Origin of the sequence: Hylemonella gracilis str. Niagara R (assembly GCF_000600295.1) — a bacterium.
GTDB lineage: Bacteria > Pseudomonadota > Gammaproteobacteria > Burkholderiales > Burkholderiaceae_C > Hylemonella > Hylemonella gracilis_A.
The window spans coordinates 539,442-595,850 of record NZ_JEMG01000001.1 but is presented as its reverse complement, the minus strand read 5'-3'; the positions used below and the strand labels follow the sequence as shown (position 1 = coordinate 595,850).

51 protein-coding genes and 1 pseudogene (1 of these 52 cut by a window edge) are annotated in these 56,409 nt (G+C 65.6%); 25 read left to right on the top strand and 27 right to left on the bottom strand.

Annotated elements, in window-relative coordinates; genetic code table 11:
- Positions 1-187 carry the end of a penicillin-binding protein activator LpoB gene (lpoB, locus tag AZ34_RS02755; protein ID WP_051509477.1) on the top strand. Its footprint begins 446 nt before the window's first position, so only the last 187 of its 633 coding nucleotides appear in the window; its start codon lies beyond the left edge, outside the window; the stop codon is at positions 185-187.
- A 32-nt stretch (positions 188-219) separates the two neighbouring features.
- On the opposite strand, the gene xdhC is transcribed toward lpoB, so the two are convergent.
- From xdhC to argP, 5 genes are all read right to left on the bottom strand, one after another.
- Complete coding sequence (xdhC, locus tag AZ34_RS02750) at positions 220-1,086, bottom strand: xanthine dehydrogenase accessory protein XdhC (protein ID WP_035604561.1); 867 nt, start codon at positions 1,084-1,086, stop codon at positions 220-222.
- Between the two features lie 106 nt (positions 1,087-1,192).
- Complete coding sequence (locus tag AZ34_RS02745; protein WP_035604559.1) at positions 1,193-1,861, bottom strand: thiol:disulfide interchange protein DsbA/DsbL; 669 nt, start codon at positions 1,859-1,861, stop codon at positions 1,193-1,195.
- Positions 1,862-1,931: 70 nt separating this feature from the next.
- Positions 1,932-2,507, bottom strand: coding sequence for an SPOR domain-containing protein (locus AZ34_RS02740; RefSeq protein ID WP_035604557.1), 576 nt, complete (start codon positions 2,505-2,507; stop codon positions 1,932-1,934).
- 74 nt (positions 2,508-2,581) lie between these two features.
- Positions 2,582-4,276, bottom strand: coding sequence for an arginine--tRNA ligase (argS, locus tag AZ34_RS02735; protein ID WP_035604554.1), 1,695 nt, complete (start codon positions 4,274-4,276; stop codon positions 2,582-2,584).
- 327 nt (positions 4,277-4,603) lie between these two features.
- The gene (argP, locus tag AZ34_RS02730; protein WP_035604551.1) at positions 4,604-5,521 is read right to left on the bottom strand and encodes an HTH-type transcriptional regulator ArgP; all 918 of its coding nucleotides are present in this window, start codon (positions 5,519-5,521) and stop codon (positions 4,604-4,606) included.
- A 228-nt stretch (positions 5,522-5,749) separates the two neighbouring features.
- On the opposite strand from argP, the gene AZ34_RS02725 reads away from it, so the two are divergent.
- The gene (locus tag AZ34_RS02725) at positions 5,750-6,397 is read left to right on the top strand and encodes a LysE/ArgO family amino acid transporter (RefSeq protein WP_035604547.1); all 648 of its coding nucleotides are present in this window, start codon (positions 5,750-5,752) and stop codon (positions 6,395-6,397) included.
- Positions 6,398-6,498: 101 nt separating this feature from the next.
- The gene (locus tag AZ34_RS02720) at positions 6,499-7,155 is read left to right on the top strand and encodes an intradiol ring-cleavage dioxygenase (RefSeq protein ID WP_231495445.1); all 657 of its coding nucleotides are present in this window, start codon (positions 6,499-6,501) and stop codon (positions 7,153-7,155) included.
- 34 nt (positions 7,156-7,189) lie between these two features.
- Here AZ34_RS02720 and AZ34_RS02715 read toward each other — a convergent pair whose 3' ends face one another.
- Positions 7,190-8,092 (bottom strand): LysR family transcriptional regulator, encoded by a 903-nt coding sequence (locus AZ34_RS02715; protein WP_035604543.1) that lies wholly within the window; start codon positions 8,090-8,092, stop codon positions 7,190-7,192.
- Between the two features lie 72 nt (positions 8,093-8,164).
- Here AZ34_RS02715 and AZ34_RS02710 point away from each other — a divergent pair, with 72 nt between their 5' ends.
- The 3 genes from AZ34_RS02710 to AZ34_RS02700 all read left to right on the top strand — a co-directional run bounded on the left by AZ34_RS02710 (position 8,165) and on the right by AZ34_RS02700 (position 10,936).
- Positions 8,165-9,487, top strand: coding sequence for a sulfatase (locus tag AZ34_RS02710; protein WP_035604541.1), 1,323 nt, complete (start codon positions 8,165-8,167; stop codon positions 9,485-9,487).
- Positions 9,488-9,520: 33 nt separating this feature from the next.
- Positions 9,521-10,501 (top strand): Bug family tripartite tricarboxylate transporter substrate binding protein, encoded by a 981-nt coding sequence (locus AZ34_RS02705; protein WP_051509475.1) that lies wholly within the window; start codon positions 9,521-9,523, stop codon positions 10,499-10,501.
- Between the two features lie 150 nt (positions 10,502-10,651).
- Positions 10,652-10,936 carry a hypothetical protein gene (locus AZ34_RS02700; protein ID WP_035604539.1) on the top strand — a complete coding sequence of 95 codons (285 nt, stop codon included), beginning with the start codon at positions 10,652-10,654 and terminating at the stop codon, positions 10,934-10,936.
- A gap of 81 nt (positions 10,937-11,017) precedes the next feature.
- Here the strand turns inward: AZ34_RS02700 and AZ34_RS02695 are convergent, their stop codons facing one another.
- Entirely contained in the window at positions 11,018-11,977 is a 960-nt protein-coding gene (locus AZ34_RS02695; protein WP_035604534.1) for a LysR family transcriptional regulator, read from the bottom strand.
- 196 nt (positions 11,978-12,173) lie between these two features.
- On the opposite strand from AZ34_RS02695, the gene AZ34_RS02690 reads away from it, so the two are divergent.
- The 4 genes from AZ34_RS02690 (at position 12,174) to AZ34_RS02675 (ending at position 17,351) form a co-directional block, all read left to right on the top strand.
- On the top strand, positions 12,174-14,450 hold the full coding sequence (locus tag AZ34_RS02690) for a malate synthase G (RefSeq protein ID WP_035604531.1): 2,277 nt from the start codon (positions 12,174-12,176) through the stop codon (positions 14,448-14,450).
- 147 nt (positions 14,451-14,597) lie between these two features.
- Complete coding sequence (locus AZ34_RS02685; protein WP_035604529.1) at positions 14,598-15,206, top strand: class I SAM-dependent methyltransferase; 609 nt, start codon at positions 14,598-14,600, stop codon at positions 15,204-15,206.
- Positions 15,207-15,249: 43 nt separating this feature from the next.
- A complete protein-coding gene (locus tag AZ34_RS02680; protein WP_035610691.1) occupies positions 15,250-16,041 on the top strand; it encodes a DUF1624 domain-containing protein in 792 nt (263 codons plus the stop codon).
- Between the two features lie 143 nt (positions 16,042-16,184).
- Positions 16,185-17,351, top strand: a complete 1,167-nt coding sequence (locus AZ34_RS02675; protein WP_035604527.1) for a Fic family protein — start codon at positions 16,185-16,187, stop codon at positions 17,349-17,351.
- A 25-nt stretch (positions 17,352-17,376) separates the two neighbouring features.
- Here AZ34_RS02675 and AZ34_RS02670 read toward each other — a convergent pair whose 3' ends face one another.
- From AZ34_RS02670 to AZ34_RS02645, 6 genes are all read right to left on the bottom strand, one after another.
- Complete coding sequence (locus tag AZ34_RS02670) at positions 17,377-18,078, bottom strand: GIY-YIG nuclease family protein (protein WP_155831703.1); 702 nt, start codon at positions 18,076-18,078, stop codon at positions 17,377-17,379.
- Between the two features lie 55 nt (positions 18,079-18,133).
- On the bottom strand, positions 18,134-19,684 hold the full coding sequence (locus AZ34_RS02665; RefSeq protein ID WP_081767047.1) for a restriction endonuclease subunit S: 1,551 nt from the start codon (positions 19,682-19,684) through the stop codon (positions 18,134-18,136).
- Positions 19,681-21,150 carry a type I restriction-modification system subunit M gene (locus tag AZ34_RS02660; RefSeq protein WP_035604523.1) on the bottom strand — a complete coding sequence of 490 codons (1,470 nt, stop codon included), beginning with the start codon at positions 21,148-21,150 and terminating at the stop codon, positions 19,681-19,683. Before AZ34_RS02660 ends, AZ34_RS02665 begins: the two co-directional genes overlap by 4 nt.
- A gap of 42 nt (positions 21,151-21,192) precedes the next feature.
- Positions 21,193-23,646 (bottom strand): EcoAI/FtnUII family type I restriction enzme subunit R, encoded by a 2,454-nt coding sequence (gene hsdR, locus AZ34_RS02655; protein WP_035610687.1) that lies wholly within the window; start codon positions 23,644-23,646, stop codon positions 21,193-21,195.
- Between the two features lie 148 nt (positions 23,647-23,794).
- Positions 23,795-24,070 carry a KTSC domain-containing protein gene (locus AZ34_RS02650; protein ID WP_035604522.1) on the bottom strand — a complete coding sequence of 92 codons (276 nt, stop codon included), beginning with the start codon at positions 24,068-24,070 and terminating at the stop codon, positions 23,795-23,797.
- A 59-nt stretch (positions 24,071-24,129) separates the two neighbouring features.
- Positions 24,130-25,041, bottom strand: coding sequence for a LysR family transcriptional regulator (locus AZ34_RS02645; RefSeq protein ID WP_035604515.1), 912 nt, complete (start codon positions 25,039-25,041; stop codon positions 24,130-24,132).
- Positions 25,042-25,132: 91 nt separating this feature from the next.
- On the opposite strand from AZ34_RS02645, the gene AZ34_RS02640 reads away from it, so the two are divergent.
- The 3 genes from AZ34_RS02640 to AZ34_RS02630 all read left to right on the top strand — a co-directional run bounded on the left by AZ34_RS02640 (position 25,133) and on the right by AZ34_RS02630 (position 28,786).
- Positions 25,133-26,809, top strand: a complete 1,677-nt coding sequence (locus tag AZ34_RS02640; protein WP_035604512.1) for an FAD-dependent oxidoreductase — start codon at positions 25,133-25,135, stop codon at positions 26,807-26,809.
- Between the two features lie 244 nt (positions 26,810-27,053).
- A complete protein-coding gene (locus AZ34_RS02635; protein ID WP_035604510.1) occupies positions 27,054-27,704 on the top strand; it encodes a DUF4433 domain-containing protein in 651 nt (216 codons plus the stop codon).
- Positions 27,704-28,786, top strand: coding sequence for a macro domain-containing protein (locus tag AZ34_RS02630; RefSeq protein WP_035604507.1), 1,083 nt, complete (start codon positions 27,704-27,706; stop codon positions 28,784-28,786). Before AZ34_RS02635 ends, AZ34_RS02630 begins: the two co-directional genes overlap by 1 nt.
- Positions 28,787-28,799: 13 nt before the next feature.
- On the opposite strand, the gene AZ34_RS02625 is transcribed toward AZ34_RS02630, so the two are convergent.
- The 11 genes from AZ34_RS02625 to AZ34_RS02575 all read right to left on the bottom strand — a co-directional run bounded on the left by AZ34_RS02625 (position 28,800) and on the right by AZ34_RS02575 (position 40,066).
- On the bottom strand, positions 28,800-30,602 hold the full coding sequence (locus tag AZ34_RS02625) for a carboxylesterase/lipase family protein (RefSeq protein WP_081767046.1): 1,803 nt from the start codon (positions 30,600-30,602) through the stop codon (positions 28,800-28,802).
- A 62-nt stretch (positions 30,603-30,664) separates the two neighbouring features.
- A complete protein-coding gene (locus tag AZ34_RS02620; RefSeq protein ID WP_051509473.1) occupies positions 30,665-31,630 on the bottom strand; it encodes a 3-hydroxyacyl-CoA dehydrogenase family protein in 966 nt (321 codons plus the stop codon).
- Positions 31,631-31,694: 64 nt separating this feature from the next.
- Positions 31,695-32,450 (bottom strand): SDR family oxidoreductase, encoded by a 756-nt coding sequence (locus AZ34_RS02615; RefSeq protein ID WP_035604504.1) that lies wholly within the window; start codon positions 32,448-32,450, stop codon positions 31,695-31,697.
- Positions 32,447-33,382: an SDR family NAD(P)-dependent oxidoreductase gene (locus AZ34_RS02610; protein WP_035610681.1), complete on the bottom strand. Its 936-nt coding sequence runs from the start codon at positions 33,380-33,382 to the stop codon at positions 32,447-32,449. Before AZ34_RS02610 ends, AZ34_RS02615 begins: the two co-directional genes overlap by 4 nt.
- Positions 33,383-33,421: 39 nt before the next feature.
- Positions 33,422-34,354, bottom strand: coding sequence for a 3-keto-5-aminohexanoate cleavage protein (locus tag AZ34_RS02605; protein ID WP_035604501.1), 933 nt, complete (start codon positions 34,352-34,354; stop codon positions 33,422-33,424).
- 11 nt (positions 34,355-34,365) lie between these two features.
- Positions 34,366-35,076: an ABC transporter ATP-binding protein gene (locus AZ34_RS02600; protein WP_035604499.1), complete on the bottom strand. Its 711-nt coding sequence runs from the start codon at positions 35,074-35,076 to the stop codon at positions 34,366-34,368.
- On the bottom strand, positions 35,073-35,828 hold the full coding sequence (locus AZ34_RS02595) for an ABC transporter ATP-binding protein (RefSeq protein ID WP_035604497.1): 756 nt from the start codon (positions 35,826-35,828) through the stop codon (positions 35,073-35,075). Before AZ34_RS02595 ends, AZ34_RS02600 begins: the two co-directional genes overlap by 4 nt.
- Complete coding sequence (locus AZ34_RS02590; RefSeq protein ID WP_035604493.1) at positions 35,825-37,054, bottom strand: branched-chain amino acid ABC transporter permease; 1,230 nt, start codon at positions 37,052-37,054, stop codon at positions 35,825-35,827. The genes AZ34_RS02595 and AZ34_RS02590 overlap by 4 nt, the downstream gene beginning before the upstream one ends.
- Positions 37,055-37,060: 6 nt before the next feature.
- The gene (locus AZ34_RS02585; protein ID WP_035604490.1) at positions 37,061-38,002 is read right to left on the bottom strand and encodes a branched-chain amino acid ABC transporter permease; all 942 of its coding nucleotides are present in this window, start codon (positions 38,000-38,002) and stop codon (positions 37,061-37,063) included.
- 3 nt (positions 38,003-38,005) lie between these two features.
- Positions 38,006-39,241, bottom strand: a complete 1,236-nt coding sequence (locus tag AZ34_RS02580) for a branched-chain amino acid ABC transporter substrate-binding protein (protein ID WP_035604488.1) — start codon at positions 39,239-39,241, stop codon at positions 38,006-38,008.
- Between the two features lie 33 nt (positions 39,242-39,274).
- On the bottom strand, positions 39,275-40,066 hold the full coding sequence (locus tag AZ34_RS02575) for an SDR family oxidoreductase (protein WP_035604485.1): 792 nt from the start codon (positions 40,064-40,066) through the stop codon (positions 39,275-39,277).
- 180 nt (positions 40,067-40,246) lie between these two features.
- Here AZ34_RS02575 and AZ34_RS02570 point away from each other — a divergent pair, with 180 nt between their 5' ends.
- The 8 genes from AZ34_RS02570 (at position 40,247) to AZ34_RS02535 (ending at position 49,459) form a co-directional block, all read left to right on the top strand.
- The gene (locus AZ34_RS02570) at positions 40,247-42,184 is read left to right on the top strand and encodes a helix-turn-helix domain-containing protein (protein WP_231495444.1); all 1,938 of its coding nucleotides are present in this window, start codon (positions 40,247-40,249) and stop codon (positions 42,182-42,184) included.
- Positions 42,185-42,234: 50 nt separating this feature from the next.
- The gene (locus tag AZ34_RS02565) at positions 42,235-43,161 is read left to right on the top strand and encodes a cation diffusion facilitator family transporter (RefSeq protein ID WP_051509472.1); all 927 of its coding nucleotides are present in this window, start codon (positions 42,235-42,237) and stop codon (positions 43,159-43,161) included.
- 7 nt (positions 43,162-43,168) lie between these two features.
- Positions 43,169-44,701, top strand: coding sequence for a DHA2 family efflux MFS transporter permease subunit (locus AZ34_RS02560; RefSeq protein WP_035610677.1), 1,533 nt, complete (start codon positions 43,169-43,171; stop codon positions 44,699-44,701).
- Between the two features lie 67 nt (positions 44,702-44,768).
- Positions 44,769-45,554 carry a class II glutamine amidotransferase gene (locus tag AZ34_RS02555; protein ID WP_035604478.1) on the top strand — a complete coding sequence of 262 codons (786 nt, stop codon included), beginning with the start codon at positions 44,769-44,771 and terminating at the stop codon, positions 45,552-45,554.
- A gap of 9 nt (positions 45,555-45,563) precedes the next feature.
- Complete coding sequence (locus tag AZ34_RS02550; protein ID WP_051509471.1) at positions 45,564-46,172, top strand: phosphatidylglycerophosphatase A; 609 nt, start codon at positions 45,564-45,566, stop codon at positions 46,170-46,172.
- 105 nt (positions 46,173-46,277) lie between these two features.
- Complete coding sequence (locus tag AZ34_RS02545; RefSeq protein WP_035604475.1) at positions 46,278-46,787, top strand: CinA family protein; 510 nt, start codon at positions 46,278-46,280, stop codon at positions 46,785-46,787.
- A gap of 31 nt (positions 46,788-46,818) precedes the next feature.
- Positions 46,819-48,543: an FMN-binding glutamate synthase family protein gene (locus AZ34_RS02540; RefSeq protein WP_035604473.1), complete on the top strand. Its 1,725-nt coding sequence runs from the start codon at positions 46,819-46,821 to the stop codon at positions 48,541-48,543.
- Positions 48,544-48,796: 253 nt separating this feature from the next.
- Positions 48,797-49,459: a YitT family protein gene (locus AZ34_RS02535; RefSeq protein WP_051509470.1), complete on the top strand. Its 663-nt coding sequence runs from the start codon at positions 48,797-48,799 to the stop codon at positions 49,457-49,459.
- Positions 49,460-49,480: 21 nt separating this feature from the next.
- Here AZ34_RS02535 and AZ34_RS02530 read toward each other — a convergent pair whose 3' ends face one another.
- Entirely contained in the window at positions 49,481-50,413 is a 933-nt protein-coding gene (locus AZ34_RS02530; RefSeq protein ID WP_035604471.1) for a LysR family transcriptional regulator, read from the bottom strand.
- Between the two features lie 115 nt (positions 50,414-50,528).
- On the opposite strand from AZ34_RS02530, the gene AZ34_RS02525 reads away from it, so the two are divergent.
- The 4 genes and pseudogenes from AZ34_RS02525 to AZ34_RS02510 form a co-directional block, all read left to right on the top strand.
- Entirely contained in the window at positions 50,529-51,116 is a 588-nt protein-coding gene (locus AZ34_RS02525) for a pyridoxamine 5'-phosphate oxidase family protein (protein ID WP_035604466.1), read from the top strand.
- A gap of 158 nt (positions 51,117-51,274) precedes the next feature.
- The gene (gene msrB / locus AZ34_RS02520) at positions 51,275-51,718 is read left to right on the top strand and encodes a peptide-methionine (R)-S-oxide reductase MsrB (protein ID WP_035604460.1); all 444 of its coding nucleotides are present in this window, start codon (positions 51,275-51,277) and stop codon (positions 51,716-51,718) included.
- A gap of 1 nt (position 51,719) precedes the next feature.
- On the top strand, positions 51,720-52,226 hold the full coding sequence (gene msrA, locus AZ34_RS02515) for a peptide-methionine (S)-S-oxide reductase MsrA (protein ID WP_035604459.1): 507 nt from the start codon (positions 51,720-51,722) through the stop codon (positions 52,224-52,226).
- Between the two features lie 83 nt (positions 52,227-52,309).
- Positions 52,310-52,621 (top strand): annotated as a pseudogene (locus tag AZ34_RS02510) (collagenase-like protease); the annotation flags it as partial.
- Positions 52,622-52,673: 52 nt separating this feature from the next.
- Here AZ34_RS02510 and AZ34_RS02505 read toward each other — a convergent pair.
- Positions 52,674-52,928 (bottom strand): hypothetical protein, encoded by a 255-nt coding sequence (locus AZ34_RS02505; protein WP_155831702.1) that lies wholly within the window; start codon positions 52,926-52,928, stop codon positions 52,674-52,676.
- Positions 52,925-56,401, bottom strand: a complete 3,477-nt coding sequence (locus AZ34_RS02500; RefSeq protein ID WP_269320452.1) for a hemagglutinin repeat-containing protein — start codon at positions 56,399-56,401, stop codon at positions 52,925-52,927. The genes AZ34_RS02505 and AZ34_RS02500 overlap by 4 nt, the downstream gene beginning before the upstream one ends.
- Between the last annotated feature and the right edge of the window lie 8 nt (positions 56,402-56,409).

The window sequence follows — 56,409 nt, the reverse complement described above, 5'->3', positions numbered from 1 at the left end:
CCGCCAGCTGGGCGCCAAGTTCATGCTCTACGGCAACCTGGCCTCCATCACCAAGTCAGCCGGCTCGACGCGCGACGTGTACTACAAGTTCACGCTCAAGCTGTCCAACATCGAAAGCGGCATCGTGGAGTTCCAGAGCGAGAAGGAAATCCGCAAGACCCGCAAGAAGAGCCTGTTCGGCGGCTGAGCCGAACCGCGCCCCGTGCCCGGGGCGCGCCCTCAGCGCGGAGGCCAGCCGGGCAGCTGCAGCAACTGCGCCGCCACCGCCACCGCGATCACCTCGGGGCGTTTGCGCAAGGCGTCGGCGATGCCCGGCACGCCGATGGGGCAGGTGACGTGGGCGAGATCCGCCTCGTCGAACCCGCGCGCCAACAGTCGGTGGCGAAAGGTCGCCCACTTGGTCCGGCTGCCGATCAGACCGATGTAAGGCAGATCATCCTGACTGCGCACGCGCTTCAGACATGCGGCCAGGATATCCAAGTCTTCCGCGTGGCTGAAACTCATGATGAGCACGGCGCTGCCGGGCGCCAGCGCGGGTACGGCGGCTTGCACGGGCTCCGAATGTTCACAACGCAGACGCCCGGCGCTCGCCACGATGTCGGTGGGAAATATGCCTTCCCGGCTGTCGATCCAGTGCAGCGCGAACGGCAGACCGGCCAACTGCCGGGCCAAGGCCTGGCCCACATGCCCTCCGCCAAACAGCGCCACCGGCAGCGTTGCGGGGTCGGCGTCCAAACGCGCAGGCAAGTGCTCTGCCTCGTTGGCGTCCAGCAGTTCGTAGCGCAACCAGACCACGCCCCCGCAGCATTGGCCCAGACTGGGGCCCAGGGCCTGGCGTTGCGCTTCATCGGACAACGCGGCCCTGCCGGCCAGCAGGGCTCGGGCGTGGGCGATGGCTTCGAACTCCAAGTGTCCGCCGCCGATGGTGCCCGTCACCCCATGGATCGGTTCGGTCGATTCATGATCCCCAGCATCGGCAGCCGCCTGCGGCTTGACCAACATCCAGGCGCCCACTTCGCGCGGGGCCGACCCTTCGGCGCGCACGATGCGCACCAGCACTGCGGCGGCACGGGGAACAGAGGCCATGCGCGGTGTTTCCTTCTGGGAACTCGGATGAACCTACGGGACTGTGAAAGTTCAGATCCGACCCTGCACGCCCCTTGCCCTCGCGCTGGCGTGGGCAGGCGCCGCGTCAGCGGCCTTTCTTGACTTCGCCCGCGAGGTAGTCAACAACCTGCAGCGACCGGTCCATGCTGCGCGTGAGCGATGCATCGGTGTAATACCGGCCCGCCACGCCCAGGGCCGGCACGCCGTCGACTTGGTAGGCGCTCACCAGCTGGTTGGCGCGCCCGACCTTGGCCGCGACGCTGAAGGAGTTGTAGGCGTCCGTGAACTGTTTCTTGTCCACCCCCTGGGTCGCGAGCCAGTCGGCGATGCCGGCCGGATCTTCCAGACGCTGGCGGTCAATGTGGACGGCGCGGAACACCTTGGCGTGCAACTGGTTCAACTGGCCCAGGGCTTCGAGCGCGTAGAACAGCCGCTGGCGGGTTTCCGGGCGCGGCCCCACGAAGGCCACGGGCACACGACGCAGCACCACGTCCTTGGGCAGGCGGCGACTCCAGGCTTCGAGCGTGGGTTCGAAGGCATTGCAATGCGGGCAGTAATAGGAAAAGAACTCCACCACCTCGATCTGGCCCGGTGCCGTTTCCACGGGCGCGGCCTGCTTGAGCGGCAGGTAGTCGCGGCCGCTTTCGAAGCCCGAGACCTGGGCCGATGCGCTCAGGGGAAAGGTGGCCGGCAAGGCGACGGCACTGCCCAGTCCGGCGGCGGTCAGGGCGCGGGTGAATTCACGGCGTTGCATGGTGTTGGGACTCCTGGTCGCGATTTCGTTGATGGGACGGCGCTGGGGGACGGCGGGTGGTCTGCCGCGCTCAACGCTGGCCGCGCACCTGGGCGGTCTGCTGGCCAGCGGCCTTGAGCTGGCTCTCGGCGCGATCGGCGTCTTCCTTGCGTTCGTAAGGACCCACGCGCACGCGGTAGATCTGGCGGCCGGACGCGTCCTCCGCGCGCAAGACGCGCGCCTGCACGCCGGACAGGGAAAGACGCGCGCGCTGGGCCTCGGCGTCCTCGGGCTTGTAATAGGCCCCGACTTGAATGAAATAGGCCAGGGTGTTGGGATTGGCGGCCTTGTTGTCCTCGCTGATCTTGGCACGCGCCAGGTCGCCCAAGGGGTCAGTCGACTTGGCCGGCGCCGTCACGGGCGCGGGTGTCTCGGGCTCGGCCGGTGCCGGGGCGGGACGGGTCTTGGTGGCCAAGGGCGCGTTGGGCTTCCAGTCCTTGTTGCGCTCCTGCTCGGCCGCGTCCTGTTCGGGCGTGCGGTTCTGGCCCTTGTTCATGAAGGGCACAGGCGTCTTGGTCACGTACAGCGCGACCAGCAGGGCCACGGCCAGGCCGACGACAACGCCGATGATGAAACCGAGTAGCGTGCTGCCGCGTTGCTTGTTCATATCGCAGGAATGGGTTGGAGAAAATTCAATGAAGATGGGATGCAGTGCGGACGGAACAACCAGCGCCGCCGCGCTTACATCTTCTCGGGAGCGCTCACGCCCAGCACGGCCAAGCCGTTGCGCAGCACCTGCGCGGTGGCGGCCACCAGGGCCAGGCGGGCGCGCTTGACGGCCTCGTCCTCCACCAGAATGCGCTCGGCATCATAGTAGCTGTGGTAACTGGCGGCGAGATCGCGCAGGTAAAAAGCCACATCGTGCGGGGCGAAATCCTTGGCGGCGCCAGTCAGCATGTCCGGGTACTGGGCCAGCTTGAGCATCAGCGCATGCGCGGCCGGCGTGTCCAGCGCGGCCAGATCGGCTTCGCGCAGGGTGGCCGGGTCGCCGCCGTCCTTGTCCTTCCACGTCGCCAGCACCGAGCAGATGCGCGCATGCGCGTACTGCACGTAGTAGACAGGGTTGTCGTTGTTCTTCTGAACCGCAAGATCGACGTCGAAGGTGTACTCCGTGTCGGGCTTGCGGCTGAGCAGGAAGAAGCGCACGGCATCCTTGCTGGTCCATTCGATCAAGTCGCGCAGCGTGACGTAGCTGCCCGCGCGCTTGCTGATCTTCACCTCTTCGCCGCCGCGCACCACGCGCACCATGGTGTGCAGCACGTAGTCGGGGTAGCCCTCGGGGATGCCGACGCCAGCGGCCTGCAGGCCGGCACGGACGCGGGCGATGGTGCCGTGGTGGTCCGTGCCCTGGATGTTGACGACCTTCTGGAAGCCGCGCTCCCACTTGCTGATGTGGTAGGCCACGTCCGGCACGAAGTAGGTGTAGCTGCCGTCACCCTTGCGCATGACGCGGTCCTTGTCATCACCATAGTCGGTGCTGCGCAGCCAGAGCGCACCATCTTGCTCGTAAGTCTTGCCGGCGGCGCGCAGCTTTTCAACTGCCGCGTCCACCCGGCCACTCGTGTAGAGGCTGGACTCCAGGTAGTAGTTGTCGAAGCGCAGGTTGAAGGCTTGCAAATCCAGGTCTTGTTCATGGCGCAGGTACGCCACGGCGAACAGGCGCATCCCATCGAGGTCGTCCACCTTGCCGCTGGCCGTGTAGCTGCGGTCATCGGCCTGCACGGTCTTGCCGGCCATGAAGTCGGCAGCGATGTCGGCGATGTAGTCACCGTTGTAGGCACTCTCGGGCCAGCCCGCGTCACCGGGCTTGAGGCCGCGCGCGCGCGCCTGCACGCTGACCGCCAGCGTCTGGATCTGCACGCCCGCGTCGTTGTAATAGAACTCGCGGTAGACCTCCCAGCCCTGAGTGGCGTAGAGGTTGGAGATCGCATCGCCCAGCGCCGCCTGGCGGCCATGGCCCACGTGCAGGGGGCCGGTCGGATTGGCGGAGACGAACTCCACCATCATGCGCTGACCTTTTTCCAGTTGCGGCGCCCGATGGCCGTAGCGCGGCCCCGCGCCCAGCACCTCGCGCACGATTTCCTGCTTGGCGGCGGGCTTGAGCCGGATGTTGATGAAACCCGGCCCGGCGATTTCCAGCGCCTCCACCCAGATGGCGAAGGCGGGCGTGGCCAGCAAGGCGCGCCGCAGTTCCTCGGCGACCTGGCGCGGTGGCTGCTTGAGCGCTTTGGCAATCTGCATGGCGGCGGTGGTGGCCAGGTCGCCATGCTCGGCCAGTTTGGGGGATTCGAACGCGGCGCGAGCACCCGCGCCGGGCAGCAGCTGTTCCAGCACGATGGACAGGGTCTGGAGCAGCTCGTTTTTGACGGACAACATAGGGGAGTGATTCTACTGACCCCACCCCTGCACGCTCGCTGCGGAGCACCCCTTCTGTGCCCAACACACACCCACCTTACCAATGGACACATTGCGTCGCCGCAACAGCGCAGCCTGCCCGGGGATGGCCCCCTGGCGCCACCAAACGGCACACAATCAAAACAGGCCATCCCTTCCGCCGCTGCGCCAAGCACCTATGCTGTGCACCGGTTCAGTGCCTGTTTCTCCCCGAATATGGCCTGAGCCGCTTCTGTCCTTGACCCCCGCCGCGGCACTCCTCCCACTCCTCCTCCAGCCCGGCGGGGTTCTTTTTGAGGCTGAGCACCCTCAATCCAGCTTGCGCGCCGCCTGCTTCACGGCCGCCGTCAACATCTGCGCCGAGGGGGATTCACGTGCCCAGTGTTGCCAGTACAAAGCCACATCCACCGTCGCGCCGGGCAGCAGTTCCTCGAAGGCGCCTTCCGGCTTGTCCCGCCGGGCCGCCAGCGTGTGGGCCGGCACCATGCCCCAGCCCAGGCCCAGGGCGATGGCGGTGTCGAAGGCTTCCACCGAGGGCGCGTAGTGGCGCGGGTAGGGCGGCTGGCGCAGGCCGAAATGCTGCTCCAGGTAGGTGTCCTGCAGCGCGTCCTTGCGGTTGAAGATGACGGCCGGCTGCGCCAGCAGCTGGTGGATGGACAGCTGTCCCTTGCGGTCGCGGCATGCCCGCGCCAGAGCGGGTGCGGCCACGCCGTGGTAGCGCAGCACGCCCAGCGGCTCGGCCAGGCAGCCGCGCAGGGGCGCGACCAGGGTAGTGACACAGCCCAGCACGTCCCCGCTCTTGAGCGCGTCGTGCGTGTGGTCCTGGTCGTCGATCATGATGTCGAGCAGCAGGCGCTGGCGCGCCAGCACCGGCGCGACGCCGGGTAAAAACCAGCTCGCCACCGAATCGGCGTTGATGGCCACCGGCAGGGTCTGCCAGGCGCGGCTGCCCGTCCCGCCGTCCACGCTGCCCACGCCCTGCAAATTGGCCAGCAGGTCGGCTTCCATGGCACGCACCTGCTTCACATGCGCCAGCAGGGCCTGCCCAGCCGCCGTGGCGCGCACCGTCTTGCCCCGCACCAGCAGACGCCGGCCCAGCTCGGCCTCCAGCGACTTGATGCGCAGGGACACTGCCGCCAACGTGAGGTGCAGGGCCTGCGCGGCAGGGCCGAAACCGCCGTGTTCGACCACGGCGGCCAGGGCGTCCAGTTGTTTGGCGTCCAGCATGGTCAAGCTCCTGACAAAACAGCGACGAACAAAGCAACAAGAAGGAAGCGGTCGGCAGAACAGAGATGTCCTCAAAGCCGCAATCGCTCAATTAATTATTGAGTTTACTAAGTTTAAGTTAAAAGTATTAAACAAAAGCAAAGACAAGGACATACTGCAACCCATCGTTTTCCGCCGCTGCTCTCGGCGTTCCTTGCTCAAGCGCCGACTTGTCCTTCAGGTGTCCTCATGTCCTTCGCTCTGCCTGTCTCCCCCGCCTTCCTCTCCGGCATGGTGCTGAGCCTGTCCCTCATCATGGCCATCGGCCCGCAAAACGCCCATGTGCTGCGCATGGGCCTGCAGCGCCAGCACCTGGCCCTGACCGTCGCCATCTGCGTTCTGGCTGACGTGGTGCTGATCGCCCTGGGCGTGTTCGGACTGGCGCAACTCGGCGGTCTGTCTGACAAGTTGCACGGCGCGCTGGTCGGCGCGGGCGTGCTCTTCCTGGCGGTCTACGGCTGGCAGGCGATGCTGCGTTTCCTGCGCCCCGCACCGGTGAGCCTGGACGCCGCCGCCCTCCAGCCCCCGGCCATGACCCGCCGCCAGGCCGTGCTGTCCGCGCTGGCTTTCTCCTGGCTCAACCCGCACGCCTGGCTGGACACGGCGGTGCTGATCGGCACGGCCTCCCTGGCCTATGGCGTGAACGGTGGCCCCGGCCCGGCCGTCTTCGGCCTGGGCGCGGCCACCGGCTCGTTGCTCTGGTTCGTCGGCCTGGGCCTGGCCCTGTTCTGGCTGGGCCGCCGGCTGAACTCGGTCGCGGTCTGGCGCGCGCTGGATGGTCTGGTTGCGCTGATGATGTGGGGCACGGCGCTGTGGTTGGTGCTCAGCCTCATCTGATGGCCTGACGCGGCCGTCCGGCCCGTCTGGCCGCAGCAGGCCGCGACCGGTCGAAAGGCTTATGCGGCCAGGGAAAAGTCCGCGTGCGCACAATGCCGCGCATGCGCCGCCGACACCTCATCGCCACCTCCCTGACTGCCGCCGCCTGCCTGGCCGCGCCCGCGCTCGCCACACCGGCGCGCACGCGGCTGCCCCGCCTGACTGAGGGGCCGTTCTACCCGCCGCGCGCCTGGCGTGCCGACAGTGCGCTGTGGCCCGACCAGGATGCCGACCTGACCACCGTGCGCCGCAAGGACGGCGTGCTGCGCGCGCAAGGCGAGGGGCTGGGGCTGGAAGCGCAGGTCGAGGACAGCCAAGGCCGCGCCATCGACGGCGCCCAGGTCGAGATCTGGCAATGCGACGCACGGGCCGTCTACCGCCACCCCAGTATGTCCGCAACCCCGGGCCGCTTTGACCCGGGCTTCCAGGGTTACGGCGCCACGGTCAGCGGGACTGGCGGCGAACTGCGCTTTCGCACCATCCGCCCCGTGGCCTACCCCGGGCGCACGCCGCACATCCACCTGAAGATCACGCACGCCAGTTTCGGCTCACTGACGACACAACTCTTCGTCGCCGGTGATCCGGGCAACGCACAGGATTTCCTCTGGCGTCAGCTCGACACAGCGGCGCAGCAAGCGGCCTCGATGCAACTGCAACCCGCGCCCGACGGCAGCGGCTTGCGCTGGCTGGTCCGCCAAGCCCTGGTCGTGCCGGTCTAAGCAGACTGCAAGCCTGGGGCCAGGCCGGGCCGCCTCAGACCGAAGCGGCGTGAGTCAGGATGGCGTCCCGGATCGCCAGGAAACCTGGGTCCTCCAGCAGAGGTGCGCGGCACCACAGGTAGATGGGGCGTGGCTGGGACGGTACCGAGAGCTGGAGTTCTTGCAAGGGAAAAAACGCCCGCAACAGGCGTATGGGGTAATGCGGCAACACTGCGAGGTGCCCCCCTGCGGCCAGGATGCGCAACAGCACGACGGCCTCGCCCAGCACCGCGATGTCGGTTCGCGGGCTGTCCACCCCGGCGGCGCGCAGCATCTCAGCCACGTCCAGGTCAAAGGGCGAGGCCGTGCCCAGGCTGATCCAGGGCATGCCCTGCGCGTCGCCCGGGTCCAGCCGCCCGCGCGCGGCCAGCGGATGCGTCTGGCCGCAGAAAACGCCCAGATCGTCCTTGACCATCAGACAGCGCTCGATGCCCGGCGGCGGCTTGTCCAGCCAGGAAGGCGCGATCACCAGGTCCTGACGGCCGTCGATGAGCTGCTCGACCAGCAGGTGCGGCCGGTCACTCTGCACACGCAAGGCCATGTCGGGGAACTGCCCCTGCAGCACCTGCACCAGGCCCGGCAGCAGGGCGGCCCCGACGATGGGGCCGCTGCCCAGGCGCAATTGCCGGTTCAAGCCGCCGCGGTGGCGCGCGCTGACCTCGGTCGCGTCTTGCAGCCGGCGCGCGATGGCGCGGCCTTCCCGGGCCAGCATTTCGCCCAGCGGCGTGCTGCGCACCCCAAAACGGCTGCGCTCGAACAGCGCGCCGCCAGCCTGCATCTCCAGCGTCTGCATGTTGTGCGTCAGCGTGGGCTGGGTCAGGTGCAGGTGACGGCTGGCTTGGGTGATGGAGCCTTTTTCGAGGATGGTGGCCAGTTGGACCAGATGGCGTGGGTCCATCGGAATTTTTTAGTTCAAAAGGTCAATTTTCAATTTTACAGATGGGTGGTGGCTGCCTAAGCTGGCCCCGCCATGAAACCCAATCTGATCTACATCGTCGCGGACGACCTGGGCTACGCCGACCTGGGCTGTTATGGCGGTCGCCCCGCCGGCTTCGGACCCGTCTCGCCGAACATCGACGCCCTGGCCGCAGGCGGCTTGCGCCTGAGCGAGGGTTATTCCAATTCCCCTGTCTGCTCTCCCACCCGCTTCGCGCTGATGACCATGCGCTACCAGTACCGCCTGCGCGGGGGCATGGAAGAACCAATCAACAGCAAGAGCAAGGGCAACCCCCGGCTGGGCCTGCCCACTGATATGCCGACCCTGCCTTCCTTGCTGCGCGAGGCCGGTTATGCCACCGCGCTGGTGGGCAAGTGGCACCTGGGTTACCCGCCCAATTTCGGGCCGCTGCGTTCGGGTTACGAGGAGTTCTACGGCATCATGGCCGGCGGCGCGGACTACTTCACGCATTGTTCGGGCCGGGGCGACCATGACCTCTTCCTCGGCGAAGAGGAGCACCACGAAATCGGCTACCTGACGGACCTGCTCTCGCAGCGCGCCCTTGACTACGTGACGCGCCAGGCGCCGCGCGCCCGCGAGGGCCAGCCCTTCTTCCTGAGCCTGCACTACACCGCGCCACACTGGCCCTGGGAAACACGCGACGACGCGCACCTGGCCGCCGAAGTGGCGAGCAACCTCTTCCACCTCGACGGCGGCAACGTCGAGACTTACCGACGCATGATCCACCACATGGACGAGGGCATCGGCCAGCTCGTGGCCACGCTGCGCGCGCAAGGCCTGCTGGACAACACGCTGATCGTCTTCACCAGCGACAACGGCGGCGAGCGCTTCTCCGACAACTGGCCCCTGGTCGGCGGCAAGATGGACCTGACCGAGGGCGGCATCCGCGTGCCCTGGGTCGCGCACTGGCCGGCCGTGATCCCCGCCGGCAGCGTGAGCGAGCAGCACTGCATGACCATGGACTGGTCGGCCACCCTGCTTGAGCTCGGCGGCGGCCGGGCCCATCCGGACTACCCGCTGGACGGCGTGTCGCTGGCCCCGGTGCTGCGCGACCCCGGCCACCGCTTCGAGCGCCCGCTCTACTGGCGCATGAACCATCGCGGCCAGCGTGCGCTGCGCCTGGGTGATTGGAAGTACCTCAAGGTGGATGACCACGAATACCTGTTCAACGTCACGCAAGACGCCCGTGAACGCGCCAACCTGGCGGCCAAGCATCCCGAGCGTTTTGCCACCCTGCGCCAGCAGTGGATGGACTGGGCCAGCACCGTGCCCGACATCCCCGAAGACGCCACGGTCAGCCTGGGGTATTCCTACAAGGACATGCCGCAGCGCTGACCTCCATTTCCCCAACCCGAAGAGGAACTCTCCGTGAAAAAAATCAAAACCTTGGCCATGCCCCTGCTGCTGGGCGCGCTCGCGCTCGTGCACACCACGAGCCAGGCCCAAGCCTGGCCGACCAAGCCCATCAAGCTGATCGCGCCGTCCACGGCCGGTGGCCCGCCCGATGTCTACGCCCGCGCCCTGGCCGAACAGCTGGGCAAGCTGCTGGGCCAACCCCTGGTGGTGGAAAACTCGCCCGCGGCCGGCGGCATGATCGGCGCGCAGCAGATCATGCGCGCCCCGACCGATGGCTACACCCTGCTGGTCAACACCGCCGGCATGATGACCATCACCCCCAACGCCAACCCCAAGGCACAGTACAAGGCCACGGATTTCACGCAGATCTGCCAGGGCGTGGAAGCCGCCCTGGTGCTGGCCAGCAACCCCAGCCTGGGCACCAAGAACTACGGCGAACTCGCGACCTGGATCAAGACCCAGAAGACACCGCCCATCTACTCGTCCTACTCCCTGGGTTCGCCCGCGCACTTCCTGGGTTACCAGCTCAGCGAAGCGCTCAAGACCGAGATGACCCACATCCCCTACAAGAGCAGCCCGCAGCAGGTCAACGACATGCTGGCCGACATGGCCCCGCTGGGCTTTGTGCAGGTCGCCACGGCCAGCCCGCACATCAAGGCCGGCAAGCTGACCGCCTACGCCGTCACCAGCGAGAAACGCGTGGCCCAGCTGCCCAATGTGCCGACCGTGGGTGAACTCGGCCTGCCCCAGCTCACGACCACGGTGTGGTTCGGCCTGTCGGGCCCGAAGGGCCTGCCGCCCGCCATCGTGAGCAAGCTGACCCAGGCGCACCAGCAGGTGCTGGCCTCGCCGGAATTCCAGGCCCGCATGGCCACCGCCGGCCTGGACGCCAGCCCCGACGTCTGCGGCGACAAGTTCATGCGCAAGATGAACGTCGAAACCGAACGCTGGGCCCACATCATCAAGGCCACCGGCTTCGAGGCGACGAACTGAACAGGCCACGCGGCGTGATGTGAGGGTCTGTTGACGCCAGGAATGGTGCGGAAACAGGGCTGGCGGCCTGTCATGGCAAAGCGCTAGACTCCCGCCCCGGGTATCCATCCCGGACGCCCCAAGCATTCAATCCTTGAGACAACAGACATCATGAAAAAACTGCTCTCCTTGCTCGCCCTCGGCCTGGCCCTGAGCTTCGGCACTGCCGCTCAAGCCCAGGATTTCGCAGCCACCTGCGCTGCCCAGTCCGCCGAAAAGAAACTGGCCGGCGCCGCCAAGAACAGCTTCGAGAAGAAGTGCGTGGCCGACGCCGAAGCCAACGCCAACGCGATGTGCGAAAAGTCCGCCGCCGACAAGAAGCTGGCTGGCGCTGCCAAGAACAGCCATGTGAAGAAGTGCATGGCCGATCAGCAAGCGGCTCCCGCGAAGAAGTAAGCGCTCCGCAGCTTCCCCCCTCAAGCCCCGTGCGCGCAAGCGCCGGGGCTTGTTTTTTTGCGCGCCGCCCGCGCCCCGGGCTCAGCGGCGGGACTGCCAGAAGGCGGGCTGGCCGTAGTGGTGCTTCAGAAAGTCCAGCCACAGGCGCAGACGCAAGGGCAGGTGCTTGCGCTGCGGAAAGACGACGTAGATGCCGTTGGGCGGCGCGGCGTAGTCCTCCAGCACGGGCACCAGGCGGCCCGCACTCACGTCCGCCTCCACTTCCCAGGTGCTGCGCCAGGCAATGCCGTAACCGGCCAGGCACCAGTCGTGCAGCACCTGCCCATCGGAACAATCGAGCGGCCCTTGCGGCCGGTAATGGATGAGTTCCCCATCGGCTCCCGCCCCGTTCTCCATGGCCGCGTCCTGCGTGCCCTCGCCAGGAACGCGGAAAGCCCAGCCCCGCGTCTGCGAAGCCTCGCTGGACAGCACCAGGCAATCAAAGCGCGCCAGGTCCTGCGGCGTCTGCGGCGTGCCGTGACGCTTCAGGTATTCGGGCGTGGCCACACAGAGGCGCCGGTTGTCGGCCAGGCGCACGCTGACCAGGGACGAATCCGGCAGGTCACCCACGCGCACGGCGCAGTCGTAGCCTTCGCGCGCCATGTCCACCACCCGGTCGCTGAGGTTGAGCGAGATCGTCACGTCGGCATGCAGCTCGCGAAAGCGCGGCACCAGGGGCGCCACGTGGCGACGCCCAAAACCTGCTGGCGCCGTCACACGCAAGTGGCCGCTGGCCTTGACCCCACCCGCCGACACCCCGGCTTCGGCAGTTGCGATGTCGGCCAGCAGGCGCTGGCAATCCTCCAAAAAGGCGCTGCCCTCGTGCGTGAGCGACAAGCGTCGTGTGGTGCGCAGCAGCAGCTTGACGCCCAGGCGTTCTTCCAGCGCATCCAGCCGCCGCCCCATGATGGCCGGGGCCACGCCTTCGGCCCGTGCCGCCGCCGTCAGGCTGCCGCGCGTGGCCACCGCGACGAAAGATTCCATCTGCTTGAGTTTGTCCATGTCTGCCTCGCCTCTGCCCCCACCTCACCTTGGTCTTGCCTTGATTCGATACTTTTTGTTCCGAATATCGAGATTATTTATTGATTAATGGATGGCTAAGTATCAAATACAGTTCGTCATCCAAAAAAACAGGCGCACCTGTCGCGCTGCGCCCTGTCCGCCCCCTTTTCCTGTTTTTGCCCTCTGGAGGTCCGCCATGACGACACCTACCCCCGAATTCACCCGCGTCCACAGCCTGCAGGTCGCGCCCGCGCTGCACCGTTTTGTTGAACAAAAAGTGCTGCCCGGCACGGGCGTGGACAGCGCCAAGTTCTGGGCGGGCTTCGACGCCATCGCCCGCGACCTCGGCCCCAAGAACGCCGCCTTGCTGAAGAAGCGCGACAGGTTGCAGGAAGAGTTGGACGCCTGGCACAAGGCCAACCCCGGGCCCATCACGGCCGGGAAGAACATGAAGGCCTACAAGGCCTTCCTGGAAAAGATCGGCTACCTGGTGCCCGCGCCGAAGGACGTGCACTGCGACACGAGCAATGTGGACGCCGAACTGGCCGCGCAGGCCGGCCCGCAACTGGTGGTGCCCATCCTGAACGCGCGCTATGCGCTGAACGCGGCCAATGCGCGCTGGGGCTCCTTGTACGACGCGCTCTACGGCACGGACGCTTTGCCCGAAGATGGACCGGGCTACAAGGGCGCGACCAAGACCGGGCCGGACGGCAAGGGCTACAACCCCGTGCGCGGCGCCAAGGTCATCGAGTACGCGCGCCATGTGCTGGACCGCGTGGCCCCGCTGGCCCCCGCGCAAGGCAAGCCGGCTTCACACGTCGGCTCCAAGGGTTACGCCGTGCTGGGCGGCAAGCTGCTCGTGACGCTGAAGGATGGCCGCCAAGCCACGCTGGCCGAGCCGAGCAAGTTCATTGGCTACCAGGGCAGCGCCGCCGCGCCCAGCGCCATCCTGCTGCGCAACAACGGCATCCACATCGACATCCAGATCGACCGCGGCACGCCCATCGGCCAGACCGACCCGGCCGGCGTGAGCGACCTGCTGGTCGAAGCCGCGCTGTCCACCATCCTGGACCTGGAAGACTCCGTGGCCGTGGTGGACGCCGAGGACAAGGTGCTGGCCTACGAGAACTGGCTGGGCATCCTCAAGGGCACGCTGACAGAGTCGGTGAGCAAGGGCGGCAAGACCTTCACGCGCCGCCTCAACCCGGACCGCGTCTACCAGGGCGCGAACGGCGAGGAAATCAAGCTGCATGGCCGCAGCCTGCTCTTCGTGCGCAACGTGGGCCACCTGATGACGCACCCGGCCATCCGCTACGCCGACGGCAGCGACATGCACGAAGGCATCATGGACGCGGTCATCACCACGGCCATCGCCCTGCACGACCTGCAGGGTCTCACGAAGAATGGCATCCGCAATTCGCGCACCGGCAGCATCTACATCGTCAAGCCCAAGATGCACGGCCCCGAGGAAGCGGCCTTCGCCTCCGAGCTGTTCGCCCGCGTCGAGGCCCTGCTGGGCCTGCCCGAGAACACGGTGAAGCTGGGCATCATGGACGAAGAGCGCCGCACCAGCGTCAACCTCAAGGCCTGCATCGCCGCCGCCAAGAGCCGTGTGGCCTTCATCAACACCGGCTTCCTGGACCGCACGGGCGACGAGATGCACACCGCCATGCACGCCGGCCCCATGATCCGCAAAGCCGCGATGAAGGGCACCGCCTGGATCGACGCCTACGAAAAGCTCAACGTGCTGGTGGGACTGGCCACCGGCCTGAAAGGCCGCGCGCAGATCGGCAAGGGCATGTGGGCCATGCCCGACCTGATGGCCGCCATGCTGAAGCAGAAGACCGTGCACCCGCTGGCCGGCGCCAACACCGCCTGGGTGCCCAGCCCCACGGCCGCCACCCTGCACGCGCTGCACTACCACCAGATCAACGTGGCCGCGATTCAGGACCAATTGGAAAAGCAGGCCCAGGCCAAGAACTTCAAGCAGATCGAAGAAAAAGAACTGGCCCGCCTGCTGACCGTGCCCGTGGCCGGCAAGCCCGGCATGAAAGCACCCTGGACGGCCGCCGAGATCCAGCAGGAAATCGACAACAACTGCCAGGGCATCCTGGGCTACGTGGTGCGCTGGATCGACCAGGGCGTGGGCTGCTCCAAGGTGCCCGACATCCACAACATCGGCCTGATGGAAGACCGCGCCACCCTGCGCATCAGCAGCCAGCACATCGCCAACTGGCTGTTGCACGGTGTGGTGACCGAAAGCCAAGTGCGCGCCGCCTTCGAGCGCATGGCCGCCGTGGTGGACGAGCAGAACAAGGGCGATCCGCTGTACAAGCCCATGGCCGGCAACTTCGACACCTCCATGGCCTACAAAGCCGCGACCGACCTGGTGTTCAAGGGCCTGGAACAACCCAATGGCTACACCGAGCCGCTGCTGCATGCCTGGCGCTTGAAGGTGAAGGCCGCCGCCTGAGCACACGATCACACCAGAGGCCGAGGAGACGAACGGCGCCTGCGGGCGCCGTTTTTTTTGCGCATGGCCAGCATGAAGCGTGTGCGTGCCCCTGGGCCATACTCCGCGCTGGCGCCCCGGTCGGGCGCAGGGCAACAAGGAACAAGCGTGCAATCTGCCAGTGAAGCATGGTTCGACGAGGCGTATTACCAGCGTTATTACTTCGACAAGAAGACCCGCGTGGTGGACCCCGGCCATTTCGAGCGACTGGGCACTTTTGTGTGCAGCTACCTCCAGTACCTGCGTGTGCCGGTGCGGCGCGTGCTGGACGTGGGCTGTGGCATCGGCCTGTGGCGCGACGTGGTGGCCCGGCATTACCCTGAAGCGCAGTACCACGGCGTGGAGTACAGCGAGTACCTGTGCGAACGCTACGGCTGGGAACGCGGCTCCGTGGTGGACTACCGGAGCACAGAGCCTTTTGACCTGGTGATCTGCCAGGGCGTGCTGCCCTACCTGAGCGCCGCCGACCTCAAGCGGGCCCTGCACAACCTCGCCACGCTGAGCCGCGGCGCCTTGTACCTGGAGGCCGCGACACGCGAGGACTACGAACGCGACATCATCGACGACACGCTGACCGACCCGCGCCTGTTTCGCCACCGTGCCCAGCTGTACCGGCGTGGCCTGCAGGAAGGTTTCACCGAGCTGGGCGGCGGCGTCTGGCTCAGCCGGCAGGCCAAGATGCCTCTGTTTGAACTGGAGAGCGCGGGCGGGCGCTGAGCGCCGCAGTTTGAACGTGAAGGCCCCACGCTACAGTGCGCGCATGAAGCCCGCACGTTCTTCCGCTCGCACCTCATCGCGCCCCGCGTCTTCTCCCCAATCCCCCGTCCGCCTGCCCCGCCTGGACGCCCTGCGCGGCGCGGCCTTGTTGTGGATGGCGGGCTTTCACGCCTGCTTTGACCTGGCCTATTTCGGCTGGCTCCAGGCCGACTTCTACCGCGACCCGTTCTGGACCACGCAGCGCACGCTGATCGTCAGCCTCTTCCTGCTGTGCGCCGGGCTGGGGCAGGCGCTGGCCCACGCCCAACAAATCGGCTGGCCACGCTTCTGGCAACGCTGGGCGCAGATTGTGGGCTGCGCGCTGCTCGTGTCCCTGGGCTCGTGGCTCATGTTCCCCGGCAGCTACATCAGCTTTGGCGTGCTGCATGGCATGGCTCTCATGCTGCTGCTCCTGCGCTGGGCCGGGCCGCGCCTGCAGGTCTGGCACTGCGCCCTGCCCGGCCTGCTGGCCGTGCTGCTGCCGCAGTTCGTGCAACACCCCTTCTTTGACACACGCTGGACCAACTGGCTGGGCCTGGTGACCTACAAGCCCACCACCGAAGACTACGTGCCCCTCCTGCCCTGGCTGGGCGTGATGCTCTGGGGCTACGGCCTGGGCCGTTGGCTGCTGGCGCGCACCTCAGGCAAACGCGCCGCGCCCTTGCTGGGCGGACCGCTGCCCAAGGGATTGGCACCACTGGCCTTGCTGGGGCGTTGGTCCTTGAGTTTTTACATGCTGCATCAGCCGGTGTTGATCGGGGTGATGCTGGGAGTGGGGGCAGTGTGGGGCGGGTGAAGGAACTGGCGACGCGGGTGGCGGGGCATCTGACGAAGATGGGGTTCACGCAAGTCTGAGGCGTGCACTCGACAGGTGTCGCTATTAAACTTAAAGTCACGAACGTTTAATAACCGTCCGCCTTATTCAAGCTTGGAGCCCCCATGGAACGACAGGCCAGCGGCATCTACGCCCACAGCATCGCGGGTGGTGAAACCGTGCGCGCCTTTGTGCCGCACCCATTGCCCCCTGCACCCGCTTTGGACATCAGCGGCGCACGCCAGGCCCTTTTGGAACGCGCAACCCTGGCCATCGGCCGCCTGGACAGCGTCTGCCTGCTGCTGCCCGACCCCAAGCTCTTCCTCTATGCCTATGTCCGGCGCGAGGCCGTGCTGTCCTCGCAGATCGAAGGCACGCAGTCTTCGCTGTCTGACCTTCTCCTGTTCGAGCTGGACGAACTGCCCGGCGTGCCCTTTGACGACGTGGTGGAAGTCTCCAACTACGTGGCGGCGCTGGAGCATGGCATGGCGCGGCTGCGCGAAGGCTTTCCGCTGTGCAACCGGCTGCTGCGCGACATGCACCAACACTTGATGGGGCGCGGACGCGGCAGCGACAAGGCTCCGGGAGAGTTCCGCCGCTCGCAGAACTGGATAGGCGGCACCCGACCCGGCAACGCCCGCTTCGTGCCACCGCCACCACAAGAGGTGGAAGCCTGCATGAGCGCCCTGGAGAAATTCCTGCACCAGCAGGAAGCGCCCATGCCCGTGCTCATCACCGCCGCACTGGCGCATGTGCAGTTCGAAACCATCCACCCCTTCTTGGATGGCAACGGCCGCTTGGGCCGCCTGCTGATCGCCCTGCAGTTACACCACGGCGGCCTGCTGGCCGAGCCCCTGCTCTACCTGAGCCTGTATTTCAAGCAACACCGCGCCGTGTACTACGAGTTGCTCGACCGGGTGCGCACCCACGGTGATTGGGAAGCCTGGGTGGACTTCTTCCTGGAAGGCGTGGAAGCCACCGCCCAAGGCGCGGTGCAGACGGCCCGGCGTCTGGTGACACTGTTCCAACAAGACACGCAGCGCGTGGCCGCGCTAGGCACCCGCGCCGCGCCCAATGTGCTGCGCGTTCTGGACGCCTTGCGCCAGCGGCCCCTGTGCAGCCTCAAGCAACTCTGCGCCCAGAACGGCATGTCCTTCCCCACTGCCTCCAAAGCCATGCAGACCCTGGTGAACATCGGTCTGGCCCGCGAAATGACCGGCCAGCGCCGCAACCGGGTGTTCGTGTACGACGCCTACCTGAATATCCTCAACGAGGGCGGGGAGCCGCTGTGAGACGCACAGCACCTCCAGCTGGCTGCTAAGTGTTGATAAAACGCAAAATGGATTGAACTTCGTCGAGGGTGGTGATGAACCACTCATCGCCCGGCGCGTCCTCTTTCCAGCGGCCTCGCGCCTTGAGCACGGCGTGAATGGCATCTTCAACCTGGACGACGCGTTTGACTTGCCAGCGCCCCAGAATTTCGGGACTCTCGAAGAAGCCTGCGCCCTTGCACTGACCAAACACGCGCGTTTCGACATCCATGGCTGTTGTGAACCCGACCTTGATTGGGAAAGGTCGTTGCACGGCTTTGATTGCCGGGAAGGTGAAGGCATATATCCAACCGTCGAATTCCAGATCCGGTTGGTCTTCAACGGCCTCGTCTTCGTCCTCTGCCGCCTCTTGCGTCAGCTCTGTGTCTGACTTGAGGCGATACATCCCGGACTGACCCAGCCAGACAAAGGGCGAATCGTTGCCGCGCTTCGCACGCAACGATGTAAAGAACCGGATGGCCGCACCCACCTGCTGTACCTTGCCTTCCGTGTCCCGCGCCGGGTAACTGAGGCTCATCTGTTGCTCAGTCAGATACCGACTCATGACTCGGGTGATCACGGGGTTCAACTTGAAGGGCTCCCCCGTCAAGGCTTCAGGTTCTTGGGCCAGCTCATGCAACAAGTGATACCGCGCGAACTTGTAGCAAAACGATGCGGTTGCCTCGAACTCAATGGGCAAAGGCTTCACGGAAAATCCCTTGTGAAAATCGATAGTGACGGCATTTGGCTAGATGCAGCGCTTTTTAGACAATACCGGTTAGCGGTTGCTCTATCAAAACCTGCGCGAGTTGAGACTGACGCTCTCGCGCTGAAGAAAGGCGCTTACGCAGGTCTGCACACAGAGTCCGCAAAGAGGCGACGCGTGCGACGATGCGAGATTGCTCCGCTGGGGGAGGGATTGGTGTAAGCGCTGCCCTGATCAGACCAACATTCAATGTTGGCTGAGCCAGGGTTCTAGTGTCTCCTGCGAAGCAATCTTGCATGAACTTCGTCTGAAGCAGGAAGAGCACAAAATCATGCAGTCCGCTATCAGCTGGAACTATTCGACAGATTGCACGAGCAATATTGGCGCCTGCCCAAGATGACGGAGCGATGCCCAGCTTACCAATACTACCGACCACACCCATCAATATCTCGCCCCCTTCCAGTCGTGTCCGCTGAAATTTCGCGTCAACCTCGTGGCCGATCGCCTTCTCAGGTTGTACCGGTGGGTCACTCAAGGAAAGATCGGCGATTCTTACGAATGGAATCCCGGTAGACACATCTGGACCCGGAACAAGGACCCCGTACGCAATGGGCTTCAAAGGATGAATCAATTCATCAAACCGGACCCACTCCCAGCCTTGTGGCAACTCAAATGGTTTTTCCTCTTCGGGAATTGGCGGTAGTGGCTTGTCGCGTTTGATCTTTCCCTCGGCGATCAGACGATCCTTCTCTGCCCGAATCTTCTTGAGCAGCTCGCTGGCCGGTTCGTCCTTCGGATCTTGAGGCACGAGCAGGCCGCGCACGGCGAGCTGGAGAATGGTTTGCTCCAAGGCATCGACGGCTTCGGGGCGGTCGAGCAGCAGGTCGAAGTGTTCGGCGACGAGCTTCCAGTTCTCGGCCAGGGCGTGGGCGGACTCGCTGTTTGCCAGGGTGTCGAACAGGGTGGCTGTGAGCCGAGTGTGTTGTTCTTCGGCTAGGCGGCCCTTTTCTTCCAAGGCGTCGCAGAGTTTCATCAACTCTTCGACGCGGAGAACAATTTGCTGCTGCTCTTGAATCGAAGGGAAGCGCAGATCAATTGCCGACAACTCGGAGCGCCCGATCACCCCCTGTGCCGACCCCCTCGAATCGCGTCGCAGCGACAACGTGTATGGCATCAACGCATAGTAGAGATACTTTGTATCGAGATCAGTACCCGGTCGAATTGCAGCAACACTTCGCCCTATTGCACAATCGATGGCCAGATTCAGTTTCCCGATAGTTGCACCAACGACACAAATCAAGACGTCGCCCAGGCGCGCGAATTTCAATGGTTGCGTGGTCCACTCACGAACTACCGGATATAGCTGACCAAACTCACCTGTCTTTACGAAAATCGTTCCATCTCCGGTCGAATTGCAGGTATTTCCCGGTGGCGCCTGCCCCATTACAAACTCAGCAATTTCCCCCAATCGCCGCGAGGTAGCTGTACCTACATGGCGAACAAGCCCCCCAGCCATGCCGATCTGGACTACGAGTTCTCGAAGGCGAGTGACTCCTCCCGACGAAGTAGCCAGCAGGTTAAAGCTCTTCAGCAGCGTCGCTTCGCTCACTTCGCCCCCTCCAACGACTGCGCCAGGATGGCCTTGAGCTGGTCGCGCAGCGCCTGCGCCTCGGCCTGCAAGCGCTGGTAGTCGGCCAACAGCTCCTGCGGGTCGTGGCTGACCTCCGGCCCCGCGTGCGGGTTCTTCTGGTCCAGGTTGTAGCCAGCGGCCTTGATGGCGTCGATGCTGACCTTCCAGGCGAACTCGTTCTCCACCCGGCTGGCAAAACCATCGGCCTCGCTGCCCCACCAGGCTTTCTCCACGTCGAACTCTTCGATGCGGATGGGCTTGGTCTTGTTGTAGTTCTTGGCGCCTGCAGGGTACTGGTGCTCGTAGTACCAAATCTCTTGGGTGGGCTGGCCCTTGGTAAAAAACAACAGATTGGTCTTGATACCGGTGTAAGGACTGAACACGCCGTTGGGCAGGCGCACGATGGTGTGCAGGTTGCACTCTTGTAGGAGCTGCTCTTTGATGCGGGTCTTGACACCTTCCCCGAACAGGGTGCCATCCGGCAGCACCAGGGCAGCACGGCCATGGGCCTTGAGCAGGTGCTTGATGAGCACGAGAAAGAGGTCTGCCGTCTCCTTGGTGCGAACGTCGGCGGGGAAGTTGTTCTCCGTGCCCGGCTCCTCCACGCCACCGAAGGGCGGGTTGGTGATGATCACGTCTACCCGGTCGGCAGCGCCGTAGTCGCGCAGCGGTCGGGTGAGTGTGTTGTCGTGCGTGATCTGGCTGGGGACCTCGACGCCGTGCAGCATCATGTTCGTGGTGCAGAGCATGTGCGGGAGCTGCTTCTTCTCCACACCGCGCACGCTGCGCTGCAAGGTGGCTTGGTCCTGCTCGTTCTTCACCTGCTTGCGCAGGTGCTCCAGGGCGCAGACCAGGAAGCCGCCGGTGCCACAGGCGGGGTCCAGCACCACTTCGCCCAGCTTGGGGTTGACCATGTCCACCATGAACTGGGTCACGGCGCGCGGGGTGTAGAACTCACCCGCGTTGCCGGCGGACTGCAGGTCTTTGAGGATCTTTTCGTACAGGTCGTTGAACTGGTGGCGTTCGGCCTGGCGGTTGAAGTCAATGGCGTTGAGCTTGTTGATGACCTGGCGCAGGAGCTGGCCGCTCTTCATGTAATTGAAGGCATCTTCAAACACACTGCGCACCACGAAGCCACGGGGGTTGCGTTCGGCATCGCCCGGAAGCGCCTTGAGCTTGGGGAAGAGTTGGCTGTTCACAAAATCCAGCAGCGCCTCGCCGGTGATGCCCTCGGGGTTGCTGGCCCAGTTGCGCCAACGCAGGTGCTCAGGGATGGGGCTTTTGTACTTGTCGCGGGTGATTTCCAGCTCTTCCTCCTGGGCGTCGAAAACCTTGAGGAAGAGCAGCCAGGTGAGCTGAGAGATACGTTGTGCATCACCATCCACGCCACTGTCCTGGCGCATGATGTCTTGGATGGATTTGATGACGGCGGAGAGATTGGACATTCAGACTTACTAACTTACTTACGCGATAAAAAGAACAAACGATCAGTTGGGGCGAGCCGAGTAAAGCTCGGACTCCAGCAGTTGCAGGGCTTGGAGATACTGGTCTTTGCCACCGAAGCTGCGCACCAACTCGACAGGCGTTCCCAGGTCGGTCAAAGGCGGAACGCTGAGCACGTCCATGCTTTCGATGGTTTGCACGCCTTGGTCGGCGTATTTGTCGATCAAGGCGTCCAGCACCTTGCGCGCGGTGGGGCCGTATTTGGTGAAGACATTGCGCTTCTTGACGCGGTTGGCTCGCTCGCGGCGGGTCAGCGGCGGCATGTTCCAGGCCACATGGATGAGCAGGTCAAAAGGGTCCAGGTCTTTGCCCACGTCCTCCGCCAGCGCATCAAACAGCACACCGTAACCTTCCAGCTCCTGGAGCAGCGCCTCTTTGCGCTCGGCATCGTTCCACGCCTGGAGGAATTGGTCCAACGAGCTGTACTTGGCCAGCAGGTTGATGCGTGTGTAGTCGCGCAGGCTTTCGGTGATGAGCTTGCCCTGGGCGTTGAGGTACTGCACACGCTCGCGGGCCACGGAAACGTTGACTCGGCCGTCCACGATGTACCGCTTGATTTGGACGCCACCTTCACCGGGACCAACGGTTGTCGGTCCGGTGGGTGGACTGCCGCCCACTTCGGGGCCGCCTGGCTTACCCGGTGAGCCCGGCGGCGGCTCGGGCGGCGCCACGGGGTCATCACCCTTGGGTTCGTAAATCTGGACCGGGTCACCGTCGAACTTCTCGTCGGCAAAGATGTCGGTGGCCCGCTTGAAGTCCAGGATGGTGAACCAGGTCTTGCCCAGGTCTTCGCGCAGGCGGGTGCCACGGCCAATGATCTGCTTGAACAGCGTCATGGATTTGATGTTCTGGTCCAGCACGATGAGCTTGCAGGTTTGTGCATCTACGCCCGTGCTCATGAGTTTGGAGGTGGTGGCGATGACGGGGTAGGTTTTCTCCGGGTCGATGAAGTTGTCCAACTCCAGCTTACCCTCGGCGTTATCGCCGGTGATCTGGACGACGTACTTGGGGTTGTCTTTGCAGAGGTCGGCATTGGCGTTGGCCAGGGCCTGGCGCATGCGGCTGGCGTGGTCCACGTCTTCGCAGAAGACGATGGTCTTGTCGTAGCGGTGGGTGGCCTTGAGGTATTCGGTGATCTTGGCAGCCACCACCTCGTCGCGCCGCTCCAGCACCAAGGTGCGGTTCATGTCCGTCGCGTTGTAAATGCGATCTTCGATAAGGTTGCCGGCCTTATCTTTCATGCCGACAGTAGGGCGCCAACCGAAAGTGTCTTTGTCCAGATCGACGCGGATGACCTTGTAGGGCGCCAGGTAGCCGTCTTCAATACCTTGGCGCAAGGAGTACTGGTAAACCGGCTCACCAAAGTACTCGATGTTGGAAACGTCCTTGGTCTCCTTGGGCGTGGCGGTCAAGCCGATCTGTGTCGCAGTGCTGAAGTAAGAAAGAATTTCGCGCCAAGCCGAGTCAGCATCTGCACTGCCACGGTGGCACTCATCCACGATGATGAGATCGAAGAAGTCCGGCGAGAACTGCTTGTAAATGTTCGCCTCTTCCTCGGTGCCTGAGACAGCCTGGTAGAGAGACAAGTAAATCTCGTAGGACTTGTCGACCAGCTTGCTGGTCTTGTTGACAGCCAAGTCCAGGTGTTCGATGAACTGCTTGCCTGTTTCGGCATCCACACGCTCGACACCCTTGGCATTGGGGCTGAGCTTGGCCATGGCACCTTTGAACGGACGGAAGTCGTTCACCATGGTCTGGTCGATCAGGATGTTGCGGTCGGCCAGATAGAGGATGCGCTTCTTGGCCCCGCTCTTCCACAGCCGCCAGATGATTTGGAAGGCGGTGTAGGTCTTTCCCGTGCCCGTGGCCATGACGAGCAGGATGCGGTTCTGCCCCTGAGCGATGGCCTCGACGGTGCGGTTGATGGCGTTGATCTGGTAATAGCGTGGAGTCTTGCTCGGTGCGTAGGGGTACTCCGCGACCTGGCGCACGGCTGGCGACCAGCCTTTCCAGGCGCAGTACCGGTTCCAGAGGTCTTGCGGCGAGGGGAACTGGTCCAAGGCCAGGTTGCTCTCCAGCACGCCCGTGGTCAGGGTGGCATCGCGGAAGACAAAGCCGTCGCCATTGGTGGACAGCGCGAAAGGCACGTCCAGCAATTCGGCGTAGTGGATGGCTTGGTCCATGCCAGCGCCAATGGCGTGGTGGTTGTCCTTGGCCTCGATGACGACCAGCGGGTTGGACTTATAAAAAAGTACGTAGTCGGCGCGGAGGACGGAACGCTTGTCTCGCGCAGCCTGACGGCCACGAACCACGACGCGGCCAGGGCGAAGCGTGTACTCCCGGAAGACCTGCTCGACAGCGTCCCAGCCCGCCTGCTGGAGCGCGGGCGAGATGAACTTCTCACAGATATCGGCCTCGGATAGCTTCTTCTTGTCCAAACGGCTTCCCTTGTCGGCGCCAGGGTTGAGCAGCGCCAAAGTATCTTTTCCCGCGAACAGTACGATCTTGTCAGAGTTTATCGGGACCCGATTGCTGATACTTAGGGTCAGACCGCCCCAGTCAGATAGATCGTCAAATCAGACCAAGTCATTCTCCACTGCCAAACAGATCCTTGAACTTCCGCGCCGCATCGTCCGCGCCTTCGACCTTGACCATCGGCACACCCTTCGGATATTCCTCCGCAATCCGATCCTCCCAATACGTCGTCGGATTCGGCGCGCTGCACAAGCGGCGGAACACCTCCAACGGCACCTGTTTGTAGGCCAGAACCGTCTTGTCGTCGCGGTGCAGGTCCAGCTGCTGGGTGGTTTCGTCGTAGTCGGCACGGCGAAAACGGCCGCTGGTGAAGGTCTTGCTTTGCATGGCCCATTTTCACCGGCGACCGATCCCGGTGCAATGCGGGCGCCACGGGCGCGGCCCCATCACCCCGCCGCCAGCGTCTTGCGCAGCACCGTGATGAACTGCCGCGCCGCGGCCGAGAGGGAACGACCTTGCTTGAGCACCAGGTGGATGTCGCGCGAGACCTTGGGCGCGGTCAGGGTCTTGGCGACGAGGTCGGGGTCGCGGGCATCGGTGAGGTAGGCCGCGGGCATGAGGACGGGTTCCATGCCATTGCGCGTCATCCACAGGGCGGTGGAGAGGAAGGTCACTTCCTGCGTGACGTTGAGTCGCACGCCCGCGCGCGCGGCCGAGAGCTCGATCAGGGGGCGGATGCCGTAACCCGGGCGCACGGTCATGAGGGGCAGGCCGTCCAGGTCTTTCCAGCGCAGGGTGCGGCGCTGGGCCAGGGGATGGTCGCGCGGGCAGACCAGGCTGAGGTGGTCGCGCAGCAGGGTCTGCAGTTCCACGCCCGGCCCCAGGCGTTCGGGCGCGCCGATGCCGAAGTCGGTCTGCTCGCTCATCACGCGGGAATAGAACTGGTCCGGCGCGCAGTCGTCCACGACGAGGCGGATGTCGGGGAACTGCGCGCGGAAGGCGCGGACCACGGGCGGCAGCAGGATCTCGGCCAGCGTGGGCGTGAGGACCACGGTGACGCTGCCGCGACGCAGCTCCGTCAGGTCCTGCAGGCCCGCGCCCAGGGTGTCCAGGTCGCGCAGGATGCGCTCGGCCATCTGCACCGCCTCGTGCGCGGCGGAGGTGGGCCGCAGAGAGCGGGTGCTGCGGTCAAACAGGCGCTCGCCCAAACCCTCCTCCATCTGTTTGATCAGCAGGCTCACCGCCGGCTGCGTGATGAAGAGTTGCGAGGCCGCCGCGCTGAGCTTGCCCAGGCGGTAGACCGCGACGAAGGCCCGCAGTTGCTTGAGCGTGGGCGAGAAGGCGCGCTTCTTATTCATAAGCAAAAATCATATTTGATTATGAAAAATTGAATTTACCTAAGTTTTTGGATTGAGTCCAATGGATGCCTGACCACCCTCAAGAACAACCATGACGAACGCCTACGACACCGACGTACTGATCGCGGGGGCCGGCCCCGTGGGCCTGACCCTGGCCATGGACCTGGCCGGCCGCGGCCTGCGCGTGACCGTGATCGAGCAGCGCCGCTACGCCGAACCGCCGCCCGTCAAGTGCAACCACGTGTCCTCGCGCACCATGGAGCAGTTCCGCCGCCTGGGCGTGGCGGCCAAGCTGCGCGCGGCCGGCCTGCCCGAGGACTACCCGAACGACGTGGTGTTCCGCACCCGCATGACGGGCATCGAGCTCACGCGCATTCCCATCCCCTGCCGGCGCGACCGCTACACGGCCACCGGCGGGCCGGACACCTGGTGGCCCACGGCCGAGCCGCCGCACCGCATCAACCAGATCTACCTGGAGCCCATCCTGCTGGACCACGCGGCGGCCCTGCCCGGCGTGACCCTGCGCAACCGCACGCAGTTGCTGGACTTCACGCAAGGCGCCGAGGGGGTGCTCGCCCGCTTGCGTGACCTCGACAGCGGGGAGGAATCCACCCTGCGCGCGCCTTACCTCGTGGGCTGTGACGGTGGCAGTTCCACCGTGCGCAAGCAGATGGGCACGCAGCTCGAAGGCACGGCGCTGATCCAGCGCGTGCAATCCACCCACATCCGCGCGCCCGGCCTGAAGGCCCTGCTGCCCGGCAAACCGGCCTGGTGCTATTACGCGGTCAACCCGCAGCGCTGCGGCACGGTGTTCGCCATCGACGGGCAAGAGAACTGGCTGGTGCACAACCACCTGAACGCGGACGAGCCCGAGTTCGACTCGGTGGACCGCGACGCGTCGATCCGCCACATCCTCGGCGTCGGCCCGGACTTCGCCTACGAGGTCGTGTCCAAGGAGGACTGGGTGGGGCGTCGCCTGGTGGCGCAGGATTTCCGCAAGGGCCGGGTCTTCATCGCCGGCGACGCGGCCCACCTGTGGGTGCCTTACGCGGGTTACGGCATGAACGCGGGCATTGCCGACGCGCTCAATCTGTCCTGGCTGCTGGCCGCGCACCTGCAAGGCTGGGCCGACGAAGCCATCCTCGACGCCTACCAAGCCGAGCGCCAGCCCATCACCGAGCAGGTCTCGCGCTTCGTGATGAACCACGCCCAGCAGATGATCAAGGCCCGCCGCGCCGTGCCCGGTGACATCGAAGAACGGAGCGAAGCCGGGCAACAGTCACGCGCCCTGATTGGCAAGGAAGCGTACGAACTCAATGTGCAGCAGTTCTGCTGCGCCGGCCTGAACTACGGCTACTTCTACCAGGGCTCGCCCATCCTGGCGGACGACGACGAAGAGGCCCCGGGCTACACCATGGGGGGCTACACGCCCTCCACGGTGCCGGGCTGCCGCACGCCGCATTTCTGGCTGGCCGACGGCCGCTCGCTCTACGACGCCCTCGGCCCGGGTTACACCCTGCTGCGGTTTGACAACCGCGTGGACGCCGCGCCCCTGCTGGCCGCAGCCCAGGCGCGCGGCGTGCCGCTGCAAGTGCTGGACCTGCAAGGCGAAGCCGACCTGCCCGAGGCCTACCGGCACGCCCTGCTGCTGTGCCGCAGCGACCAGCACGTGGTCTGGCGCGGTGACGCCCTGCCGGATGAACCTGCGGAGTTGGTGGAGATGCTGCGCGGCGCGCGGGCGCGGCCGGCACGGACTTTAGCGTCCTGAATCTTTACCCTGATGACTGATGACCAGGGCAGGCCCTGGTCATGGATTGCACTGACGCCGACCTGCAGAGTACGGCGCCTGCGAGCGCGTTTTGCTTCGGCCTGGGCGCCAAGCGAATGGGTACTATCTGCAGTTATGCCCGCCACCAAACGCATGCCATTTTTTGCCCCACGTGGAGGAGAGCAAGACCTGTCCATCGGCACCGTTGCGGTCAACGTAGGCGTCGAAGCCCCGGAGCCAGTGGATGCCTGACCATTACCCGAATCTCAACCCTGAAAAGGCGTTGATCTGGCGCATCATTCACCGCGACAACCTGCCATGGGTTTTGCAGCACGGACTGCACTGTGGCAACGGCGCCCAGCGCGCGCCGAACTGGGTGAGCATCGGCAATCCGGAGTTGATCGACAAACGGGCCCGACACCGCGTGCCGGTGCCGCCCGGAGGTTTCTTGAACGACTACGTGCCGTTCTACTTCACGCCCTTCTCGGTGATGATGCGCAACATCCACACCGGCTGGGGCGGGGTGCCACAGCGACCCAACGACGAGATCATCATCCTGGTATCCAGCCTGCGCCATGTGGCACAGCAGGGTCTGCAGTTTCTGTTCACCGATATGCACGCCTATTACCGCTGGGCCAGGTACTACAACAATTTGGATGACCTGGACAAGGTGGACTGGCAGCTTCTGCAAGCGCGGAACTTCAAACGCGACGAGAACGACCCGGCCAAATTCGAGCGCTACCAGGCTGAGGCGCTGGTACACCAACACTGTCCGGTGTCAGGACTGATCGGGATTGTCTGCCACTCGGAAAAGGGCAAAATGTTGGCACAGGCGCGGGTTCAAGCTCAAGGGCTGAATCTGCCGGTCCATGCTCGCCCAGACTGGTATTTCTGATGCTCCATTTCACAACAGGTAATCTGCTGGAAGCCCGCGCGCAGGCGCTGGTGAACACAGTGAACACCGTGGGCGTGATGGGCAAGGGCATCGCGCTCATGTTCAAGGAGCGCTTTGACGACAACTACCGCCAATACGCCGCCGCCTGCAAGGCAGGGCAGGTACAGACCGGCCATATGTTCGTCACCGAACCGGCTGAGCTGGACGGTCCGCGCTGGATCGTGAATTTCCCCACCAAACAGCATTGGCGCTCCCCGTCCCGGCTGGAGTGGATCACCGAGGGCCTGCAAGACCTGCGCCGCTTCCTGATAGATCAACAGGTGCAGTCCATCGCCATTCCTCCGCTGGGCGCGGGCAATGGCGGGTTGGATTGGCCATTGGTCAAGACCGAGATCGAGCGCGTGCTGAGTGACTTGCCGGGTGTGGAGATCACGGTGTTCGAGCCCACCCAGCAGTACCAGAACGTGGCCAAGCGTGCAGGCGTGGAACAACTGACCCCGGCACGGGCGCTGATCGCCGAACTGGTGCGCCGCTACTGGGTGCTGGGCATGGAGTGCAGTCAGCTGGAGATTCAGAAGTTGGCCTGGTTTCTGGAACGTTCGGTTGAACGCCTCATGCCGGGCAACAAAGCACTCAACCTCCAGTTTGAGGCCAACAAGTTTGGGCCTTATGCGCCCAAGCTCAAACACCTGCTCAACAGCCTGGATGGCAGCTATCTGCGCAGCGAAAAGCGCATTGCCGACGCCACCCCGTTTGATGTCATCTGGTTTGACGACGAACGCAAGGAACTGGTGCAGGCCTATCTGCGCAGCGAAGCCAAGGCCTACGCGCAGGCGCTGGAAGACACCTCCTCCTTGATCGACGGGTTCGAGTCGCCCTTCGGCATGGAGCTGCTGGCCACCGTGGACTGGCTCCTGACCAAGGAAGGCGTGGCGCCCACGGTGGAGGCGGTACGCGAAGGGCTGACCCGATGGCCCGTGCCGGCTGCAGCGCAGCGCAAGACCGCGCTGTTTCATGACGATGCCATAGGCATCGCTCTCGAGCGACTGACTCACGCACCGCGCGTGGCCATGGCGGCCTGACGCGCACCAGCCGTCACTGGACGCTGATGCGCTTGTCCGTAGGCGTCGCGTCGAAGATCAGCGAGGACGGCCAGCGCGGCCAGCTGACACCCAGGCTGGCCTCGTTGGGATCGCCTTGGCGCGCGAACCTGCCGACGCTGCGCATCATCGCCTGGGACAAGGCCAGGCGACCGGGCTCGTTGGCCTTGGTGAAGGAGATGTTGGCGTACAGCGAGGGGCCGAAGTTGCCGAACACAAAGGGCAGGTCAAAGGCGTGCGCGGCGCCGTAGATGTCGTTGAAGGGCGCGGGCAGCTCGTCCCAGTCAAAGCGGTAATGCCACACGCCGGCCTGCTGCGACTTCAGCGCATTGAGCACATCGTCGCGCAAGGCCATGAACCAGATTCTGGAGAGTTCTTCGCTGCGCGCGTTGAAGCCGGTCTTGGGCACGTCCACCGGCAGGTACTGCGGTGGTATCCACTGCTCGACCGTGGTGGTGGGCGGCTGGTCGGGCTGGTAGCGGTGGGCCAGGGCAAAAACGGCCGCGTCGTCCAGCAGACGTCCGCTCACGCCGCCCAGGCTGGGGCGCAGCGCAAAGAAGCTGGGGAACAACTTGCCCTCGTCGCGGGTGTTGCCGGCCAGCACCGGCACCTTCACGTAGCGCCCGGCCTTGATGGCGGCAATGGGGTCGCTCGCGACGATCACGCCGTCGGGCATGACATTGGAGGCTGCCATGCCGCGTGGCGCCAAGCGGGTGCGCACCGTGGCCAGCAGTTCGTCGGCGGTTTTGCCGCGGAGGTAGTCTGCAAGCTGCTGGGGTGAGCGCGCGGCCATCCAGGCCTTGGCGGCGGCTTCGTCAGGCGCGGAACCATCACTCACCAACGATTCCGCCAGCAAGGCGTTGCCGCGTTCGGCCCACAGGGCATACGGTTGAATCACCGCGATGGACCCGGCGGGCATCGTGGCTGCCGTGGAAATGCCACCGCTCAAGGCGATGAGCCGATGGAACAAGGGCGTGGACCGCGCTGCGACCGTGGGCGATGTCAGCAAGGCATAGATGTTGACCGCGCCCGCGGATTCGCCCATCAGCGTCACCTGCCTGGGGTCACCCCCAAAACTCGCGATGTTGCGTTGGACGAACTCCAACGCCTTGAGGATGTCCAGCAAGGCGAAGTTGCCGGAGTCGTCGGCGGCGTTGCCCGTCTTGAGCGGCGCCAGGTTCAGGAAGCCGAAGATGCCCAACCGGTAGTTGACCGAGACCACCACGGCATCGGCCGTCTTGGCCAGCATGGCGCCGTCATAGACCGGGTCGGCCGTGTAGCCGGTGATGTTGCTACCACCGTAGACCCATACGATCACCGGGCGTGGTGTGCTGGAGGGTTTGGATGGCTGCCAGATGTTCAGGTAAAGGCAGTCTTCGGAGCCCACTGTCTTGCCCAGCGCGGCACCGATCGTGGCGTCGTAGCGGTTGTTCAGGCCGGGCCCGTACAGGCGCCCGGTCTGCACGCAGGCGTTGCCAAATTCCGTGGTGCGCCGCACCGATGCCCAGGGCTCAGGATCGGCCGGCGCCTTCCAGCGCAAAGGGCCCACCGGCGCTTGCGCGTAGGGCACGCCTTTCCAGCTGTACACGCCCTCCGATGCGGGATGCTCCGTACCCAGAACCATGCCGGCCGAGGTCGAACGCTGGGTGAGCGGCGCATCGCCGGCCTGATGGGCGCACCCCAGCGCCAGCATCACCGCGATGGCCGACGCTGCCCAGATCGCCCCGATCCCCCAGGTTCGCCCCTTGCGGCGCAACCCGGCTGCTTCTGCTTGTGCCTGTGTGTTGGTGTCGTGCATGTTGTCTCCTTAGCTCATGACTGCTTGCATGGATGGCTCGCGCGCCTCGGCGTCCTGGTGCGTCAGCGAGTCGGGTGTTTTCCAGGAGTGGCTTGGATCTGTGTGCAGGGGTCCTCGCTGCGTGTCATGCGCCGCAGGTGCCGGGCAAGTTCCAGGCGCACCTGGTCCGCACTTTCGGCGGTCCAGCTGCGCAAGCCCTGTCCGGCCTTCATGCCCAGATGGCCCTGGGCGATGAGTCTGTCCAGCAAAGGAGAAGGTTCGGCATCCGTCCTGAGCGCGGGGAACATGACCCGGTGCACGTCGCGAGTCAGCTCCAGGCCAACCAGGTCGGCGTTCTCCATGGGGCCGAGCACGGGGCCACGCAGGCCGAAGCTGTTCTTGACCACCAGGTCGATCGCTTCCGCGTCGCAGACCCCGTCTTCGACCAGGCCGATGGCTTCGCGCCACATGGCGTGCTGCAAGCGATTGCCGATGAACCCCGTCACGTCGCGGTGGACTTTGACGGGTCGCTTGCCCACCGCTTCCAGCCAGGCGTACATCTGCTCAAACACGTCCATGCGCGTGTGGGCCGTGCGGACCACTTCGACCAGCGGAACCAGATGCGGCGGATTCCACCAATGCGTGCCGACCAGGCGGCCACGCGGGTGCTCGCTCAGGCCGGCGCCGATGTCCGTGATAGGGATCACGGACGTGTTGCTCGCCAGGATGGCGTGTTCAGGCGCGGCTTCGGCCAGGTCCTGGAACAGCTGCTGCTTCAGCGCCAGACGCTCGGGCACCGCCTCGATGACCAGATCAGCGTGCGCAACCGCCTGTGCCAAGGCAACTTCCGTCGATACATTGCACAACACGCGCTCCGGGTCGGCACCGTCGTCGACGAGGTTCTGGCGCATCTTGTCCAGGGCACGGCCCAAGGCGGCAGCATCCGGGTCGCTCAGCACCACGGCATGCCCCTCGCGCGCGAACACCTGCCCGATGCCATGCCCCATGAGGCCGGCGCCGATGACGGTCACCTTGATTGCTCTGTCCATGGCTGTTTGTCCCTCGCGCCATTGAAAACCACGGCCTCCACACTGGGCGGCATCGGCCACCCCGCTAGAGGTCGTTCACGTACATGCGGTTCCAGGTCGGGCTCACGATCAGCTGGTTGATGCAGACCCCGGGCGGAAGCTCGGCGATGAAACGGATGGTCCGCCCCAGGTCGTCGGGCTGCAGCATGCGGCTGCGCTCCTGGGCGCTGGGCGGCACCGGGCGGGTGTCCAGGATGGGCGTGGCTACCTCGGCCGGGCAAATGCAGCAGGCGCGAATGCCGTGCACCCCGTCTTCCATGTTGATGGTTTCCGTCATGGCGGTGACGGCATGCTTGCTGCCGTTGTAGGCCGGCCCCGTGAGCTTGGGGTGGTGCACACCCGCCCAGGAGGAGACGTTGATCACCAGGCCGTTGCCGCGCGTGCGCATGGCCGGCAGCACGGCATGCGTGGTGTAGAAGATGCTGTCCAGGTTGGTGGCCAGCACCTGCCGCCAGCCCTCCGCCGACTGGTCGCGCCAGAAGCGCTTCGGCGTGTTGGTGCCGGCGCTGTTGAGCAGCAGGTCGATGCGCCCCGCGTGGCGCGCGAGGATGCGTGAGGCCGCCGCCGCGACGGCCTCGGCCTCGCTCACGTCCAGCGCCTCCACCTCGGCCCGGCCGCCTTGCGCGCGGATCGTCTGTGCGGCCGCCTCCAGCACGGCGACGCGGCGGCCCGAGAGCACAACCGTCGCGCCGGCGGCGGCCAAGGCTTGCGCGCCCGCCAGCCCGATGCCCGAGCCAGCGCCCGTGACCCAGGCGACCTGCCCTCGCAGCGCGCCGTTCATGATGCAAGCTCCCGCGCCTGCGGGCTGTGCGCGCCGCTCGCGGCGGCCACGCCTTTGTTCAGCTCGTGCTCGTACTGCTCCCAGCCCGATTGCGGCACGCGTTCGCCGCTGCGGTCCTGGACGTCCGCCAGACGCTCGCGCAGCAACTCGCCGACTTCGGCGCCCGCCTCGTCCGCGATGTGGATGCCCTGGGTCATCGTGATGTGGGCGGCCTCGAAGCTGCCCGCGCCGGCCAGCAGGATCATGCGGGTGGGCGCGTCCTCGGCCACCAGGGGCAACAAAGCCGGGCTGACCTGCTCGGGCGCGATCCTGGCCAGCACCGCGGGCGGAAGCACCCCATGGGTCATGCCGGTCGCGGCCGTCGGGGCCAGGCAATTGACGCGGATGTTGTGCTTCAGGCCTTCCAGGGCCAGCGTCTGCATCAGGCCGACCAGGGCCATCTTGGCGGCGCCGTAATTGGCCTGACCGAAGTTGCCATACAGGCCGGAGGACGAGGTGGTCATCACGACGCGCCCGTACTGCTGGGCCTGCATCTGCGCCCACACCGCCTTGGTGGCGTGGACCGCGCCCATGACATGCACCTCCAGCACCAGGCGGAAGTCGTCCAGCGGCATCTTGGCGAAGGTCTTGTCGCGCAGGATGCCGGCGTTGTTGACCAGGATGTCGACGCGGCCCCAGACCGTCATGGCGTGATCCGCCATGGCCTGCATGTCCTCGGCGCGGGTGACGTCGCCCAGGTGCAATTGGGCTTCACCGCCCGCGTTGCGGATGGCGTCCACCACGCCGCGCGCGGCCGCGCCGTTGTTGGCGCCCGCGATGTCGTTGACGATCACGCGCGCCCCGTGGCGCGCGAGTTCAAGCGCATGCGCGCGGCCCAGCCCGCCACCGGCTCCGGTGACGATGGCGACGCGGTTGTTCAGCAATTTTTTCATGATCAAGGTCTTGAGGAAATCGTGAGGAGATGGTGAGGTTCAGAAGTTGACGGCGTCTGCGCCCTTCAGGTTCAACATGGCGCGGGCCTCGGTGGGCGTCGCGATCTCCAGCGACAGCTCATCGAGGATGCGGCGGATCTTGCGCACCTGCTCGGCGCAGTTGCGGGCCAGCATTCCCTTGCCGAGGTAGAGGCTGTCTTCCAGGCCCACGCGCACATTGCCGCCCATGACGGCGGCCATGGTCAGCAGCGGCATCTGGTGGCGCCCCGCGCCCAGCACCGAGAAGCGATACCCGTCACGGCCAAACAGTCGATCGGCTGTGCTGCGCATGGTCACGAGGTTCTCCGGGTCGGCACCGAGCCCGCCCAGGATGCCGAAGATGCACTGCAGGAAGATGGGCCCCTCGATCAGGCCTTCGTCGCGGAAGTGGGCCAGGGTGTAGAGGTGCCCCACGTCGTAGCACTCGAATTCGAAACGGGTGCCACGCTCGCGGCCCAGCACCTGGAGGATGTGCTTGATGTCGGCGAAGGTGTTGCGGAAGATCAGGTCTTCCATGCCTTCCACATAAGGCTGCTCCCAGTCGTGCTGCCACTGCGTGATCTTGCGCGCGACGGGGTGGATGGAGAAATTCATCGAGCCCATGTTGAGCGAGCACATCTCGGGCGCTGCCTGCAGCGGGTAGGCCAGGCGTTCGGCCAGGGTCATGCGGGTGCTGCCCCCGGTGGTGATGTTGATGACGGCATCGGTGGCTGCCTTGATGCGGGGCACGAACTGGTCGAACACCGCCGGGTCCGGCGTGGGCCGGCCGTCGCGCGGGTCGCGCGCGTGCAGGTGCAGGATGGCGGCACCGGCCTCGGCCGCCTCGATGGCCTGGGTGGCGATCTGCTCGGGCGTGATCGCCAGGTGGGGCGACATGGTGGGCGTGTGCACCGAACCAGTCACGGCGCAGGAGATGATGACTTTGTCAGACATGGTGTTTCTCTTCAGACGGCCAGCCACTGCGAGAGCAGGGCTGGATCGGATTGCAGTTGGGCAGGTGTGCCCTCGAACACGATGCGGCCGTGGCCCATCACGCAGACGCGGTCCGAGACCTTGAGGGCGATGGCGAGCTTTTGCTCGACCAGCACGACGGAGACCCCTTGCGCGCGCATGTCTCGGATGCACTCGGCGACCTGGGCGACGATCATGGGCGCCAGGCCCTCGGTGGGTTCATCGATCAGGATGACGCGGGGGTTGCCCAGCAGCGAGCGGCAGATGGTGAGCATCTGCTGCTCGCCCCCCGACAGGCTGCCGGCGCGCGTGTGGCGCCGTTCCTTGAGACGCGGGAAGTAGTCGAACATCTGCTGCAGGGTCCAGCGGGGTGCGCCCGGTGAGGCGGGTTGTTCGCCCATGCGCAGGTTCTCGTCCACCGTGAGGTTGGCGAACACCTCGCGCTCCTCGGGCACATAGGCCAGGCCCGCGCGGCAGATGCGGTTGGGCTTGGTGCCCGCCAGTTCCTGCTCGGCCAGGCGCACGCTGCCAGCGCTGGGCTGCACCAGGCCCATCACGGCCTTGAGCGTGGTGGAACGGCCCGAGCCGTTGCGGCCCAGCAGGCTCAGCACCTCCCCGGCGCCGACGCTGAACGTGACGCCTTGCAGGATGTGGCTCTTGCCGTAATGGGCGTGCAGGTTCTCGACCTTCAGCAAGGTGCTCATGCCGTGACCTCCTCGCCCAGGTAGGCTTCACGCACGCCCTGGTGCTGGCGGATCTCGTCCGGCGTTCCGGTGGCGATGACCTGGCCGTAGACCAGCACGCTGATGCGGTCGGCCAGCTTGAACACCACGTCCATGTCGTGCTCGACGATGAGCAGGGCACGGCCCTCGGTGACTTCGCGGATCAGGCTCAAGGTGTAGTCGGTCTCTTCGCCGGACATGCCGGCCATGGGTTCGTCCAGCAGGATCAGCTGGGGGTCCGACGCCAGCGTCATCGCGATCTCCAACGAGCGCTGCTCGGAATAACTCAGTTCACCGGCCAGCGTGCCGGCCCGCGCCTGCAGGCGCACGCGCTCCAGCAACTGCTCCGTGGCTACGCGCAGGCCGGGCATGCGGTCCACACGGCGCCAGAAGGCGGTGGGCCAGGCTTGCTGACGCAGCACGGCCAGACGGAGGTTCTCGAACACCGAGAGCTTGGGAAAGATGTTGGTGATCTGGAACGACCGTGCCAGCCCCATGCGGTTGATGCGCTGCGGCGCCCAGGCCGTGATGTCTCGGCCTAAAAACGCGATGCGCCCCGCCGTGGGACTGAGGTTGCCCGAGATCAGATGGAACAGCGTGGACTTGCCCGCGCCATTGGGGCCGATCAGGGCGTGACGCTCGCCGGGTGCGAGGTCGAGGTCCACGCCCCGGATGATCGCGGTCTCGCCAAAGGATTTGCAGAGGCCTTGCAGTTGCAGGATGGGCGTGCTCATGATGTGCCCTCCTCCTTGGTGCGCAGACGCCGCTGCGCATAGACCAGCAGCATGCCGCCCAGCGCCAGCAAAGCCAGGGGGCAGGCCCACGTGACCACGCCCGTGGCCTCCCAGGCGCCGCCAAACATCGTGACCGGCGGCAGCGAGGAGGTCATGGCCGCCATGGCACGGTAATCGTGCGAGCACAGGCGCTGCAGCAGCTCGATCAGAAAAACAGCGCCCGCCGCCAGCAGCAGCACCGCCAACAACCAGACCAGCAGCAGCGGCAGGGCATGGGCCACCCCCAAGCGCCGAACCTGCCGGGCCGCCGCGCCGCCCAGGCCCACCAGGCCTTCGGGCATGAACATCATCACCAGCACGAACAGCACGCCCTGGTACAGCAGCCAGGCCTGGGTGGTGTCGGACACGGCGTAACCGAAGAAGGTCATCAAGGCCGCGCCCAAAGCCGGACCGAGGAAGACACCGACACCACCGATGTAGCTGTTGAGCACGACACTGGCCGAGACGCTGGCCTCGAAGACCACGTAATTCGCTGCTTCGTTGGCCAGCACCTGCAGCCCCCCCGCGATGCCGGAGAACAGGCCCGAGATCGCGAACGCCGACACGCCGAGCCGGTGCACGTCGTAGCCCAGGAAACGCAGGCGATGGCTGTTTTCGCGCAGCCCCAGCGTCAGCCGGCCGGCGGGCGTCAGGGTATGGAAGTACAGCAGCAACAGCGAGAGCAGCACCCAGCCCAGCGCCAGGTAATAGACCTGGGTGCTGGACCCGAAGTCCAGGCCCCAGGCCGGCATGCGCATGGCCGAGATGCCGGACTCGCCGCCGAACAGGCCCTTGAGCTGGGGCGCCAGCGCGTGGAGGATCTCGGCGATGGCGAGGGTGATCATGGCGAAAGCCGTGCCGCTGCGCTGCGTCGCGACCCAGCCCGCGACGACCCCGAAAGCGAATCCCGCCGCGGCACCGACCAGGGGCAGGAGCGGCGTCGGCAGCAGCCCGGTGCCACCCAGCGCGTTCATGCCATGGACGGTGGCGAAGGCACCGACACCGAAATACGCGGCATGCCCGAAGGAGAGCATGCCGGCACGGCCCGCCAACAGGCTGTAAGCGCTGGCGAACAGGGCGGCGATCAGCATCTGCACGGCGGCATTGATCAAGGCGGCCGACAGCAGGCTAGGCAGCATGGCGAGCAAGGCCACGCCGCCCAGCAAGAGGGAGGTAGAGGTACGCATGAAAAATCAGGTCTTGTCGCCCATCAAGCCCTGCGGCCGCAGCAGCAGGACGAGCAGCATCAACACAAAAGGCAGAGTGGCGGACAGGCTGGAGATCTTGAGCGTGAGCAGTCCGCCCACGCTGTGTGCCCAGTCCCGAGCGCCGACCAGGGCAAGCAGATCGGCCAGGCTGTGGTCGATGCCCACGGCCACCGAGGTGAGCACGCCGATCAGCAGCGAGGCCAGCATTGCCCCGCCGAGCGAGCCCAGCCCCCCCACGACCACGACGACAAATACCATGACGCCGATCTCGAGCGCCATGTTCGGACTGGTCGTGTAGAACGCCCCAGCCACGGCGCCCGCCAGGCCGGCCAGCGCCGCGCCCACGCCGAACACGCCCATGAAGACCAGTTGCACGTTGTGCCCCAGCGCCTCGACCATGCGGGGCTTGTAGATGGCCGAGCGCACGATGATGCCCACCCGGGTGCGCGTGAGCAGGAGGTAGAGCAGCGCGAACATGGCCAGGGCCACCCCGCCCATCAACAACCGGTACAGCGGGTACTGCTGCCCACTGAGCACGAAGGCGGGGCCGTCGAGCGCCGCGGGCACCTGGTAGTCCACCGGGAAGTTGCCGAACAGCAGCTTGATGCCCTCGGCAATGATGAAGGACAGGCCGAAGGTGAGCAGCAACTCATGGGCGTGGCCGTGGTGGTGGACACGCCGCAGGAAGAAGCGCTCCACCACCGCGCCGACACCACCGGCCAACAGGGTGGCCACCACGACCGCCGGGCCGAAGCCCATCAGCCCCTGCAAGGTGTAGGCAAAGTAGGCGCCGAGCATGTAGAACGATGCGTGGGCGAAGTTGAGCACCCCCATCATTCCGAAGATCAGCGTCAAGCCAGCCGACACCATGAAGAGCAACAGCCCATAGATCAGGCCATTGAGCAGCGCGAACAGCAAGGCTTCCATGGGTCAGGACGGGCGCTGCATCTTGCAGTTCGCTTGCACGGGCATGGCGGCTTCGTCGGCGCTGTAGACCTTCACGGGCTTGAAGCCCAGGTCCGTGTCGTCCACCTTGTAGCGCGCGTCCTTGCTGACGGTGGAAACCACCAGCGGCAGCAGGATCTGGTGGTCCTCGGCGCGCATGCGGGCTTCGCCCATGGGGGTCTTGATGCGGGCCGTCTCCATGGCGCGGGCAAAGGCGTTCACGTCCAGCTTTCCGCCCACCGGCTTGGTGCGCTTGAGCGCGTCGGCCACCATGTCGAGTCCGAACGCGGTCTGCGGTTCGACGAACACGGGGGCGTGCCCGGTCTTGGCCGTGTAGTCGGCCACGAAACGCGCGCCCTCGGCGCCTGCCGCTTCGGCGTTGAAGACATGGACGATGAAGTGGCCCTCGGCCGTGTCGCCCGCGTTGCGGATATTGCCCGGCTGGTCGAGGAACACCGTGCCGAAAGCCGCCTTGAGGCCGGCGGCCTTGGCGGCTTTCATCATCAGCAACAGGTCGTTGGACCAGTTGCCGGTCAGCACGGTCTGGGCACCCGAGGCGCTGATTTTGGCGATGTAGGGCGAAAAGTCCTGGATCTTGTTGACATCGTGCAAGGTCTTCTCGACCACCTGGTAACCACCGGCCGCCGCATTGGCCACGATGGCGCTCTCCATGTCCTGGCCCCAGGAGTAGTTCTGGTTGATCGCATAGACCTTGGTGCCCAGCGCCTTGGCCTGCTTCATGCCCTGCACCAGCACCTTGGTGCGGACCTGGGCATTGCCCGTGAGGCGGAAGTGGTGGAAGTTGCACTTTTCGCCGGTCAGCTCCAGCGCCTCGGCGCCGACGTTGATGTAGACGATTTCCTTGCCCGGATTGCGCAGGTTGTGCTTGCGCACGTCTTCGGTGATCTGCCCGCCGATGGCCGATGAGGCGCCCTGCACCACGATCTGCACGCCATCGGCGATGGCCGCCTTGAGCTTGTCGGACGCGCCGGCCGGCCCGCCCTGGTTGTCGTACTCGACCAGCTGCACGGGCTCGCCGTTCCAGCCGCCGGCGGCGTTCATCTTGTCGATGGCGTAGCGCACGCCGGCCCGGAAGGTCTGGCCGGTCGACGCCTGCGGACCCGAGAGGGTTTCCAGCACGGCGATCTTGACCGGGTCCGCGTGGGCGGCACAGGCCAGCAGCAGCGCCGCGGGCACTGCAATGAAGCGATGCATGTTCATGGTCTGTCTCCTTTTGTTGTGAAGCGAGGGGGGTTAGAGGTACTCAACGTTGCCGTCCACGCTGATGACCTGACCGGTCAGGTTGCGTGCGCCCGGCGAACACAGGAACAGCGCCGTCGCGGCCACGTCATCGGCGGTCACCATGCGGCGCAGGGAAATCTTGTCGAGGTACTGCTGGCGCATCGCCTCGACGCTGATGCCGAGGGTCGACGCGCGCGCGGCGATCACGCCGTCCATGCGCGCGCCTTCGACCACACCCGGCAGGATGGCGTTGACGCGGATGTCCTGCGGACCAAGCTCGATGGCGAGCGACTTGGTCAGACCGACCACCGCCCACTTGCTCGCCGCATACGGGGTGCGAAAGGCATAGCCCAGGCGCCCCGCGACCGATCCCATGGCGATCAGGCAGGGTGCGTTGCGGGAGGCCTTGAGCAGCGGCACCGCGCGGCGCGCGAAATGGAACTGGCCGTCGAGGTTGACCGCCAGGGTGCGCTCCCAGGCGGCCGCGTCGATGTCCTCGATGGCGCCGGTCGGGCCCGCGATGCCCGCGTTGTTGACCAGCACGTCCAGGCCACCGAGCTGGCTGCGCACGCCCTCGAACACCGCGTCCACGTCGGCCGCGACCGAGGCATCGGCCGTGGTGCCGGTGATGCCCGGCATCTCGGTCGCCAGGCGGTCCAGCGCCAGGCGGTCCACGTCGCAGACGTGCACACGCGCGCCGGCAGCGTGAAAGGCGCGCGCGATCGCGGCGCCTATGCCGTTGGCGCCGGCGGTGATCAGCACGCGCAAGCCAGGAACGGGGCGTAGGGTGTCATGCAAAGCCATGGGGGAGGGCGTTCGAAAAGTTGCCAGAAAGTGGCTTGAGTCTCCACAATCTCTTCCCGGCAAGCCATGTGCGTGGCACACATAAACTGCCGGTGTTTTATGGCAGCTGACACCATAAAAACCGGCTCAATGCGGGTTCCTACCCATCCATCCCCATCCCCTTCCAGACGGAGAACGCTCTTGGATTCCAACCAACAGATCGCAGGCACCCTGCTGGGCCTGCTGCATCAAGGGGCCCCCGCGGAGGACTTCGCCCAGCAACTGGCGGCCGTAGAGGCCCTGCCATCGAGCCACGCGGACAAGGCCGGCCTGGTCGAGACCGTGCGCCAGGCGATGGCGGTGCGCAACCGCCTGGAAATGCTCCAGCAACGCGAGCAGGGCATGGTCGCGGTGATGGAATCGGCGCAGGATCTTTCCGAACGGCTTGAACTGTCAGACCTGCTGACGACCCTCGTGAAACGGACGCGTCATCTGCTCGGCGCCGACATGGCCTGGATTTCCGAGCTGGACGAAGCACGCGGCGTGTTCCAGGCCCTCGCGGCGGACGGCGGCCTCACCCGCGGCTCCACGGCCATGCGGATACGCAGCGACCGGGGCACGGCCAGCATCGTCATGGCCACGCGCATGCCCTTCACCACGCCGGACTACCTGCATGACACCCGTTTCACGCACGACCCGAAGTTCGACGACATCTTCCGCGCCGAGGGCATCAGCGCCCTGGTGGGCGTGCCCCTGATCTGGCAGGACGAGGTGATCGGCCTGCTCTTTGCCGCCGACCGGTATGCCCGGGTCCACACGACACAGAACATCGCCATCCTGCGCACCCTGGCCACGCACGGGGCCGTGGCATTGCGGAACGCGCGCGACTTCGAACGCATCCATGCCGCGTTGGGCAAGGCCGACGAGGCCCGGGCGGAGCTGGAACGGCACGCGCGCAATGTCCAGGCGGCGGCGGACGCGCACGAGCAGATCACCGCCTTGCTGGCGCGCGGCGCTTCCCTCTCGGCCCTGTGCCAGACGGTGGCCGAGCTGCTCGGCGGCAGCCTGCTCGTCCTGGACGAAGCCGCGCAGGTCATCAGCCGGGGCACGGCCACGGGCTACGCCGGCAGCGCGGCGCAGCGCTACCAGGCGCATGGCGAGCACAGCGCCGAGCTGGCCAGTGCGCTGCGCCAGGCCCGCGTGACCGGGCGCTCCGTGCAAGCTTATGAAGTCGATGGCGAGCTCTGCCGTGTCATGCCGGTCATCGGCGGGGAGGATGCCCTGGGAACGCTGGCGCTTTTCCATCGGCGCCGGCTGGAAGACATCGCGGAGCGCACCTTCGAGCGCTGCTCCAGCGTGATCGGCATCGTCCTGCTCTCGCAGGAGCGCCAGGCCGCCAGCAACAGCCGCGAGATGTCCGAACTGATGCGCGCCCTGATTTCGCCCCGGCAAGGCGAGATCGCGGTTTTGCGGGACCGGTCCGAGCGTTTCAGCGTGGATCTGGACCAGCCCCTGGTCCTGGTGCTGGCCGAACTGGACGGCCCGAGCACCAGCTACGCGGTGCGGCGATTGCTGCAGGTCGGCAGCCTCGGGCCCTGCCTGATCGACGAGATCGACGGCGTGCTGGTCATTCTTTGCGGCGCCACCCGCGCCCCCGAGGTGCAGCAGGCGCTGTCCACCTGGGCGCGGCGCGAGGCCGGCGCGGTTCATCGCGGCGTGCTTTCGCGCCCCATCAGCTCGCCGGCCGAATTGCCGGCACTGCACGCCACGCTCAAGCGCGCCCTCGGCGTGCTCAAGCGCCTGGGCGTGAACGAGCGACTGGTCGGTCAGAACGAACTGGCTCTTTATTCGACGCTGTTCGAGACCCACGATGCCACCAGCCTCGGGCAGTTTCTCGAGGCCAGCATCGGTCCGCTGCTGGCGCATGACCGCAAACGCGGCACGGACCTGGGGGCCACCTTGCTCTGCTATTTCGACTGCCATCAGAACGCCAAGACCACGGCGCAGCAGCTCGGCATCCACGTCAACACCGTGCGCCAGCGGCTGGCGACCGTCGAGCACCTGCTGGGTCCTTGGGAGCAGGCCGCGCGCGCGCTCGAGGTCCACATCGCGCTGCGCCTCTGGCGCCTGAGGGGCTGAACGCGCCAGTGACCCCTTGCCTTGGGGCCGTGGCAAACTCCCTACCCATCATGGTTCGCAGCGACGAAGAACAGAAGCAGGCCCTGCGCTCGACCTGGATCAGCGTCTGGGTGAATCTGGGCTTGTCGCTGGCACAGGTGTGGATCGGCATCGTGGCGCGTTCGCAGGCGCTGATCGCCGACGGCCTGCATTCCCTGTCCGATCTGGTGAGCGATGTGCTGGTGCTGGTGGCGGCCCGCCATGCGCAGGACCAGGCGGACGAAACCCATGCCTACGGCCACGCGCGCTTCGAGACGGCGGCCACGCTGGCCATCGGCCTGCTGCTGATCGGCACGGGCGGCGGGTTGCTGTGGTCGGCGGCGGCCAGGTTGAACGCGCTGGCGCACGGCGAGGGGCCGGGCGCGGTGGCGCCCATGGCACTGCTCACCGCGCTGCTGACGCTGGCGGCCAAGGAAGTGCTGTTCCGCTACATGCGGCGCGTGGGCGAACGCCTGCACAGCGCGATGTTGCTGGCCAATGCCTGGCACGCGCGCTCGGACGCGGTGTCGTCCCTGGTGGTGGCGGTGGGCATCGCGGCCAATCTGATGGGCTGGCACAGCATGGACACGCTGGCCGCCTGCGTGGTGGGGCTGATGATCATCAAAACAGGCTGGGGTTTCTCGGCCGAAGCCTTCCGCGACCTGACCGACCACGCGCTGGCCCCCGAGGAAATCACCCGCATCGCGCAGACCATGCGCGCCGTGCCCGGCGTGCGCGGGCTGAACCACTTGCGCACGCGCCGCATGGGCGACTGGGCCGTGATCGACGTGCGGGTGCAGGTGGAGCCCGGCATGACGGTGCTCGAAGGCAACGGCATTGCCGAAGCAGTGACCACCCGCGTCAAGGCCGCGCACCGCGTGGCCGAATGCCTGGTGGTGGTGGAACCCCTGCCGGCCACCGGCCCCGTTCACTCTCGCGAACGCGATCCCCAGGCCTAACATGACCATGAACATTGCCCCGAAAACCCCACGCCCCGCCACGCTGGCCGAGATGCAGGCCCACTACGGCGAGAAATACCGCTGGCGCCTGCTGCTGGCCGTGATGATCGGGACGATGGCATCCATCATGTCGTCCACCATCATCAACGTGGCGATTCCCGACCTGAGCCACCACTTCCATCTGGGCCAGGAGCGCGCGCAATGGGCCAGCTCGGGCTTCATGATCGCCACCACGGTGTCCATGCTCTGCACACCCTGGCTGCTCTCGGCCTTCGGTTACCGCCGCACCTACGTGGTCACCATGCTGATGCTGTTGGGCGGTGGCGTGGTGGGGGGGTTCGCCGACAACTTCGAGCTGGTGCTGGCCGCGCGCGTGGTGGAAGGCATCGCGGCCGGCGTGGTGCTGCCGATTCCGCCCATCATCATCATGCGTGCCTTCGCCCCGCACGAACGCGGACGGGCGGGTGGCATCTTCGGCATGGGCGTGGTGCTGGCGCCGGCCATCGGCCCCAGCATCGGCGGCCTGCTGGTGAGCCTGCTGGGCTGGCGCTCCATCTTCTTCATGGTCGTGCCCTTCTGCCTGGCCGCGCTCTGGCTGGCCTACCGCTACGTGCCGGTCTCCGCGCCCGGCGGCGTGGCGCCGGATCGGCAAGGCAACCGGCTGGACTGGCTGGGCCTGCTGCTGTCCGGCGCGGGCACGGTGGCACTGATCAACGGCATGGTGGCGCTGCATGGCGGGCCGGCTGGGCCATACGCCTGGCCGCTGCTGACCCTGGCCGTGGTCTGCCTGGCTGCCTTCTGGATCTGGCAACGCCGGCAAGTGGCGGGCCCGACTGGCGCTGGAGAAGGCGCGCGCGCGGGTGGCGGCCAGCCCCTGATGCACCCAGCGCTGTTCAACTCGCGCTCCTTCGCGGCGGGCAGCCTGGTGGCCTTCATCTACGGCACGGCGCTGTTCGGCTCCACCTACCTGTTGCCGCTCTACATCCAGATGGCGCAGGGTCTGTCGGCCGCGCATGTGGGCACCATCATGCTGCCCGCCGGGCTGGTGCTGGCGGTGACCATCCCGCTGGCGGGGCGCCTGTCCGACCGTTTCCCCATCCGCGTGCTGATCTGCATCGGCCTGGCCCTGCTGGCCGCGTCCTTCGCGCTGATGCTCACCTTGGGCCTGGGGGCGGCCATCTTTTGGCTGGTGATCTGGTCCGTGCTGGGGCGCATCGGCCTGGGTTTTGTCCTGCCCTCGCTGAACAACGGCGCCATGGGGGGGCTGGAGCCCAAGCTGATCTCGCAAGCGTCCAGCGCCATCAACTTCATCCGCATGCTGGGCGGCTCCATCGGTGTCAGCCTGTGCGGCATCGTGCTGGAATGGCGCATCGCCGCGCATGGCGACAACCTCAAGCAAACGGCCAGCAGCCCGGCGCGGCTGGCCGCCTTTGACGAGGTGTTTCTGATGCTGGCCCTGCTCTGCGCGCTGGCCATGGTGGCGGCCTGGCGCATGCAGGGCACACCCCGCCCAGGCGCGCCCACGACCAGACCGAACTGAAGCACGCAGGGGGCAGGGCGCCGCCGGCGCCCGATGCACGGCAGTGCCGGCAGGCGACAATCCAGCCATGTGCCAGTTACTCGGTATGAATTGCATCGCGCCGACGGATGTGATGTTCAGCTTCAGCGGCTTCGCCGAGCGTGGCGGGCGCACCGACCACCACAAGGACGGTTGGGGCATCGCCTTCTTCGAGGACAAGGGCGTGCGCCATTTCGTGGACCATCAGGCCGCGGCCGAATCACCCGTGGCCGAGCTGATCCGGCGTTACCCCATCAAGAGCCGCAATGTCATCGCCCACATCCGCAAGGCCACCCAGGGCGCGGTGACGCTGCAGAACTGCCACCCCTTCGTGCGTGAACTCTGGGGCCGTTATTGGGTGTTCGCCCACAACGGGGACCTGAAGGACTACGCGCCGCGCCTGCACGGGGGTTTTCGCCCCGTGGGCGACACCGACAGCGAGCGCGCCTTCTGCTGGCTGATGCAGGAACTGGCCAAGGCGCACGCCACCGTGCCCAGCGTGGCCGACCTGACCCTGACCCTGGGCGAGCTGGTGCCGCGCATCGCGCGCCATGGCGTCTTCAACTTTCTGTTCAGCAACGGCGAGGCGCTGTGGGCGCATGCCTCGACGAACCTCTGCTACGCGCAACGCCAGCATCCCTTCGGGCGCGTAACCCTGCGCGACGAAGACCTGAGCCTGAACCTGGCCGAGCTGACCACGCCCACCGACCGGGTGGCCGTGGTCGCCACCACCCCGCTGACGCAGGACGAAACCTGGATACCCCTGGCCCCAGGCGAGCTGAAAGTGTTCGTGGACGGCGCGCCCCGGAGAAGCCGGCCGTTTTCGCTTCCATAATCCACTCCCATGGCTACACCACAAGAATCCGAACCGGACTCCGGATTCCACGACTCCCTGCCCACGCTGCCGAGCTGGCATGAAGGCGCGCAACAGCGCTTGGTGCGCGCCAATGGGCGCTTCATGCTGTCGCACCCGGCCCATCTGCTGGCGCTGGGCCTGGGCTCGGGCCTGTCGCCCAAGGCACCGGGCACGGTGGGCACGCTGTGGGCCTGGGCGGCCTTTCTGGTGCTGCAACCCTGGATGAACGACGCGCGCTGGGCGCTGCTGCTGGCCATTGCCCTGCCCCTGGCCTGGTGGGCGGGGGCGCTGACCGCCAAGCACCTGCACAACAGCGACCCGCGCTGCGTGGTCATCGACGAGATCGTGGCCTTCTGGCTGGTGCTGTGGCTGCTCATGCCGGCCAACATCTGGGAGCAACTGGCGGCCTTTGCCCTGTTCCGCTACTTCGACGCGGCCAAGCCCGGCCCGGTGGGCTGGGCCGACCGTCTGTACGAGCATCTCAAGCCCGCGCGGGCGCGCTGGGGCTGGACCAAGGTCGGCTGGGGCATTCTGCTCGATGACCTGGTGGCCGCGCTCTGCACGCTGATGGTGCTGGCACTCTGGCGCAGCCTATGAAGCACCCCCAGGCTCCGCGCCCTTCGGTCGCTGCGCCACCCCCCTCAAGGGGGCAACGCTGGCGGCACGGCAAAGCCGGTTCCGCGGCGTTCCCCGCTTAAGCCCATGCAAGCATCCGCTTCCGCCTTCGTTCAGCACATCGCGGCGCAGCTGCAGGCCCGCGGCTGGATGTTGGCCACGGCGGAGAGCTGCACGGGCGGTCTGGTGGCCGCGGCCTGCACGGACCTGGCGGGCTCGAGTGCCTGGTTTGAGCGTGGCTTCGTGACCTACTCCAACACCGCCAAGACCGAGCTGCTGGGCGTGGACGCCGTGCTGATCGAGACCCACGGCGCTGTCAGCGAGCCGGTGGCCCGGGCCATGGCCGCGGGCGCGCTGGCCCGCTCCGCCGCGCAGTTGTCTGTCGCCATCACCGGCATCGCCGGGCCCACGGGCGGCAGCGCCGACAAGCCTGTGGGCACGGTCTGGTTCAGCTGGGGCGCGCGGGTCGGTGCCGACACGCCCCTGCTGCTGCGCGCCGAGCGGCTGCTGTTGCCCGGCGACCGCGCCGCCGTGCGCGCGGCCGCCACCGAACATGCCTTGCGCGGCCTGCTCGCCACGCTGGCTGGGCTGACCTGAGAACAACAACACCTCGCGCAAGGAGACTCCCATGCGCCACGCGTTCAACGAACATATCCGCCTGCTGCTGCGCCACGCCGCGTTGGGCCTGAGCCTGCTGGCCTTGCTGATCGGGCTGGCACTGTGCGCGCGGGACTGGGCGGCCTTCATGGAGTTCAGCGCCGACACCGCAGGCAGCGCTGGCCTGGGCAGCGGATCGACGGCGGTGCCACTGCTGCAGGTGCTGGGCCTGCTGGGCTGGCCGCTGTGGCTGGCGCTGGTGGGCGGGGTGCTGTCGGCCATTGGCCTGCGCGACCTGGTGCAGACGCGCCACGCGGTGCTGCGCAACTACCCGCTGCTGGGGCATCTGCGCTTCCTGCTGGAGTTCATCCGGCCGGAGATCCGGCAGTACTTCATCGAGGGCGAGAACGAGGCCGCGCCGTTCTCGCGCGCGCAGCGCTCCCTGGTCTACCAGCGTGCCAAGGGCGTGCCAGACAACCGGCCCTTCGGCACGCTGCTGGACGTGTCGCGCAACGGGCACGAGTGGATCAACCACTCCATGGCACCCACGCGCATCGACGGCCAGGACTTCCGCGTGCTCATCGGTGAAGGCCGCAAGCGCCCCTACAACGCCAGCGTCTACAACATCTCGGCCATGAGCTTTGGCTCGCTCTCGGCCAACGCCATCCTGGCGCTCAACGCGGGCGCCAAGCGCGGTGGCTTCGCACACGACACGGGCGAGGGCTCCATTTCCGCCCACCACAGGGTGCACGGCGGCGACCTGATCTGGCAGATTGCATCGGGCTACTTCGGCTGCCGCCACCCCGACGGCCGCTTTGACCCGCAGAGCTTCGCGGCCCAGGCGCGCGACCCGCAGGTCAAGCTCATCGAGGTCAAGCTCAGCCAGGGTGCCAAGCCCGGCCACGGCGGCATCCTGCCGGCGGCCAAGGTGACGGCGGAAATCGCCGCCGCGCGTGGCGTGCCCCAAGACCAAGCCTGCATTTCACCGCCCGCGCACAGCGCGTTTTCCTCACCGTTGGGCTTGCTGCAGTTCATTGAGCAACTGCGTGAGCTTTCGGGTGGCAAGCCCGTGGGCTTCAAGTTCTGCGTGGGCCATCCCTGGGAGTGGTTCGGTATCGTCAAGGCCATGCTGGAGTCGGGCATCCTGCCGGACTTCATCGTCGTCGACGGCGCCGAGGGCGGCACGGGCGCCTCGCCGCTGGAGTTCTCCGACCACGTGGGCGCGCCGCTGCAGGAGGGCCTGCTGCTGGTGCACAACACGCTCAAGGGCGCGGGGCTGCGCGGGCGCATCCGCGTCGGCGCGGCGGGCAAGGTGGTCAGCGCCTTCGACATCGCACGCACCCTGGCCATGGGCGCGGACTGGTGCAACGCGGCACGTGGTTTCATGTTCGCGCTGGGTTGCATCCAGGCGCAGGCCTGCCACACCGGCCACTGCCCCACGGGCGTGACCACGCAGGACCCGCTGCGCCAACGCGCCCTGGTGGTGCCGGACAAGGCCGAGCGGGTCTACCGCTTCCACCACAACACGATGCACGCGCTCAAGGAGCTGGTGCAGGCCGCCGGGCTGCGGCACCCGAACGAAATCACGGCCCACCACATCGTGCGCCGCGTCAATGAAAACGACGTGCGACTGCTGTCCAACCTGGTCACCCAGCTGGAGGAGGGCGCGCTGCTGGACCCGGTCCGGCTCGACCGGCTGCACAACGTCTACCGCTACTACTGGCCCCGGGCCCGGTCGGACCGCTTCACGCTCTGACCCCCTTGGCGGCGAAGTCGCCACAGCCCAGGCCGGTGTACGGGGCCGGCGACCAAGCGGTGGTGATTCCTCCATTCATCCGTGGTGGCCACACACAGCAGGTGCCCCCTCGGGCCAGGCGATTTCGGTGTCTAATTTCGTCCGTGCCCGACTTGCTACCCAGGACGGGCGCAGCGTTGTCCGACCTTGCGGCCCACCCGGCCGCGCCCCTGTTGCTTATCCCGCAGCTGCCCCAGGCTCACACGAACCCGCCATGAAAATCGACCCCGCGCAAAGCGCCCCTGAAAGTGCCCTGCCCAGCGCCGCCCCCAGCCCCGTGCAGGCCGTGCCTCACACCTGGCTGGAAGACGCCATCGCCCTGACCACGGGCGTGCTCTTCGTGGCCCTCGGCCTGGTGATGTTCAAGCATGCCGGCATCCTGATCGGCGGCGTGGCCGGCCTGGCCTTCCTGGCCAGCTATGCCTTCGGCTGGAACCTCGGCCTGTGCTTCTTCCTCTTCAGCCTGCCTTTTTTCTGGTTGTCCTGGAGGCAGCTCGGCACCGAATTCACACTCAAGAGCCTGGGCTCGGTGGCGGCGGTGTCCATCTTCACGGCGCTGGCGCCCAAGGTGCTGCAGTTCGACCAGGTCAACCCCTGGCTGGCCGCCGTGTTGGGCGGTCTGCTGATCGGCTTCGGCCTGCTGGCCCTGCTGCGCCACCACGCCAGCGTGGGCGGCGTCAACATCCTGGCCCAGTGGGCGCAGCAAAAGCGCGGCTACTCGGCCGGCAAGGTGCAGCTCGCGGTGGACCTGCCCATCGTGCTGCTGGCTTTCCTGGTCGTCACGCCTGAGCGCGTGTTGCAGTCCGTGCTGGGCGCGCTGGCGCTGGGGGCGTTTCTGGCGCTGAACCACAAACCCGGGCGATACCTGGGCGTGTGAGGGTTCGCGTGCGGCGGCGGCTCAGCGCCGGCCCATCGCGGCGTCGACCTCAGCCAAACACTGTTCGAGCCGGGGTGTGGCGAAGTCCAGCAGCGCACGCAACTTCAGCGGGATCAGCCGCTTGCTGGGATAGACCAGGCTCACGGGCAGCGGTTCGCTGTCATGCGCCGTCAGCACCGGCACCCGCCGTCCGGCCGCGACATGCGGCGCCACCTGGTAACTGGTGGCCTGCACCAGGCCCAGACCGGCGATTGCGGCCTGCAAGGCCGACTCCGGTGTGCTCGTGGACACGCGCACATGCACCGGCAGCTGCTGCTCCGTGACCTTGTCCCCTTGACGCACGGAGAACGTCCAGGTCTTGGAGACCCCCAGCCCCGTCCAACTGATGCAGTCATGCCCTGCCAGCGCTGACAGATCCAGCGGCGTGCCACGCGCCTGCAGGTAGGCGGGCGCGGCGCAGACGACGACGCGGATGGCGCCCAGTTCACGCGCCACCAGACTGCTGTCGCCCAGGGTACCAATGCGCAACGCGCAGTCCACATGCTCCTCCACCAGCGGCAGCACCCGGTCGACCAGTTGCAGATGGACATTGACCTGCGCATACGCACGCAGGAATTCGTGCACCACCGGCTGCAGATGCTGCTGGCCGAAGCCCAGCGGCGCCGTGATGACCAGGTCGCCCTTGGGCTCGCGGTATTCGCCGCTCACCTCCTCGTCGGCGTCCCGCATGGCGTCGAGCACGCGGCTGCAGGTTTCGAAGTAGCGCTTGCCACCGTCGGTCAACGCCACGTGTCTTGTGGTGCGGACCAGGAGCCTCACCCCCAGCGCCTCTTCGAGCAGGGCCACTTTGCGGCTGACATTGGCCACCGGCATGCCCAGGGCACGGCTGGCGGCCGAGAAGCCGCCGCTGCGGGCCACCGCCACGAAGGCGGTGATGGCGTCGAATCGGTCCATATCTTTCCAGTTTCTGAGAAAGTGATTCCTGATCCAAACAGATTATCAAACCCGGCGATATGAAAAACAATGCTGCCAACGCCCAGCCCCTGCTGGACGCCCCCAAGAGATCGCCATGAGCAACGCTTACGCGAACATCACTTTCACCCCGGCCGTGCGCGCGGCCCAGGCCCGCGACGGCAGCCGCGCGCAGTACGCACGGGCCTTCGAGTCCGGCGGCGAGCTGGACCATGCCGAACTCGGGCCGCAGGAAGCCGCGTTCATTCAGGCCCAGCGCAGCTTTTACATGGCCACCGTGTCGGAAACGGGCTGGCCCTATGTGCAGCATCGGGGTGGCCAACCGGGCTTCCTGCGCGTCGTCGACGCCCGGACGCTGGCGTTCACGGACGTGCCGGGCAACCGGCAGTTCATCAGCGTGGGCAACCTCGCGCACAACGATCGTGTAGCCCTGATCCTGATGGATTACACGCGCCGTCGGCGCCTCAAACTCCTGGGCCGACTGAGCGTGCAGGAATCCACGGACGTGGAACACCCGGGGCGCGAGATGACGATCCGCGTCGAGGCCTATGACTGGAACTGCCCGCAACACATCCCGCTGCGCTTCGAAGCCGAGGACGTGCAGCGCGCGCTCGAAGAACGCGACCAGCGCATCGCGCAGTTGGAAGCCCAGCTCGCCCAAGTTGCTTCCCAGCCTGGCGTCTGAGTTCAGCGGGCCCGCCACGGCGCGGGCAGCGGCACCGCCCGCCCTGATCTACGATCACACCGGTCGTACCCCGGCGCCGTGCTGAGGCCGCTTGAAAATCCCCCACGCGGGACCATGTGGAGAGACCCCGCCCCACCCCGAAAGGAACTGGAATCCCAATGACGTACACCAAATCACCCGAAGCGATCGCCCGTCTGACCCCCGAGCAATTTCGGGTGACGCAGCAAAACGGAACGGAATACGCCGGCACCGGTGAATACCTGGACAACCACGCGCCGGGCATCTATGTCGACATCGTCTCGGGCGAGCCCTTGTTCGCGTCCTCGGACAAGTTCGAATCGGGTTGCGGCTGGCCGAGCTTCACCAAGCCCATCGTGCCGGCGTACGTGCACGAGCTGCGCGACGTCAGCCACGGCATGGTGCGCACCGAGGTGCGTTCGGCGCATGGCGACAGCCACCTCGGACATGTCTTCCCCGACGGCCCGCCGGACCGGGGCGGGCTGCGATACTGCATCAATTCGGCCTCCTTGCGTTTTGTCCACCGCGACGACATGCAAGCCCAGGGCTATGGAGAATACCTGAACCAAGTTGAGGAGATCTGAGATGGCGACTGAACGCGCGGTGCTGGCAGGCGGCTGCTTCTGGGGCATGCAAGACCTGATCCGCAAGATGCCCGGTGTGGTGTCGACCCGGGTGGGTTATTCGGGTGGCGATGTGCCGAATGCGACCTACCGCAACCACGGCACCCATGCCGAGGCGATCGAGATCGTCTTCGACCCGGCCGTGATGAGCTACAGGCGCTTGCTGGAGTTCTTCTTCCAGATCCACGACCCCACCACGCCCAACCGGCAGGGCAACGACCGCGGCACGTCGTACCGCTCGGCGATCTATTTCACCTCGGAATCCCAGCGGCGTGTAGCGATCGACACCATCCAGGACGTCGAGGCCTCCGGCCTCTGGCCAGGCAAGGTGGTGACGGAAGTCGAGGCCGTGGGCGACTTCTGGGAAGCGGAACCGGAACACCAGGACTACCTGGAGAAGCACCCGGGGGGTTACACCTGCCACTATGCGCGGCCGGGCTGGGTGTTGCCGCGGCGGGCAGCAAGCTGAGAGGCGTCTGAACGGGCCTCAGTTTGAAGGCTCGAAGGTGTCTATTGGACTCGGGGCGATTCCTTCTGCGCTCTGTACGGCGTGTGAAGGTGATAGCCGCTGCCCACGAAAGCCACGAGGAACTGGGTAAAGCCAGCCTCATGATCACCAAGCACGGCGTGCGTTTCTCCTTGAGCCTCTGCTCCAAGCAGGCCAAGGGCGTCACCGGCGTGCAAGGCACCGTGCGCGCCGAACCCATGATCATCACCCAGGGCAAGGAGAAGTTCACCCTGCACTTTGATTGCAAGCCCTGCGAAATGCACGTCGTGGGCAAGATCAAACCCTCGGTGATCAAGCAGCAGGCGCGGGAAGTACCGTTGACGTTTGATCGGAAGAGGCCGGGGGTTTCTGTTTAGCTACGCTGACCACGCCAGGGCTTCCGAATTTTTGATTCCCAAGGCGATTCACCTATGGCCTGATCCGCGCACTATTGACCACATCAAGCAATGCCTCTAGCTCCAGTCCATACTCATTAGGCTCAAAGTTGGGCAATATTCCTTTCATCATAAATTCATCATTTATCAGCGCGCAAAGTTCATCAATAGTAGCCATGGACAACCGCTCACCCGCAAGTTCACCGATGATGTTGTGAGAATTCATTGCGCCTTTCAGGTACAAAGACTTCACAATTGCCTCTTGTCTCTCTGTGAGTTCAATTTTCATTTTCGGGTCCCCGCAGAACTAGTCGCCCAATTAGTTACGACATTCCCCTCTGAGTTAACAACCACGGTTGCGTTCTGGCCTATGTATCTAAATGTCGGACCATACTTGCTCGGCACGTACTGGATACCCACAGGGTTGGCGAAGGCATCATTGATAGCAGATTGACTAACTCCGATTCCGCCGTCGCGGCCATTAATTTGTGAAACCGCGTGGGCCGAATAACTCGTAATCGTTGTAGGCGCTCTGGCGCCAGCCGCTTGCTCTGCAGACAGTTGCATATTGAGGCGTGCACCAGTAACCGAGTTTGCTGCTCCACCTGCAGTAGTCCCCCCAGTTAACCCTGTTCCTTCTGTGCCCGCCGACGTACGACTCCCCGTAGTCGTCGGCAACGCCTGCCCAGCAGCCGCGCCCATCCCTCTCGTAGGTGTGGTGACGGAACCTCCCTCATTGGGCAAGCCCGTCATTGCGGCCTCACCCATTGCACCAAGCACACGATTACCCAATTGGCTTCCATCACCAGGGGTAGCATTACCAGAGGTATAGACGGTCTGCGCAATACCAAGGTTCGCCGAACTGACTGCGAGAACCTCCTGAGCTGTTCCAACTTGATTCTTCAAGCCCTGCCCTGCGTTCAACAGCTGTTGAACCTGTTGAGGCGTTGCGTTGACTAGATTGGCATCATGCGCGGCGTCGTTGTAAGCAACGTATGCACCACTCACGTTGGGAACAATGCCCGTGACATTTCGACTGCTGATATGACTATAGAGGTCAGCTGTCTGTGGTAGCGATGCGGCGTTAGTGGTGTGGTCGTTGAATGCACTGGTTCCCCGTGCATCAAAGAGCGTTCCACCACCCACATTTTTCGGACCCGCGCCCTGTGCCGTCTGCTTCAAGAAGGCTGCAGCTTGAGGGTTTTCGGTGATCCGCTCTGCCCAAGCGCTATCCACTTGCCGCAAGCTCTGTTTTGTCAACTCAGCGATTGCTTGGTCAGTGCTGATGCCGCCACGCTGAGCAGCATACTTCGCCGCGTTTTCTCGGATAAGTTCTGCTTCGGTCGAATGCAACTGCCTGTATTCGAGTTCTCCGCGTTCGGCCTGATCCAGGAATGCCGCTTTGTTATTTATGAGCAGCTGCTGGCTCGCAGCCGAGTTGGTCGTCACCGGTGCTGGCCTATTCGCATCAATCTGCTCGCTGTTGGCCCAAGCATTGGCACGGTAGGCCAGGTCCGTCATGTACCCCGTCACCGTCGCCGTGGCTTCTCCTGCGCCTTTCACGTGCATGCCTTCGTGCGCCACGGTGTTGACCACGCTCTTGAGCCGGTTGCCCTCCATGTCCACGTAGATGGTCTTGCCGCTTTCGTCGACCGCGCCATAGGCCCAGGTGCCGTCCGTCATCTTGACGCGGCTTCCATCTCCGCCATTGATGAACTTGTCAATGCCGTTGGTGCTGTCTTGCGCGGTTTGCGCGTCCTTCGTCAGTCCATCGCGCAGGTTTTCCGTTTCGCCGGCTAATTTGCCCTCATTCGCATAGGCCAATTCCTGGCCCTTGCCCACGGTGTTCCACGCATTGAGGACTTGATCCGGGTCGGTCGCCAAGCTCGTTGCCGCCGCCCCCACACGCGCCACATCCGCCACTGCACCCGCCGCCGCCATGGCGCTGTTCTTGCCCAGGTTCTTCTGGTCATTGAGCAGACTGTCCCGGCCTGCGCTGGTCAACCACCGGTTGTCCATCGTCACACCGGCATTCAAGCCCCCCGTCTGCTGGTCCAGCGTCGTGATCTGGGCCTCGTTCACGTTGCGGTTCAGGCTGGCGTACTGTTCTTGTCCGCTCAGGTCGGCACCACCCACCTTGATGTTGCCCAGGCCCAGCGTGGCCTGCGTCTCGCCTTCCTTCTTGTGGCCCTCGTTGCTCATGCTCACGGTCGTCGAGCCGCTGCCGCCGTAGCTGACGTTGTTGCCCTTGGCATCGGCGCTGCGGCCCGAGCTGGTCTGGAACCCCCAGCCACTCTGCTCGCTCTCGCTCTTGTCCTCCAGGTCACTGACGGTCAAGGTCCCGGTCGTCAGGTTCAGCTTGCCGTGGTCGGTCAGCGTGCCGTCTTTGTTCTGCGTCGCGTTGGCGATCAGCCCGCCGATCAGCGTCGTGTCCTTGGCCGTGATCTGGCTGTTGGCGCCGTCGGTGATCAACAGTTGGGTCTGGCTGCCCACCTCCTGGGCTTCGCTGCTGCCGCTGCTGCGGTTCACCCCGACGTTGGCGCTCTGCGAGCTGCCCTTGCTGCTCGTGCTGTTGCTCACCCCCACGCTGGTGCTCTTGCTGCTGTTGCTGCTGCTGCTCGTGTCCTGCAAGCTCTGCACCGTCAGGCTGCCCACGTTCAGGTCCGCTGTCTTGGCCGTCACTTCCGCGCCCCGCAGCGTGAAGCTGTCCGCATCACTCTCCAGGTGCCCCACGTTGATGCGGCTGTTCACGTTCTGCAAGCTCGTGCTGCTGCTTTGGCTGCTGCTGGTGCTGGCCGAGGCGCTGGCCGAGCCGTTGCTGCCTCCGCTGGCGGTCACGCTCTTGGTGCTGCTGCTGGTCTCGTTTTTGTATTGGTCGATGCCCGCGGTGATCAGCACCTTGTCGCTGTCCAGCTTCAGCCAGCCCGCCGTGATGTCACTGCCCTCGATGGTCGTGTTCTTGCCGCTGATGACCAGGCCGCCCGCATCGATGCTGCTGCCTTGCCAGGTGCTGGCCGTCTGGGTCGTGCTCGTCGTGGTCACTTCCTTTTGCGCGCTGCCGCTGACATAGAAGCCCGTGCCCATGCTTTGTGATGCCGCCGTTGCCGCGCCCGCGATGGACGCCGCCGCCGAGATCTCGGCCTGCACCAGGTTGGCCGCCGCCGCGACCATATTGATTTCATAGTCCTTCAGCGCCGCCTTGGCCAGCTCGCCACTGTCCACCCGCTTCTTCGCGTCCTCATAGGCATCCTTGGCATCCTTCGCGGCATCAAAGGCGTCTTTCAGCGCCTTGACCGCCAGCGCCGTGTCCACATAGGCGTTGCGCACCGCCACCGCAGTGGTGGTGGTCTCTACCTCGGTGCGCTTCTCCGTACTGGTGGTGTCTTGCTTGCCCGTGACGTTCACGTCACCGCCAGCCTGCACAATGGCTTGGCCTTCCACCTCGACCTTGCTCGCCACGATGTTGACGTCCTGCGTGGCCAGCACCGCCAGGTTGCCCACGTTCAGCGTCGTGCCCTTGTGCGTGGTGCTGGTGGTGGTCGTGGTCTCGGTGGTCTTGACCTCCTTCATGCCGCCCAGCGACACCTCGTCCTTGTTCAGCTTGCTGCCCAGCCCGCCCACCGTGTGCTCGCTGTGGCTGGTTTCGCTGGTGCTCGTCTCCGCCGCCGCCTCCAGCGTCACGTTCTTGCCCGACAGCACGGCCGTGCCCTCGGTGCTCACGTCCGCCCCGATCAGGGTGACGTTGTTCTGGGCTGCCAGCACCAGCTGGT

What these genes read in the sequence shown, in the direction of transcription:
- xdhC (WP_035604561.1), bottom strand. Translation starts at nt 1,086, where the DNA reads ATGGCCTCTGTTCCCCGTGCCGCCGCAGTGCTGGTGCGCATCGTGCGC.
- AZ34_RS02745 (WP_035604559.1), bottom strand. Translation starts at nt 1,861, where the DNA reads ATGCAACGCCGTGAATTCACCCGCGCCCTGACCGCCGCCGGACTGGGC.
- AZ34_RS02740 (WP_035604557.1), bottom strand. Translation starts at nt 2,507, where the DNA reads ATGAACAAGCAACGCGGCAGCACGCTACTCGGTTTCATCATCGGCGTT.
- argS (WP_035604554.1), bottom strand. Translation starts at nt 4,276, where the DNA reads ATGTTGTCCGTCAAAAACGAGCTGCTCCAGACCCTGTCCATCGTGCTG.
- argP (WP_035604551.1), bottom strand. Translation starts at nt 5,521, where the DNA reads ATGCTGGACGCCAAACAACTGGACGCCCTGGCCGCCGTGGTCGAACAC.
- AZ34_RS02725 (WP_035604547.1), top strand. Translation starts at nt 5,750, where the DNA reads ATGTCCTTCGCTCTGCCTGTCTCCCCCGCCTTCCTCTCCGGCATGGTG.
- AZ34_RS02720 (WP_231495445.1), top strand. Translation starts at nt 6,499, where the DNA reads ATGCGCCGCCGACACCTCATCGCCACCTCCCTGACTGCCGCCGCCTGC.
- AZ34_RS02715 (WP_035604543.1), bottom strand. Translation starts at nt 8,092, where the DNA reads ATGGACCCACGCCATCTGGTCCAACTGGCCACCATCCTCGAAAAAGGC.
- AZ34_RS02710 (WP_035604541.1), top strand. Translation starts at nt 8,165, where the DNA reads ATGAAACCCAATCTGATCTACATCGTCGCGGACGACCTGGGCTACGCC.
- AZ34_RS02700 (WP_035604539.1), top strand. Translation starts at nt 10,652, where the DNA reads ATGAAAAAACTGCTCTCCTTGCTCGCCCTCGGCCTGGCCCTGAGCTTC.
- AZ34_RS02695 (WP_035604534.1), bottom strand. Translation starts at nt 11,977, where the DNA reads ATGGACAAACTCAAGCAGATGGAATCTTTCGTCGCGGTGGCCACGCGC.
- AZ34_RS02690 (WP_035604531.1), top strand. Translation starts at nt 12,174, where the DNA reads ATGACGACACCTACCCCCGAATTCACCCGCGTCCACAGCCTGCAGGTC.
- AZ34_RS02680 (WP_035610691.1), top strand. Translation starts at nt 15,250, where the DNA reads ATGAAGCCCGCACGTTCTTCCGCTCGCACCTCATCGCGCCCCGCGTCT.
- AZ34_RS02675 (WP_035604527.1), top strand. Translation starts at nt 16,185, where the DNA reads ATGGAACGACAGGCCAGCGGCATCTACGCCCACAGCATCGCGGGTGGT.
- AZ34_RS02660 (WP_035604523.1), bottom strand. Translation starts at nt 21,150, where the DNA reads ATGTCCAATCTCTCCGCCGTCATCAAATCCATCCAAGACATCATGCGC.
- AZ34_RS02650 (WP_035604522.1), bottom strand. Translation starts at nt 24,070, where the DNA reads ATGCAAAGCAAGACCTTCACCAGCGGCCGTTTTCGCCGTGCCGACTAC.
- AZ34_RS02645 (WP_035604515.1), bottom strand. Translation starts at nt 25,041, where the DNA reads ATGAATAAGAAGCGCGCCTTCTCGCCCACGCTCAAGCAACTGCGGGCC.
- AZ34_RS02640 (WP_035604512.1), top strand. Translation starts at nt 25,133, where the DNA reads ATGACGAACGCCTACGACACCGACGTACTGATCGCGGGGGCCGGCCCC.
- AZ34_RS02635 (WP_035604510.1), top strand. Translation starts at nt 27,054, where the DNA reads ATGCCTGACCATTACCCGAATCTCAACCCTGAAAAGGCGTTGATCTGG.
- AZ34_RS02630 (WP_035604507.1), top strand. Translation starts at nt 27,704, where the DNA reads ATGCTCCATTTCACAACAGGTAATCTGCTGGAAGCCCGCGCGCAGGCG.
- AZ34_RS02625 (WP_081767046.1), bottom strand. Translation starts at nt 30,602, where the DNA reads ATGCACGACACCAACACACAGGCACAAGCAGAAGCAGCCGGGTTGCGC.
- AZ34_RS02620 (WP_051509473.1), bottom strand. Translation starts at nt 31,630, where the DNA reads ATGGACAGAGCAATCAAGGTGACCGTCATCGGCGCCGGCCTCATGGGG.
- AZ34_RS02615 (WP_035604504.1), bottom strand. Translation starts at nt 32,450, where the DNA reads ATGAACGGCGCGCTGCGAGGGCAGGTCGCCTGGGTCACGGGCGCTGGC.
- AZ34_RS02610 (WP_035610681.1), bottom strand. Translation starts at nt 33,382, where the DNA reads ATGAAAAAATTGCTGAACAACCGCGTCGCCATCGTCACCGGAGCCGGT.
- AZ34_RS02605 (WP_035604501.1), bottom strand. Translation starts at nt 34,354, where the DNA reads ATGTCTGACAAAGTCATCATCTCCTGCGCCGTGACTGGTTCGGTGCAC.
- AZ34_RS02600 (WP_035604499.1), bottom strand. Translation starts at nt 35,076, where the DNA reads ATGAGCACCTTGCTGAAGGTCGAGAACCTGCACGCCCATTACGGCAAG.
- AZ34_RS02595 (WP_035604497.1), bottom strand. Translation starts at nt 35,828, where the DNA reads ATGAGCACGCCCATCCTGCAACTGCAAGGCCTCTGCAAATCCTTTGGC.
- AZ34_RS02590 (WP_035604493.1), bottom strand. Translation starts at nt 37,054, where the DNA reads ATGCGTACCTCTACCTCCCTCTTGCTGGGCGGCGTGGCCTTGCTCGCC.
- AZ34_RS02585 (WP_035604490.1), bottom strand. Translation starts at nt 38,002, where the DNA reads ATGGAAGCCTTGCTGTTCGCGCTGCTCAATGGCCTGATCTATGGGCTG.
- AZ34_RS02580 (WP_035604488.1), bottom strand. Translation starts at nt 39,241, where the DNA reads ATGAACATGCATCGCTTCATTGCAGTGCCCGCGGCGCTGCTGCTGGCC.
- AZ34_RS02575 (WP_035604485.1), bottom strand. Translation starts at nt 40,066, where the DNA reads ATGGCTTTGCATGACACCCTACGCCCCGTTCCTGGCTTGCGCGTGCTG.
- AZ34_RS02565 (WP_051509472.1), top strand. Translation starts at nt 42,235, where the DNA reads ATGGTTCGCAGCGACGAAGAACAGAAGCAGGCCCTGCGCTCGACCTGG.
- AZ34_RS02560 (WP_035610677.1), top strand. Translation starts at nt 43,169, where the DNA reads ATGAACATTGCCCCGAAAACCCCACGCCCCGCCACGCTGGCCGAGATG.
- AZ34_RS02555 (WP_035604478.1), top strand. Translation starts at nt 44,769, where the DNA reads ATGTGCCAGTTACTCGGTATGAATTGCATCGCGCCGACGGATGTGATG.
- AZ34_RS02550 (WP_051509471.1), top strand. Translation starts at nt 45,564, where the DNA reads ATGGCTACACCACAAGAATCCGAACCGGACTCCGGATTCCACGACTCC.
- AZ34_RS02545 (WP_035604475.1), top strand. Translation starts at nt 46,278, where the DNA reads ATGCAAGCATCCGCTTCCGCCTTCGTTCAGCACATCGCGGCGCAGCTG.
- AZ34_RS02540 (WP_035604473.1), top strand. Translation starts at nt 46,819, where the DNA reads ATGCGCCACGCGTTCAACGAACATATCCGCCTGCTGCTGCGCCACGCC.
- AZ34_RS02535 (WP_051509470.1), top strand. Translation starts at nt 48,797, where the DNA reads ATGAAAATCGACCCCGCGCAAAGCGCCCCTGAAAGTGCCCTGCCCAGC.
- AZ34_RS02530 (WP_035604471.1), bottom strand. Translation starts at nt 50,413, where the DNA reads ATGGACCGATTCGACGCCATCACCGCCTTCGTGGCGGTGGCCCGCAGC.
- AZ34_RS02525 (WP_035604466.1), top strand. Translation starts at nt 50,529, where the DNA reads ATGAGCAACGCTTACGCGAACATCACTTTCACCCCGGCCGTGCGCGCG.
- msrB (WP_035604460.1), top strand. Translation starts at nt 51,275, where the DNA reads ATGACGTACACCAAATCACCCGAAGCGATCGCCCGTCTGACCCCCGAG.
- msrA (WP_035604459.1), top strand. Translation starts at nt 51,720, where the DNA reads ATGGCGACTGAACGCGCGGTGCTGGCAGGCGGCTGCTTCTGGGGCATG.
- AZ34_RS02505 (WP_155831702.1), bottom strand. Translation starts at nt 52,928, where the DNA reads ATGAAAATTGAACTCACAGAGAGACAAGAGGCAATTGTGAAGTCTTTG.